The following is a 53919-nucleotide window of genomic DNA, read 5'->3' on the forward strand; positions in this document are numbered from 1 at the left end:
TGGGGCGGGTCGGGTCGGGTCGGGGTGGGGCGGGGCAGGGCGGGCCCGGACCGAGATGTGGCGGGGCGAACCGGACGGGATGACCCGGGTCGGGGCAGGGTGAGCCCGGACCGAAGTGAGGCGGGGTGGGGCAGGGTGAGCCCGGACCGAAGTGAGGCGGGGCGAATCGGACGGGGCGGGGCAGGGCGGGGCGGGCCCGGGCCGAGATGTGGCGGGGCGAACCGGGCAGGGTGGGCCCGGGTCGGGGCCAGGCCGAGGACCAAGCCGGGGGCGGGCCATGGTCACGGCCGGGGCCGGGGGCTCACGCTGACCTCCGCACGCCCACGCGGACGACGATCACCGGCACGTATTCGCCGAGTTCACTTCGGCGTGGCCGGCGTGGCCGCGCCCGGACGTAGGCTCGACGCCATGGGTGGCTTCCTGGGATTCCTGACCGTCGCCGGTTGCCTCGGCACGATGCTGGCCTGCTGCGTGTGGCTGGCCTCGCACGTTCGACGCCGAGGACTCGCCGGCGCGGCCATCCGCGGGGCCATGGCGTCCTACGACGAGGCGCTGCACGGCACCGCGAACGACGCCCACCTCGAGATCCAAGTCCAAGCACAGCGCAAGGTCCCGATGCGCTCCCCCGACGACCCGTGGCATCCTCACCGAGCCGAACTCACCCGCCCGGAGCCGCCGCACCACCCTGCCCACACCCGACGGCCCCACCGCCCGCGCCTCCTTGCCCGCCTCGCTCGCCGCCACCCGCGCCGCTGACCGAGCCAGTTGGGCGACGCGCCCCGAGACCGGACCACCCATCCACCCAGGCCACGGCACGCTCGGGACCGCCCTCGTCAGCGAGCCCAAGGCATCAACCCAGAGCACCCGACCAAAACGAGAGCACCGCTCCGAGACGCAGGCACGAGACCGGACAAGAGCGGTGCTCCAACACGCGGCGCGCGTGGAAGCCACCTGACCGGACACAAGGGCGGTGGTCGGACCCGGGCACTGTGTGAACGCGCCTGTCGGTCACCAACGATGAGGTCCGCATCGCGCCGCCACCGGCCTTTCGTCCAGCCTGCCGGGGCCGGGCCGTGTCCTGCTAGTGGCCGATGTTGTCCAACTCGGTGAGGTCCTCGTCGGAGAGCGGGAGTTGCGCGCCGGCGACGTTCTCGCGCAAGTGCGCTGTCGACGAAGTGCCGGGGATGAGCAGGATGTTCGGCGACCGCCGCAGCAGCCAGGCCAGGGCGACCGACATCGGTGTCGCGTTCAGCCGGGTGGCCACGGCGGAAAGAGCCGTGGACTGCAGCGGGGTGAAGCCGCCGAGCGGGAAGAATGGCACGTAGGCGATGCCCTTGTCGGCGAGTTCGTCGATCAGCTCGTCGTCCTGACGGTAGGCGAGGTTGAACATGTTCTGTACGCACACGATCGGCGCGATCGCCTGCGCCTCGGCGACCTGTTCCGGTGTCGCGTTGCTCACTCCGAGGTGTCGGATCAGGCCCTGTTGCCGGAGTTCGACGAGGGTCTCGAAGGGCTCGGCGAGCGAGCCGGGACGAGGGCCCCGGGCGTCGCCGAGTCGGAGATTGACCACGTCCAGCGTATCGAGGCCCAGGTCCTCGAGGTTCTCGCGGACGGCGTGGCGCAGGTCTTTGGGCTGTCGGGCAGGGGGCCAGCCGCCGTGCTGATCGCGGACCGCGCCGACCTTGGTCACGATGTGCAGCGATTCGGGATAGGGATGCAGCGCTTCACGGATCAGCCGGTTGGTGACGCGTGGTCCGTATGCACCGGCGGTGTCAATGTGGCTGATCCCGAGGCCGGCGGCCTCGCGCAGGACGGCGATCGCACCGTCGCGGTCGGCGGGCGGGCCCATCACCCCGGGACCGACGAGCTGCATGGCGCCGTAGCCGAAGCGGGTGACGGTCAGGTCGCCCAGCGTCCAGGTACCGCCGGGCAGTGCGGCGGAGGGAGTGTTCACGGTTTCGCTCATGCCGTCGATGTTGGCTCGCGGTCGAGCGGTGCAGCCAATACTGATGCAGCGCCCTGTCATACCCGGTAGGTATCACCGAGCTAGGCTGCGCCCATGGACACCTTGGAGACCCGCGAGCTGAGGTATTTCATCGCCGTCGCCGAGGAACTGAACTTCGGCCGCGCCGCCGAGCGCCTGGGCATGGCCCAGCCACCGCTGTCCCGGGCGATCCAGCACCTCGAGCGGCGCCTCGGCGTCTCGCTGCTGAAACGCGACCGCCGCGGCGTCGCCCTGACCGTCGCCGGAGAGATGTTGCTGCACGAGGGCCGTGCAGCTCTCGACGCGACCATCGCCGCCGCTCGCCGCACCCGTCGCGCAGGTGGCGCCGATGGTCCGGGCGGCCCCCGCAATCGCGTGGTGCTGGCGGTGAAGGCCGGCGCGTCTCACGAACTGCTGCACAAGCTCCTCGACGCCTACGCGGCCGAGCCCGATGCCGCCGAGATCGAGGTGCTGCCGAGTGGCACCTGTGAGCAGGGCGAGATGTTGCGTGACGGCCGTGCCGATGTGGCGCTCATGCACGCGCCGTTCAACTCCCTCACCGGGTTCGACAGCGAGGAACTGATGACCGAGGGGCAGATCGCCATCCTGCCCGCCGGGCACCCCCTCGCCGCGCGCAAGACGCTGTCCCTGGCCGAAGTCGGCGACATCCCCGATCTTCCACTCGCGCGCTGGTCCCGCGACGGCACGTACCCACCCGGCCCGGGCCCCGAGATCCACGACCAGACGCAGCTCGCCCAGCTCATCGCCCTCGGACGCACCGTGGCGGTCTTCCCCGACTCCGCCCGCGCCTGGCTATGGGCCGAGCACACGGCCGTCCCCTTGGCCGACGCGTCCCCCGTCGTCACCCACATCGCGTGGCCCGCGCACAGCCGCTCCCTCGCCCTCGCCGGGCTGATCCGCACGGCCACACGGCTTTGACCCGCCCTCGCCTTCCGTCGCCCCGATACGCCGCCTGACGGCCGGCTCCCACACCCCACCGCCGCCGCCCACGGGCACGGGCACGGCCGCGACTCCGTGGACTGCCGACCTTCGCGCCGCGGCAGCGAGTGTGGCGGGCCGATCATCCCGCACTGGCTTGCCGCATCAACTCGTCGTCGTTGACGTCCCTGCACCGCTCCACAAGCAAGAGCATGCAATCGAAACGAGAGCACTGCTCCGCAACGCGAGCACCGGTTCAAAGCCGAATCACCGCGCTGCGACGCGAGCACCGATCGCGAGAGCACCGCTCCGCAACGCGCGCACCCAATCAAAGTGAGAGCACCGCTCCGCAACACGCGCACCCCACCAAAGCCAGAGCACCGCTCCGGGCCACGAGCACGCAACCAAATCCAGAGCACTGCTCCGCAACACGAGCACCCGACCAAATCCAGAGCACCGCTCTGCAACACGAGCACCCGACCGAGACGAGAGCCCCCGCCTGACGCGCGAGCACCCGCACCTCGGCCCCGCCCCCGCCCCCACCCGCGCTTCGCTCTCGCACCTCGCACTTCGCGCCCGGCGCACCCGCAACGCACCCGCACCCACGCCCGCTCGCGCACCGAAACGCGACCGCTCAACCAAGGCAAGAACCCCGAAAAGGTTGCCGGGTCCCTCCTTGCCGTCCGCCCAGCCTGCCTCAACACCCCAACGGACAGCCTAAGTTGTGGCTTGGAACTTAATCGCTCCCACGGCCCCACCCACCAGGGTTCGTGATCCGAAGCCACTCGACCTCACCCGAGCCGCTCGATGTTGATTTCTGAAGACACCACTCACGAACAACCGGTTTTTGGTTCGCTTACGTTTCCCAACCGTTACCGAAACCGGCATTTCTCAGGGGTTCCGGGGTCTGGCGAACACCCGGTGGGCCTATTACGTTGTCGCCCACAACATTTAGGCGACACCGCCTTCACGTGTTGCAGATACCCGCTGTCGCACCCCCCGCATCCACCTGCCACACAACGCACGTCGCGCCGCACCACGCACGCCGCACCACACACATCGCGCGCCGCACCACGCAGGTCGCACCGCCCGCAACACCCGGCCGAGCACCCCGCACCACCCAGCCACACAAACCGGCCGCACCACCCCGCCAGGCACCACCCCCAGGCACCACCACACCCGGCACCACCCCTCGACGACGCCTCCACGTCCCCCGCCGGCCCCACCGGCGCGTGCCCGAAGGGATCCACCATGCGCAAGAGGTTCCTCGTGTCCGTCTCCGCCTGTGCCGTGCTTGCCGCCGGCACCCTCTCCGCCTGCTCCGACGACTCCGGCACCGGCTCGTCCGGCGCGACCAACGGCGGTGGCAAGAAGGCGAAGATCGGCGTGATCCTGCCCGACAGCAAGACGTCGGGCCGCTGGGAGACCAACGACCGCAAGTACCTCACCGAAGCGTTCAAGGCCGCAGGCGTCGACTACGACATCCAGAACGCGCAGGGCGACAAGTCGCAGTTCCAGACCCTCGCCGACCAGATGATCACCAACGGCGCGACCGTGCTGATCATCGTCAACCTGGACAGCGGTACCGGAAAGGCCGTCCTGGACAAGGCCAAGTCGCAGGGCGTCGCCACGATCGACTACGACCGGCTGACCCTCGGCGGCAGCGCGCAGTACTACGTCAGCTTCGACAACGTGAAGGTCGGCACGCTGATGGGCCAGGGCATCGAGAAGTGCCTGTCCGCCGCCAACGCCCAGAAGCCCACCGTCGCGATGCTCAACGGCTCGGCCACCGACAACAACGCGACGCTGCTCAAGCAGGGCTACGACGCGGTGCTCAAGCCGAAGTTCGACTCCGGCGAGTACGTCAAGGGCCCGGACCAGGCCGTCCCGGACTGGAACAACACCGAGGGCGCCAACATGTTCGAGCAGATGCTCACCCAGTCGCCGAACATCTCCGGCGTGGTTGCAGCCAACGACGGCCTGGGCAACGCCGCGATCTCGATCCTCAAGAAGCAGAAACTCAACGGCAAGGTCCCGGTCACCGGGCAGGACGCGGAGACCACCGCGCTGCAGAACATCCTGGTCGGCGACCAGTGCATGACGGTGTACAAGGCGATCAAGAAGGAGGCCGACGCGGTCTCCGGACTGGCCGTCGCGTTGGCCAAGGGCCAGAAGCCGACCGTGCCCGCCACCGTGCGCGACCCCGAGGGCAAGCGCGACGTGCCGTCCGTACTGCTGGAGCCGGTGGCCATCTACAAGGAGAACGTCAAGGACGTGGTCGCCGACGGCTACGTCACCAAGGACACCCTGTGCACCGGAGCGTACGCCGCCAAGTGCACCGAGTTCGGCATCAACTAGCCACCCGGACCGCGTAGTCGAGCCGGAGCCGACACCCACGAGGGTCGGTTCCGGCCCGGCGCGTACCCTGCCGCCACCCCGACGCGAGGAGCCCGCATCGTGGCCCTGTCCCCCACCCCCGCCCCGCCGCCCGCGGCCGATCCCGTGCTCGAACTGCGCGGCATCAACAAGAGTTTCGGCGCCGTGCACGTGCTGCGCGACGTGGACCTGTCCGTGTACGAGGGCCAGGTGACCGCGCTCGTCGGCGACAACGGCGCGGGCAAGTCGACCCTGGTCAAGTGCATCGGCGGCATCCACACCGCCGACTCCGGCGAGTACTTCTTCGACGGCGCGCCGGTCACCGTGAACAGCCCCCGCGACGCCTCCGAGCTCGGCGTCGAGATCGTCTATCAGGACCTCGCCCTGTGCGACAACCTCGACATCGTGCAGAACATGTTCCTCGGTCGGGAACGCCGGCGTGGCTGGGTGCTGGACGAGGACAGCATGGAGCAGATCGCCGAGGAGACCCTGGCCGGCCTGTCCGTACGCACCGTCTCCTCGATCCGCCAGCGCGTCTCCAGCCTCTCCGGCGGCCAGCGCCAGACCGTGGCGATCGCCAAGGCGGTGTTGTGGAACAGCAAGGTGGTCGTCCTGGACGAACCCACCGCCGCGCTCGGCGTCTCGCAGACCGCGCAGGTGCTCGAACTGGTCCGTCGGCTGGCCGACAACGGCCTGGCCGTCGTGCTCATCTCGCACAACATGAACGACGTGTTCGCGGTCGCCGACCGGATCGCGGTGCTCTACCTGGGCCGTACCGCAGCCCAGGTGAGCACGAGTGAGATCACCCATTCCCAGATCGTCGAACTCATCACGTCGGGGCAGACCGAGGCACTCGGTCCCGGCGCGGGTCGAAACGGAGTGAACCGATGACGAGCAGCGTCCTGCCTCTCGCCGAGAAGAGCGAGTCCGATGCGCCCGCGTCGCCGGTGGTCACGCACATCAAGGACTACGTCGCCCGACTGCGCGGCGGCGACACCGGCGCGATGCCCGCCGTGCTCGGTCTGGTGGTGCTGTGCACGGTCTTCGCGATCATGCGCCCGAGGTTCCTGAGCGCGGGCAACTTCGCCAACCTGTTCACCCAGGGCGCCGCGGTCACCGTGATCGCGATGGGATTGATCTTCGTCCTGGTCCTGGGCGAGATCGACCTGTCCGCGGGCTTCGCCAGCGGGGTCTGTGCCGCGGTGCTCGCGGTGTTGCTGACCGAACACGGGTGGCCCTGGTACGCGGGCGTGCTCGCCGCCCTGGTCGTCGGCTCGGTGATCGGCCTGGTGCTCGGCGTACTGGTGGCCAAGGTCGGCATCCCCTCCTTCGTGGTCACCCTCGGCGCGTTCCTGGCCTTCCAGGGCGTGTCGCTGCTCCTGGTCAAGGGCGGCACCAACGTGCCGGTACGCGACTCGACCATCCTGGCCATCTCCAACCGCAACCTCGCGCCGATCGTGGGCTGGCTGCTGGCCGCCGCGACCGTGGGCGGGTACGCGGCGCTGCAACTGCGGCGCAATCGCAACCGGATGCGGCGGGGCCTGAGCGCCGAACCGATCGCGATCACCGGGATCCGGGTGGGCACGCTGGCCGTTCTGGTCGGCCTCGCGGTGTACGTGCTCAACCAGGAGCGCAGCCGCAATGTGGTGATCTCCTCGCTGCGCGGCGTGCCGATCGTGGTGCCCGTCCTGGTGGTGCTGTTGCTGGTGGGCACGTTCGTGCTGCGGCGCACGCCGTACGGGCTGAGCCTGTACGCGGTCGGCGGCAACCGCGAGGCGGCCCGCCGCGCGGGCATCAACGTGGACCGGGTGCGCATCTCGGCGTTCGTGATCTGTTCCACGATGGCCGCGATCGGCGGCATCGTCGCCGCGTCGCGGGCCAACTCGGTGGACTCCAACACCGGTGGCAGCAACGTGCTGTTGTACGCGGTGGGCGCCGCGGTGATCGGCGGCACCAGCCTGTTCGGCGGCAAGGGACGGGTGTTGGACGCGGTGCTCGGCGGGGCGGTGGTCGCGGTGATCGACAACGGCATGGGCCTCATGGGGTACAGCGCCGGCGTCAAGTACGTTGTGACCGGCGTCGTGCTGCTCCTCGCCGCCGGGGTCGACGCCCTGTCGCGGCGGCGGGCCGAAGCCGCCGGGCTGCGGTGACGCCGCCCTCCCCCTCGATCGACGCCACGGATGAGAAAGGCAGGGTCCGCAGCCCCATGCGCGCAGCGCCCACCCAGGAGGACATCCGCAGGCAGAACCTGGGGGCGCTGCTTCGCCACGTGCACGTGCTCGGCCCCACCTCACGGGCCCAGCTGACCGCGGGCATGGGGCTCAACCGCAGCACGATCGGCGCGTTGACCGCCGATCTGGCGGCGGCGGGCCTGATCGTCGAGGAGGCCCCGCGGGACACCTCGGGTGGCGGGCGGGGCCGGCCCTCGCTGGTGGTCCGGGCGCAGTCGCAGCGGGTGTACGTGTACGCGTTCACGATCGGTGTGGACCGAGTGGTCGCGGCCCGGGTCGGGCTCGGCGGGGTGATCCTGGATCGCCGCGAACTGCAACGTCCGGGCAGCGGGTTCTCGCCCAAGGAGGTGGCCGACGCGCTCGGCGGGTTCGTCGCGCAGATGCGGCTGACCACGCCGCGCGACGGGGTGTGCGTGGGCGGCGGCGTCGCGGTGTGCGCGATGGTGCGCGGCTCGGACGGCACCATCCCCGAGGGACCGACCCCGGATTGGCGCGACGAGCCGCTGGGCGAGCGGTTGTCGGCGGCGATCGGCACGGTGGTCATGGTCGGCAACGACGCCGATCTGGGGGTGCTCGCCGAGCACACCCGGGGTGCGGCGGTGGGCTGCGACGACGTGATCTACCTGCACGGCGACGTGTGCATAGGCGGCGGCATCCTGTCCGCGGGGCGGCCGGTGACCGGCGGGGACGGGTACGCGGGCGAGATCGGGCACATGGTGGTCAACCCGGACGGCCGGCCGTGTCGGTGCGGCTCGCGCGGGTGCTGGGAGACCGAGATCGGCGAGTTCGCGCTCACCCGCGGCACCGCCAAGCACGCGATCGGCGGGCTCGCCGACTCGGCGGCGCGCGGCGACCAGGACGCCGAGGAGGGTCTGCGCCGGGTCGGTGACTGGCTCGGCCTGGGTGTGGCCAACCTGGTCAACATCCTCAACCCGCAGATGGTGGTGTTCGGCGGGACGTTGCGCGAGGTGTACCTGGCCACCGCCGCACAGGTGCGCAGTCGGCTCAACCGGACCTCGCTGGCGGTCACCCGCGAGCACCTCAAACTGCGCACGGCGGCCTTGGGCGACGACGCCCCGCTGTACGGCGCGGCCGAGTTGGCCTTCGCCCGCCTGCTGGACAACCCGCTCGAGTCGGGATTGGCGCCGGCGGGCTGACGGCTGTCGGGACTCGACCCCGGCGAGTCCTGCGGCCCGGGTTCGTCGGCCCACGGGTGGTACGCCCCACGGACCGTCCGGCCACGATTCGTCCGCTCCTCGGTTCGGCCGGCCCACCGGTTCGGCCGGCCCACCGGACGCGCGGCCCGGTGCGCACCACGCGGCGCGCCAGGGGCGTGCGGCCTCGCGTTCGGGTGGACTCGGTCGCCCGACTCCGCCGGCCGGGTGAAGCATCGGGTCGCGCGGCGCGGCGGCCCCTGTTTCATGGTGCGCGTGTAGCCGCCGCGTTCGGACAATGCATCGCGCCCGAGCATCCTCGAACGCGGCGGTCGGTTCACCGGGTACGGCCGGTGAACCGACCTCCCGAAGCGGTTCTCCCCTGCGCATCGGATCTCACCGGCCGGGCGGGTGTGGTGGTCGCGGTGGCGTGGAGGGCCTGGGCGGGCAGGGTTCCCAGGCCCGGGCGAGGGCGGCGAGGGTCTCGGGTTTGGTGAGGTACACCTCGAAGAAGCCGCACCCCGTGCACACGTAGTGCGTCGCGCGGGTCTTGCGCCACGTGGCGAAACGGATCCACGCCAGGATGTCCACCGCGCCCTCGCGAAGGCCGCCCACGCGCCGGACGACGCTTGCCTGGCCGCATTTCGTGCATATGCCGGAACGCATGACCGGACGCTACATGTCGGAGCGGCTTGCGACTGTGGGTGTTTCCCTCGGGTCGAGTACTTGCACGCGTTCGCGGGCACGCGGGGAAGGCCGGCGGGCGGAGTGGATCCGAACGAGTCGCCATGTCGAAAGGAATCACCGTGTCGACGAGCACACTCCAGGGCAGGGTCGCCCTGGTGGCCGGGGCCACCCGAGGCGCCGGGCGCGGGATCGCGGTCGAACTCGGCGCTGCCGGCGCGACCGTGTACGTGACCGGGCGCAGCACCCGCGAGCGGCGCTCGGAGTACAACCGTCCGGAGACCATCGAGGACACCGCCGACCTGGTGACCGCGGCGGGCGGTCGCGGTGTCGCGGTGCCCACGGACCATCTGGATCCGGAGCGGGTACGGGCGCTGATCGCCCGGATCGAGGCCGAGCAGGGTCGGCTGGACGTGCTGGTCAACGACATCTGGGGTGGCGAGAAGCTGTTCGCGTGGGACACCCCGGTGTGGGAGCACGACCTGGACGACGGGCTGCGGCTGCTCCGGCTCGCGGTGGAGACGCACGTGATCACCAACCACTACGCACTGCCGCTGCTGTTGCGCCGGCCCGGCGGCCTGGTGGTGGAGATGACCGACGGCACCAACGAGTACAACCGGGACAACTATCGCGTGTCCTTGTTCTACGACCTGGCCAAGTCGTCCGTGTTGCGGATGGCCTTCGCGCTCGGCCACGAGCTGGGGTCGCGCGGGGCGACCGCCGTCGCGCTGACTCCCGGGTGGTTGCGGTCGGAGATGATGCTCGACAACTACGGGGTGACCGAGGCCAACTGGCGGGAGGGCACGAAGATCCAGCCGCACTTCGGCATCTCGGAATCCCCCGCCTACGTCGGCCGAGCCGTGGTGGCACTGGCCGGCGACCCCGAAGTGGCCCGCTGGAACGGGCAGTCCCTCTCCAGCGGGCAGCTCGCGGGCGTGTACGGCTTCACCGACCTGGACGGCAGCCGACCCGACGCGTGGCGCTACCTGGTCGAGGTCCAGGATCCGGGGCTGCCGGCCGACCAGACCGGCTATCGCTGAGCGGCGCCGGCGCCAACTCCCCGATCGGCCGGATCCGATCGGGAAGTTGGGATCTACTCGGGTCAACTCAGGTCAGCACCGCCTTGCCGCGGACTCGGCGGCCGAGCGGCAGCGCGGTGGCCTCGCCGACCCTGGTCCAGTCCGCCTGCCAGTCGACGGGCGCGTGCAACAGGCCGTCGGCGACCAGGTGGACCACGTACGCCGGATCCGCCGCCGAGTCGCCGCCGCGCTGGAAGCCGATGACCGAGGTCTGCGGGCCGATCGGGTCGTGGGAGGAGAAGTCCGCCCGCTCGCCGGACACGGCGCCGATGGCGATCACCCGCCCGCCGGGCGCGAGTCGACCCACCAGTGCGGTCGGCAGCGGGCCGCCCACGTGGTCCGGGACCACGTCCAGCGGGAGGGTACTCCCACGGTTGGGTTCGGCTTGCCACGAACGGCAACTCCTTTGACACCGACGGCATTCCGCCGCGCGGCCGCGCGTCTCGGCCGTCCCTCTCGGCGGCGCGTCCCGGCGGCGCGGCGGAACAGGACGGGGAGGGCCGGGCCGGCCGGCAATGATCAACCGTGTGGCGTAGCTGGGCACGGGTCGGATCGGGAAAGGGCTGAGCAGACCGATGACCGATGACCGGCCCGTGCCCTGCCCGACGACCGATGCCCGACAACCGATGCCCGACGACCGGCCCACCCCGGGTGATCCAGGACGGTGCCTTCCCGATGAGTGAGACCCCGGCATGAGCGAGGCCCCGGTGGTCGACACGGGCGACACGGGCGACACGGGCGGCGCGCGGCCGATGCGGTGGTTGATCCCGCTGTTGCCGGCCTTGCTGTACGTCGTGATCGTGGCCGTCGACTTCGGCACACCCGACGAGTTTCGTACCGACACGATGTTGTGTCTGGTGCCGATGACCGCGTCGAGCCTGAGTTCGGTGCGCGCGACGGTCGTCTACGCGGTGCTCGCGACGCTGACGTTCCTGGTGCTGGACCCGTGGTTGGCGCCGACCGGCTACGAACACGACTGGGCCGGGTTCGTGGTGGTCGTGCTGGGCGGCGCGATCGCGGTGGCGGCGGTGTTGTTGCGGACCCGCCTGCAGGAGCGGGTATCCCGGCTGGGCAATGTGGTCGAGCACGTCCAGCGTGCGCTGCTGCCGCCCGCACCGCCCGTGGTGGGCGGGATCCGGGTGGCGCGCAGCTACCTGGCGGCGGAACGGGACGCGGAGGTGGGCGGCGACGTGTACGACGTGGTGGCCACGCCGTACGGTACACGCGCGTTCATCGCCGACGTGCAGGGCAAGGGGCTGACCGCGGTCGGTGCGAGCGCGGCCCTGGTCGGCACGTTCAGCGAGGCGGCGTTCACGACGTCGGACCTGTGGCAGGTCGGGCGGCGGATGGGTGAGGGACTGGAACGGTTCGGCCGCAATCAGGTGCTGCTCGGCGAGCCGGACACGGACTGGTTCGCCACCGCGCTGATCGCCCAGTTCGGCCCGGACGGCCTGGTCGAGCTGGTCAACTACGGCCACGAGCCGCCCGCGCTGATCGGCCCGTCCGGTGTGCGCTGGCTCGATGTGGCGACCGAGCTGCCGCTCGGCCTGGCCGGCCTGATTCCCGGCGACGAGCGGGTGTCGGCCTACCGGTTCCGGATGACGCCGGACGAGTCGCTGCTGCTGTATACGGACGGCACCACCGAGGCCCGGGACGCCCAAGGCCGGTTCTTTCCGCTCCGCGAGTGGATCGCCGCGAACGCCGATCCGAACCTGCCCGCGAACGAACTGCTCACCCTGCTGCAGCGGGCGCTGCTGGCACACGTGGGCGAGCGGCTCACCGACGACGCGGCCCTGATGCTGCTCCGCCCGGAGGTACCGAAGGTGGTCGGCCGGTCCCGGTGACCGCCGTCCCGCTCGACGCCGCCCGAGCCGCGCCCGGGCCTGCGGCGCCGAGCGGGACGGGCGTGGCGGGCGGGCCGCCCGCCGAACCGGCCGCCGCGTGCCACCGCCGGCCCCTCCCGAGCGTCGTCGCAGGCCTCCGTGCGGTGCTGCGGGCGCTCTCCGCGCGGACACGACGGCCCTCCCCGCGCGCCCGCGACAGCCCCGCCCCCGTACCCGGGAACCTTTTCTCGCGGGTGCGTCGACCCCCTCGCGCGACTACGACAGGCCCTCCCGCGCGGGCGCGCCCGGGCACCCCGCCCCACGAGCCACCCGAACGAGTTCGCGTTGCGCTCTAGCCTTGATACCGACCGGTCGGTACCGTGACAGGCACAGCGTGATTCCCGCTCCTCCGCTTCCGATGCATGTGCATACCGACCGGTCGGCACCTCACGACCGGGCGTGCGGGTCGCATCTCGGGACGGCGGTGCGTGGCATTCGCCGGCCGACCTCGTGACCCGCGACGACCCGGAGGATCCCCCACCCATGACCGAGAACACTCCCTCGACCTCGACCGCGGACGCGACCGCACCACGCGTGGCCATCGTGACCGGCGCCGCCCGGGGCATCGGTGCCGCCACCGCGCGCCGGCTCGCCGCCGAGGGCATGGCCGTGGCCGTGCTCGATTTGGACGAGGCCGCCTGCGCGGACACCGTGGCCGCGATCGTCGCGGCCGGCGGCAACGCGCTCGCGGTCGGCGCGGACGTCACCGTGGGCGAGCAGGTCGACGCCGCGGTGGCGCGCGTGGCCGACGTGCTCGGCGCGCCGACCGTACTCGTCAACAACGCGGGTGTGATCCGCGACAACCTGCTGTTCAAGATGTCCGACGGCGACTGGGACACGGTCATCGACGTACACCTGCGCGGCGCGTTCCTGATGAGCCGCGCGGTCCAGGCACACATGACCTCGGCGGGTTACGGCCGGATCGTCAACCTCTCCAGTTCGTCCGCGCTGGGCAACCGGGGCCAGGCGAACTACTCGGCGGCCAAGGCCGGCCTCCAAGGCTTCACCAAGACGCTGGCGTTCGAACTGGGCAAGTTCGGCGTGACCGCGAACGCGGTGGCACCCGGCTTCATCGTCACCGACATGACCGCCGCGACCGCGGCCCGGGTCGGCATGGAGTTCGAGGCCTTCCAGCAGGCCGCGGCCGAGCAGATCCCGGTGCGCCGGGTCGGCCGGCCCGAGGACGTCGCGAACACCATCGCGTTCCTGGTGAGCGAGGGCGCGGGCTTCGTGTCCGGCCAGGTGATCTACGTGGCCGGCGGCCCGCTGTGCTGACCGCCGCCGAACTCGACAAGAGGGTGGGCGAGTTCATCGCCGCCCATCCGGACACCGACGACGCGCTCGGCTACCTGCGGGCCCGCTTCGACGCCGGACTGGCCTGGGTGCACTACCCGGCCGGCCTCGGCGGCCTGGACGCGCCGCGTGCGCTGCAACCGGCCGTGGACGCGCGATTCGCCGCCGCCGGCGCGCCGTCCAACGACCCGGGCCGGATCGGCATCGGGCTGGGAATGGCCGCGCCGACCGTGCTCGCGTACGGCACCGAGGCCCAATGCGCCCGCTGGCTGCGGCCGTTGTGGACCGGTGAGGAGGTGTGGTGCCAGTTGTTCAGCGAACCCGGGGCCGGTTCGGACCTGGCCGCGCTGGGCACCCGGGCGGTGCCCGACGGCGACGAGTGGGTGGTGAACGGCCAGAAGGTGTGGACGTCGATGGCCCACGAGGCGCGCTGGGCGATCCTGGTCACCCGCACCCACCCCGAACTGCCCAAGCACCGGGGTATGACCTACTTCGTCTGCGACATGACCGCGCCCGGCGTCGAGGTGCGTCCGCTGCGCCAGGCCACCGGCGAGGCCGAGTTCAACGAGGTCTTCCTCACCGGCGTGCGCATCCCCGACGCGCATCGCCTCGGCGATGTCGGCGACGGCTGGAGCGTGGCACGCACCACGCTGATGAACGAGCGGGTGGCCATCGGCGGCGGTGCCGCACCACGCGAGGGCGGCATGATCGGCATCGTCGCGGACACCTGGCGTACGCGTCCGGAACTGCGCACCGCCGGGTTGCACGACCGGCTGCTGCGGCTGTGGGTGGAAGCCGAGGCGGCCCGCCTGACCTCGGCCCGACTGCGCCTGCAACTGGCGGCCGGCGAACCCGGCCCCGAAGGCTCGGCGGCCAAACTCGCCTTCGCCCGACTCAACCAGGAAATCTCGGGTCTGGAAGTGGAGTTGCTGGCCGAAGAGGGGCTGCGGCACGACGAGTGGACCATGCGCCGACCGGCGTCGGTGGACTTCACCACCCGCTCGCCCGGCTACCGCTACCTGCGCGCCAAGGGCAACTCGATCGAGGGCGGCACCTCGGAGATCCTGCTCAACGTCGTCGCCGAGCGCGTGCTGGGCCTGCCGGCGGAGCCTCGGGTGGACAAGGACGTCGCGTGGAAGGACCTGCCCCGATGAGTGTCATCGAGCACCTCGTGCACACCGAGGACGAGAACCAACTGCGCTCCGGCATCCGCGACCTGCTCACCGAGCGGGTGACCTTGGCCGCGCTGCTCGCCCGGATCGAGACGGACGAGCCGTACGACCCGAAGTTGTGGCGTGTGCTCACCGAGCAGATCGGCGCGGCCGGACTGGCCGTCGCCGAGGAGCACGGCGGCAGCGGCGCCACCTGGCGGGAAACCGCCGTGGTGTTGGAGGAGTTGGGTCGCACGGTCGCGCCGACCCCGTTCCTGGGCAGCGCAGTGCTCGCGACGGCCGCGCTGCGCGCGGTGGACACGGTGGACGCCGGGCCGCTCCTCACCGACCTGGCCGGCGGCCGGCGCAGCGCGACCCTGGCGGTCTCCTTCGCCACGGCACCCGGTGCCCGATTCCCCGACGGGGTGCGGGCCGACGGCGACTCCCTGACCGGTACCGCGACCTCGGTCGTCGACGCCGGCACCGCCGATGTCCTCGTCGTCGCGGTCGGGAGCGCGGAGGGGCCCGCGCTGTACGCGGTCGACACCGATCAGGTCGGCGTGGACCGCCGCCCGGTCGTCTCGCTCGACCTGACCCGGCCGCTGACCGACGTCGTGTTCACCGGCGCGACCGGCGTACCGCTGGCGCGCGGCGAGCGGGCCGAGGCGGCGGTGGCCACCGCGATCGGCACCGGCGCGGCCCTGTTGGCGTCCGAGCAGCTCGGCATCGCCGAGTTCTGCCTGGAGAGCACTGTCGCCTACCTCAAGACCCGCAACCAGTTCGGCCGCCCGGTCGGCTCGTTCCAGGGGCCCAAGCACCGCCTGGCCGCGCTGTGGGTGTCGATCACCCAGGCCCGCGCGGTGGCCCGGTATGCCGCGGCGTGCGTGGCCGCCGACGACCCGGACACCCCCGTCGCGGTGGCCGTCGCGCAGGCGCACTGCTCGGAGATCGCCGTCCGCGCCGCCGAGGAATGCGTACAGCTGCACGGCGGCATCGGCTTCACCTGGGAACACCACCCGCACCTGTACCTCAAGCGCGCCAAGGCCGACGCGCTCGCGTTCGGCACCCCCGACCGGCACCGCGCGACCCTGGCGCACCTGGTCGACCTGCCCGCCTGACCCGGCTCGGCGGCGGCGACCCGCCCGGATCCCGCCGCCACCACGAAGGAGCATCATGCGCGTCTTCGAGAACGTCACCGAGGTGTTCGCGGCCAAGGGCGAACCACTCGGCACCAGCGACTGGCTGACCATCGATCAGGATCGCATCGACACGTTCGCCGAGGCCACCGGCGACCACCAATGGATCCACGTGGACGTCGAGCGGGCCAAGGAGGGCCCGTTCGGCGGCACCATCGCGCACGGCTACCTGACGTTGTCGCTGATCCCGACCCTGGCCGCCGGCCTGTTCACCGTGCGGGGTGTGCGGATGGGCGTCAACTACGGCTCGGACAAGGTGCGTTTCCCGGCCCCGGTTCCGGCCGGCGCCCGGGTGCGCGACCACGCCGTGCTGATCGATGCGGTCGAGACCGCGCAGGGCGTGCGGCTGACGGTGCGGCACACCGTCGAGATCGAGGGCGTCGCCAAGCCCGCGTGCGTCGCGGACACGCTGTCCCTGGTCGTCCCGTAGTGCCGATGCCGATGTCGGGCGCCTTTCGCCCGCATCGGCACCGCGCCGCGGCAGCGGGACCCGCAACGTCCCGCGGACCCGTCCCCGGCCGGGCGTTCCCCGACGTCCGGCCACCCCCGGCACCTCGATCAGTAAAGGATCACGCGTGAGTTTCAACCTCGCCGTCATGCTCCGCGAGTCCCGCCTCGCGACTCCGGACACGGCGTGTCTGATCCACCAGGGCACCCCGATCACCTACCGCGAACTCGACGACCTCAGCAGCCGGTTCGCCCGCGGCCTGCGTGCGAAGGGACTCGGCCGGGGCGACGTGTTGGCGATATCCCTGCCCAACGTCCCCGAGTTCGTGGTGGCCTACTTCGGCGCGCTCAAGGCCGGCGTCACGCTGATGCCGCTGAACCCGTTGCTGAAGGCGACCGAGATCGCCTACCACCTCACCGACTCCGGTGCCCGCACCCTGATCGCCTTCGACGTGTTCGCCGCCGAGGCGCTGGGCGCGGCCGCCGCCGTACCGGGCACCGCTGTGTACACCGTCAACCTGGTCGAGGGCACCGCGGTGCCGCAGGACACCCTCGCGTTCGCCCTGCTGCTGCCCGACGGGCCGCCGGACCGGGCCGAGTCGCTCCACGGCGACATCGAGCCGACGTCGAGCGACGACACGGCCGTGCTGCTGTACACCAGCGGCACCACCGGGCGGCCCAAGGGCGCCGAGCTGAGCCATTTCCAGCTCTACCAGAACTGCACCGTCTCGGGTGACCTGTTCGGCCTGTTCCCCGGTGACGTCTCGATCGGCGCGTTGCCGCTGTTCCACGTATACGGCCTGTCCGGCGTGCTGAATGTGTGCGTGCGCTACGGCGGGACGCTGTCGCTGGTACTGCGCTTCGAGGCGCAGAGTGTGCTCGACCAGATGGCCCGGGACGGGGTGAGCGTGATCGTGGGCGTGCCCACGATGTACGTCGCGTTGCTGGCCGCGGATCGCACCGGGCTCGACCTGTCCCGGCTGCGGGTGGGCAGTTCGGGTGGGGCGTCGATGCCCGGCGAGGTGATCCGCGAGTTCGAGGAGGCGTTCGGCGTCGTCATCCTGGAGGGCTATGGGCTTTCCGAGAGCGCGAGCACCGCGACCTTCAACCGCGCCGACGACCGTCGGGTGTTGTCCGTGGGCAAGCCGATCTGGGGTGTCGAACTGCGCGTGGCCGACCCGGACGACCTGCCGCTGCCGCCCGGCGCCGAGCACGTGGGCGAGATCCTGCTGCGCGGGCACAACATCATCACCCGCTACCGCAACGACCCGGAGGCCACCGCCGAGGCCTTCCGCAACGGCTGGTTCCACACCGGCGATCTCGGCTACCTCGACAAGGACGGCTTCCTGTTCGTCGTGGACCGCAAGAAGGACCTGGTGATCCGGGGCGGTTACAACGTCTATCCGCGTGAGGTGGAGGAAGTCCTGTACACCCACCCGGCGATCGCCGAGGCGGCCGTGGTCGGCAGGCCGGACGAGCGACTCGGCGAGGAGGTGGTCGCGGTCGTGGCGCTACGCCCGGGCGAGGCGGCCGACCCGGACGAGATCGTCGCGTTCTGCAAGGAGCGCATGGCCGCGTACAAGTATCCGCGGGTGGTGCGGATCCTCGACGAACTGCCCAAGGGCCCCTCCGGCAAGATCATGAAGAAGGAGTTGCGTTCCATATGACCACGCTCGCCGGCGGGCCGCTGCCCGCCGACCTGGTCAACCGGCAGATCCGGTTGGCCGCACGCCCGTTCGGGCTGCCCAAGGCCACCGACTGGGACCTGGTCGGCGAACCGGTGACGGAGCCTGCCGACGGCCGGCTGCTGGTGGAGATCTCGCACATCTCGCTCGACCCGGCGATGCGCGGCTGGATGAACGACGTGCGTTCCTACATCCCGCCGGTGGGCATCGGCGAGGTGATGCGGGCCGGCGCGGTCGGCCGCGTCATCGCCTCGCGTCACCCGGACTTCGCGGTCGGGCAGCACGTGTACGGCCAGTTCGGCGTGCAGGAGTACGCGGACTCGGACGGGCGCGGCGTTCGCCGGGTGGATCCGGCGGCGGCGCCGCTGTCGACCTATCTGGGCGCGCTCGGGATCACCGGACTGACCGCGTACTTCGGCTTGTTCGACATCGGTGACCCGCAACCGGGCCAGACCGTGCTGGTGTCCGGCGCGGCGGGCGCGGTGGGCAGTGTGGTCGGCCAACTCGCTCGGCTCAAGGGCTGCCGGACCGTGGGCATCGCGGGAGGCGCGGACAAGTGCCGCCTGCTGGTGGAGGAGTTCGGCTACGACGCTGCCGTCGACTACAAGAGCGAGGACGTCAAGGCCGCACTGCGCAAGCACTGCCCGGATGGTGTCGACGTGTACTTCGACAACGTCGGCGGCGAGATCCTGGATGCCGCGCTGACCCGGTTGGCGCGCGGCGCGCGGGTGGTGATCTGCGGCGCGATCTCGCAGTACAACAACACCGAGCAGGGTCCCGGCCCGTCGAACTACCTTTCGCTACTGGTGAATCGGGCCTCGATGACCGGCATGGTGGTGTTCGACTACGCGGACCGCTACGCCGAGGCGACGGCCGAATTGGCCGGGTGGCTCGCGGACGGGCGGTTGCGCTCGCGCGAGGACGTGGTCGAGGGCGACGTGACGGCGTTTCCGCAGACGTTGTTGCGACTGTTCTCCGGCGCGAACACGGGCAAGTTGGTGCTGCGGATCCGGTGAACGGGACCCGGTGATCACCGATCCTGGCGAGCACCGATCCTGGCGAGCACCGGGTCCCGTCGATCTTCCGCTCGGCCGACGCCCTGGAAGATGCCCGCGCCTTCGCGGAAAAGCGCGCCCCGGTGTGGCGCGGCGCATAGCCGGCCGACCGCGCGGCACCCGGCCCCAGGCGCGAGGGGCCGGGTGCCGCGGCGTCCGGCAGGGCATGTCCGGGCATCCGACGTCCGGGAGCCGGGGCGTCCACGTGCCACGCCGTGCGCTCAGCGGGTGAGTGAGGCGAGCAGCGCAAGCACCTTGGGCCGGCCCTCGGCCCATGCGGCGGCGTCGGCGGCCCGGGTGCCGCCGAGCTCCAGCTCGGTTCCGTCTTGCCCGGATATCCGGTCGGTCGCGAGGGTGATCTCCGCGCTCGTGACGCCGGTTCCGCACCAGACGCGGTTCGGCGTACGGGAGACGAGCGCACGTCCGGACGCAACGGCCGTGAGGGTGACCACGTAGCCGCGCGCGGACGTGCCGGCCGGAACGAAGGACGCTTCGGCGGCACCGCCGAGCGGATTCATCGACCGGAACAGGCCCATACCGTCCGGATTCCGGTACGTGCCACCCGGCTTCGGGTTCGCCGTGTCCAGGTCGACCACACCTTGCGGGTCTGCCAGGAAGGTGGCCCGCGCGCGCCACTGCCTGCCCAGGGCATCCACCACCCGCGCGCCGACGGTGACTTGCTCACCGGGTGTCAGTCCGCCGATGCGAATGTGCACCGCCTGATCCACTTGGGCCACCGGCGCGTCCACCTCGATCACCGCCGGGCTGCCCCGCTCCGGCGTGCACCCGGCCACCCCGCTTCCGAGCACCGCGAGCATCGTGAGCCCGCACAGCCCCGCCCACAGCCGATTCCGCACGCCTCGCCTCCGTCCGACACCGAGCCCGGCCGACCTCCGGTGCGCGAACACCCACCCACCGCCCCACCGAAGCCGGTACGACACCGCACGGTGGGTTCGCCTCCGGGCGCCCGGCTTCTCCATATTCCGGAAGAAACCACACCCGTTGGCTGCCTGCTTCCGGCCGGTCGGGTCGACCGGGTCAGCCGGATCCGGCGGCGTGGGTGATCGGGTTGTCGAGGATGGCGTGGATGGTCGTGGTGGCCGCCCCCAGGAGGGGCGCTCGGCGGGCCAGCGCGGACGCGGTGAGGGCTTCGGGAGCCCAGGGGCGGATCGTCACGCGGGCGGCGAGTTCACGGCGCATCGCCGGCAGCAGCCACGTCCCCAGTTCGGCGGCGGCGCCGCCGAGCACGACCCCGGCCGGGTCGAGCAGGTTGATCGCACCGGCGAGGGCCGTGCCGAGGGCGCTGCCGGCCCGATCCAGCGCGGCGACCACCGGCGCGTGACCGTCCCTCGCGTACCGGGCCAGGGTCGCGATCGGGTCGTCGGTCGTGGGTGTGAGACCGGCCGCCGCGAACACGGCTGCCTCGCCCGCGTATTGCTCCAGGCAGCCGCGCGCGCCACACGCGCAGGCGGGGCCGTCCGGGTGCACCGGGACGTGGCCCAACTCGCCCGCGAAGCCGCGCGCGCCCCGGAACAGCCGTCCGTCGGCGACCACGGCCGCACCGATCCCGGCCTGGGCCGACACGTACACGAAGTCGGTCGTGGCCGGGTCGTGCCACAACTCGGCCAGCGCGCCCAGGTTGGCCTCGTTCTCCACGGTCAGCGGCAGCGCGCGCAGGCCCGCCGGGAGCAGCGCGCGCAGCGGTTCGACCACCGGTTCCGCGCGCCAACCCAGGTTGGGCGCGTGCTGCACCCGCCCCGGGGCCGCGCCGACCAGACCGGGCACGCTCAACACGAGTGCGGCCGGCCGCAGTTCGAGTGCGGCGGCGGTGCGGGCGGCCCGCGCGGCGACCCGGGCCAGCGCGGGCAGCGTCTCGGCGGCGGGGCGATCGCGGTTCGGCGCGGCGGCGTGCTCCCACGCGCGCACCTCGCCGCGCAGGTCGACCACGCACGCGCCGACATGGTCGACGCCGATCTCCAGGCCCAGTCCGGCCGGCCCCCGATCCCCCACCATCAGTGCCCGGCCGGGCCGTCCGGGACGCCCGTTCGGCGCACTGCCCAACTCGGTGACCAGGCCCGCGGCATGCAGTTCCTCGACCAGGCTGGACACCGCGGCGCGGGTCAGTCCGGTGCCGGCCGCGACGTCGGCGCGCGAGAGCGGACCCCGGGCGGCGACGTCGCGCAGCACCAGGGCGAGGTTCTGTCGCCGCATGCCCTGCTGCGACGCGGGCAGCGACTCGGGGCGGTCGGTGGATCGGTGGGCGCGGGGCACTGGACTCTTCCCGATCAGGGCCGGCCGGGTGCGGCGTCGAACAGGGGCCCGGCGTTGCGCAGCGTATCCGCGATCCGCTCCATCGCCGCGTCGTCCCTGGGCAGCGGCTCCAGCAGCGGCCCGTCGGCGGTGCGCCACCGACGCGCGACGGCGTCGGCGGGTTCGCCGGTGAGCAGTCCGGCAGCCTGCGCGGCGGCGCCCAGCGCGACCGCTTCCTCGGCGACCGGTATCCGCACCGGGCGACCGGAGAGTCGGCGTACGGTGTCCCGCCAGGCACTGCCCCGAGCCCCGCCGCCGATCAGCAGCAACGGCACGTCGGAATCGTCGGATTCGCCGCCCGCGCGCAGCACCTCGTCCAGCGCGGTGAGCAGTGGGTAAACCGCGCCGTCGTAGGCGGCCTGGAGGAGTTGCCCGCCGGTGGTCTCGTGGCGCAGGCCGTGCATCAGGCCGGCGGCGTACGGCAGGTCGGGGGTGCGCTCGCCGTCGAGGAAGGGCAGGACCACGGTGTCGCCGCCGGGTTCGACCGCGTCGCGCTCGCGGCCGAGCAGCGCGGCGATCCGGTCGACGGCCACCGTGCAGTTGAGCGTGCAGGCCAGGGGCAGCCAGCCGCTCAGCGCGTCGGCGAAGCCGGCCACCGTGCCGGTGGGGTCGGCGGGCCGGCCGCGGGTGACCGCGTACACGGTGCCCGAGGTGCCCAGGCTGAGCACGGGCAGGCCTGCGGTGAGGCCCAGGCCGAGCGCGGCGGCCATGTTGTCGCCGGTACCGGCGGCCACGAGGGTGCCCGGTCGCAGCGGGGTTCCGGGCCGCGCGCTGCCGACCGGCACGCCCGGGTCGGCGACGGCGGGCAGGAACTCGACGGGCAGGCCGATACGTTCGAGCAGTTCGGTGTCGTATCCGGTCGGGGTCCACCACCCCGTGCCGGACGCGTCGCCGCGGTCGGTGACGGCCGCGCCGGTGAGCCGCTCGGTGAGGAAGTCGTGCGGGAGCCGGACGGCGGCGACGCGCACGGCGGCTGCGGGTTCGTGTTCGGTGAGCCAGCGCCACTTGGCGGCGGTGAACGCGGCGGTGGGTACGCTGCCGGCGCGCGCGGCCCAGTCGGCCGCGCCGGATTCGGCCACCAGTGCGGCGGCCTGGGGCGCGGCGCGTACGTCGTTCCACAACATGGCGGGCCGGACCGGATCACCGGCGGCGTCGAGGGTGACCAGACCGTGCTGTTGGCCGGCGATCGACACGGCTCGCGCGTGTTCGGCCCAACCGGTAGCGGCGAGGGCGGCGGACAGCGCGTGCCACCACCGGAGGGGATCGCTCTCCCGGGCGTCGCCGGTGCTCACCCGGTGCGGGGCTCGGCCGCCGGCCAGGACCTCACCGGTGTCGACGTCCACGGCGAGGGCCTTGGTGGCCTGGGTGGAACTGTCCACGCCGATGACCACACGCTGTGCGCGCATGCCGCCTCCTGGTGTCGTGTCCGAGGCCGGGTCGACCCGGGCGGCGCGGGCGCGGGTCGACGGGCGAGGGTTCCCTTCCGTACCGCGCCGATACTAGTTTGTTTTTCGCGTTTACTAATAGGGCTCGGCCACCATCCGCCACGATCCGGGAGCGGCACCCATGACGGACCCCTTCACCCCCGAAGATCCCTTCACCCCCGAGGATCCCTTCATCCCCACCCCCGACGACCGCTTCACCTTCGGCCTGTGGACCGTCGGCTGGCCCGGCCTCGACCCGTTCGGCGAGCCGACCCGACCCGCGCTCGACCCGGTCGAGACGGTCTCCCGGCTGGCCGAACTCGGCGCGTACGGCGTGACCTTCCACGACGACGACCTGATCCCGTTCGGCAGCTCCGACACCGCGCGCGAGATGCATCTCAAGCGCTTCCGGCAGGCCTTGGACGCGACCGGGATGAAGGTCCCGATGGCCACCACCAACCTGTTCACCCACCCGGTGTTCAAGGACGGGGCGTTCACCGCCAACGATCGCGACGTGCGGCGGTACGCGTTGCGCAAGACCCTGCGCAACATCGATCTCGCGGTCGAACTGGGTGCCGAGACGTATGTCGCGTGGGGCGGTCGGGAGGGCGCGGAGTCGGGTGCCGCGAAGGACGTGCGGACCGCGCTGGACCGGTTGAAGGAGGCGTTCGACCTGCTCGCGCGGTACGTGCTCGACCAGGGTTACCCGCTGCGCTTCGCGATCGAGCCCAAGCCGAACGAGCCGCGCGGCGACCTGCTGCTGCCCACCATCGGCCACGCCCTCGCGTTCATCGAACGGCTCGAACACCCCGACCTGTTCGGGGTGAATCCGGAAGTGGGCCACGAACAGATGGCCGGCCTGAACGTCGCGCACGGCGTCGCGCAGGCGCTGTGGGCGGGCAAGCTGTTCCACATCGATCTGAACGGACAGACCGGTATCAAGTACGACCAGGACCTGCGGTTCGGGGCGGGCGACGTGCGCGCCGCGTTCTGGCTGGTCGACCTGCTCGAATCGGCGGGCTACCGGGGGCCGCGCCACTTCGACTTCAAGCCGCCGCGCACCGAGGACGTCGACGGGGTGTGGGTGTCGGCCGCCGCCTGCATGCGCAACTACCTGGTGCTCAAGGCGAAGGCGGCGGCGTTCCGGGCGGATCCGGCGGTCCGCGACGCGCTCGCGGCGGCCCGGTCGGACCGGCTCGCGCAGCCGACGCTGGGCGCCGGCGAGTCCGCGGCCGATCTGCTCGCGGACCGCACGGCCTACGAGGACTTCGACGTCGAGGCGGCGGCCCGACGCGGCATGGCGTTCGAGCGACTGGACCAGTTGGCGATGGATCACCTGCTCGGGACCCGCTGAGCGAGCGCCCGACGCGCTGCCGGTGTCGACGCCTGGCCGACGCCGGTGCCGGGTGTCGGCCGGCCGGGTCGTCGGTGGCGTGGAACCGTGGCGCCGTGAGGTCCGCCGCTCAGTCGCACCGCAGCGCGGCGAGTTCGCGGCCGAAGCCGACCACCAGCCGGCCGCCCGGGGCCACCGCGAGGGCGTCCACCGACAACGGGAAGACCAGGCAGGGGCCGATCGGGCTGCGGGTGCTCAGGTCCCACACCCGTACCGTCCCGCGCTCCTCGGTCGCACCGCTCGCGCCGCCGACCACCGCGATCGGGCGGCCGTCGAGCAGCCCGGTCGCCACGGCCGACACGTACTCGGCCAGGGGTTCGCCGATCGGCTCGCGGGTGGTCAGGTCCCACAGCCGCGCCGCGTCCCAACCGCCGGTGACGGCGACCGGGCGGCCTCGGACCACGGCCGTGGCCACGCCCGTGACCACGCAGGTGTGTCCGACCAGGGGCGCGCCGAACGCGGCGCCGGTGGCCAGGTCGAAGATCCGCACCGGGTGCTCGTGGCCGGCGTCCCGACCGGACTCCACCCCGGCGACGACGACGGCGCGGCCGTCCAGCACGGCCGTGGCCACCGCCCACACCGAGTCGGACAGCGGTTCACCGACCGGCAGCCCGGTGGCCGGATCCCATACCCGTACACCGGCCGCGTCGCCGGTCACCGCGACCGGCCGGCCGGCCACGACGGCCCGCGCCGCACCCACCCACGCGGTCCGGCCGGTCAGCGGCCGGCACAACTGGTGTCCGCGTTCGAGGTCGAACACACGCACCGTCGCACCCCACCCGGCGGTGCCCGCGACCACGACCGGACGACCACCGACCAGCGCGGTGGCCACCGCGTCCACGCGCCCGTCGTGACCGGTCAGCGGCTCACCGATCGGCTGCTCGGGGACCACCGCGCGCACCGACGGCGGGCGGCGGTCGTCCTCCGCGGCCTGCTCTGCCGGGAGTTCGGCCGATGGGCCCGACCCGCCCGGCTGTCCTACCCGAACCGGCGGCGCGGCCCGGTGTTCGGCCGCCGCCCACGGCCCGGTCACCCAGTCCAACCGCCATCGCGAAGGGAGTTCGCGCCCCGTGGGGGCCGCGGGCGTGCGCACCGCCGACCCGCCACCGGCGGCGGCGCCGAGGTCGTCGACCGTCGCGAGCCAAGAAATATCGTCCTGCGCAACGTGGGACATATCACCATTGTGCCCGTCATAGCCCCTCGGGTGCACGATCGCCGAGCCGATCCGCGTGACCGTGGCGGTCACGATCACGGTCGCCCTCGACCTCGCGATCACCCTCGCCGTCACGGCCGCCTCCGGCGTCGCGAACCCGACCCGCCGACGCGGTTGTGCCCGCCCGGCGCGTCGACGGCGGTGGGGCTACACCGTCAACACCACCTTCCCCTCGGCCGCCCGACCCTCCAGCGCGGCGTGCGCGTCGGCGGCCCGGTCGAGCGGGAAGCGGGTGATGGTCGGGACCAGCCGGCCCCGGGCCGCCTCGCGCAACGCCCGGGTGGTCAACTCGCGCCATCCGCCGGGCGGCACCATGTTCGGGCCGATCGCCCAGGTCGCGGTCAATTGGCGCTCGACCAGGTCGCGCGTGGTGATCTCGGTCGGCTCGCCGGCCGCCCAGCCGTACATCAGGAAGCGCCCACCGGGCCCGAGCAGTTCCAGCGCCTGTCGGCCCGAAGCGCCGCCGACGCCGTCGAGCACGATGCCGACCTCGCGGCCCGCCAAAGCCGTCCGTACCCGCTCGGGCCAGTCCGCGGCGGAGTAGTCCACCGCCACGTCGGCGCCGAGCGCACGCACCCGGGCCACCTTCGCGGCGCCGCCCGCGACCCCGACCACCAGCGCGCCCGCGGCCTTCGCCGCCTGGACGAACAGGCTGCCCAGACCACCGGCGGCCGACATCACCAGCACCGCGTCCCGCTCGGTCAACCGGGCCACACCCAGCACCCCCTGCGCCGTGGTGCCGGTGGTGATCGCCGCGACCGCGACGTCGTCGGCCAATTCGTCGGGGATCGGGTACAGCGCGGACTCGTCGGCGAGCGCCTGCTCGGCGTACCCGCCCGCGTCGCCCAGCTGCACGACGACCCGGCGGCCCAGCCAGTCGGCCGACACGCCGGGGCCGACCGCCCCCACCACACCCGCCACCTCGCTGCCGGGGGTGATCGGCAGCTCGGGCGGGCGGTGCGGGCCGACCGCGATGCCCCGCCGGAGCCTGGTCTCGATCAGGTGCACGCCGCTCACTCGGACATCCACGCGCACCTGCCCCTCGGCGGGCACCGGCTCGGGCAGCTCTTCGAGGCGCAGGTTCTCGGCGGGACCGAAGGAGTGCAGTCGGATCGCGCGCATGTGGTGGCTCCCGGGTTCGATGGTGGACGTTCGCGGGCCCGATGGCCCGCGTTCGCCGGTTCCGAGATCACTATCGAACTTCAAGTCGAGTTGAGGTCAAGCGACCCTTGGTCGCCCCGCCGACCCCTGTCCCGGTCCGCACATCGAGTGCCGGTTCCCGGCCCGGGGAGCGCGGGTGTGCGAGGGTGTCGGAATGTCGTCGACCGAGTCGCAGGGGCCGGGCCCGGGGCCCGCCGGATGGGATCCGCACGCGCCCGGGAGCGAGCTGTTCGTGGCCATCGAGCGGGGTGATCCCGAGGCCGTGCGCGAACTCCTGGCCGCCGGCGCGGAGATCGAGGGGCGGGATCCGAGATCGAGCCTCCTCGACGGCACGACTCCGCTGATCGCCGCGGCCTCGATGGCACACCCGGACCTGGTGCGGCTGCTGCTCGACCACGGCGCGGCGGTGAACGCCCGGTCGGCGTCGGGATGGACGGCGCTGATGCGTACGTGCAACGCCGGGAACCTGGAGTGCGCGCGACTGCTGCTCGACGCGGGAGCGGACGCCGGAGTCCGCAACGACGAGGGGTACACCGCGCTGGGACGGGTGCCGGGCAACCGGACGGAACTGGTGCGGTTGTTGCGCGAGCATGGCGCTCCCGTGGTCTGACCGGGGCACACCCCGGCACGCCGCACGCGACCCGGGACGCCACGACCGGACCACGCGCAAGTGCTCCGGGTGCGGCACGAGATGATCACCGCATGCAACAGATCATCTTGATGTCCGATCCTCGCGTGGCCGCCGTCCCCGTACACGAGTGCGACGAACCGCTCGTCGATGTCCGCCTGGACGGCTCACTGCCGGTGGACCTGCGCCAGGCGGATCGAGCCGAGACGTTCTCGTTCCTGCGGGTGGGCGTGCTCGACCGGTTGATCAAGGCCCAGGCGGCGCTGCCGGACGGGCTGCGGTTGTTGTTCGTCGAGGGGTACCGGCCGCCGGCACTGCAACGGCACTACTTCGAGGAGTACTCGGACGAGTTGCGGGCCGCGCATCCCGATTGGTCCGCCGACCGGATCCACGTCGCGGCCAGCCGGTACGTCTCACCACCCGACATCGCTCCGCACAGCGCCGGCGCGGCGGTCGACCTGACGCTGGTCGACCCGGACGGCCGCGAACTCGACCTCGGCACCCCGATGAACGCCAGTCCGGAGGACAGCGCCGAAGCCTGCTACACCGCCGCCGAGAACATCGACGCGACCGCCCGCACCAACCGCGACGTGCTGAGCGCCGCACTGACCGCGGCCGGACTGGTCAACTACCCCACGGAGTGGTGGCACTGGTCCTACGGCGACCGCTACTGGGCGCTGGCCACGAACGCAAAGGCCGCCCGCTACGGCCCGTGCGAACTCGACTGACGATGCCGGCGGGTGGCACTGCGATGACGGACAGTGCCACACCGCTCGGCATTTCGGCGGATCCCCTCGGCTTGTGGGGGGCGGGCAACGGCCACGCGGCCGTACTCGACACGTCATCTGTTCTTCGCCCCTCGACCCGGTCGGGCGTTCGGCCTTGCCCGGCACCGCTGCCCGCGGGCACCCGCCTGCGGGCAGCGGCATGTTCGGGCACCGGCCGTGCCGGCGGACGCTCGGGCCGAACACGTGGATAGGGTTTGCCCTTTCGCACCATCCCCTGGAACGCACCATCCTTGGAGGCGGCTCGTGGTCGACATCGGCAGGCTCACGCCGGCGGACCGGGCGGACTGGCAGGTCCTGTTCGAGGGCTACAACACCTTCTACGAGCGCACGCTCGCCCCCGAGTTGTTCGACCGGGCGTGGACCGCGTTCCAGGAGGACACCCGAATTCACAACAACGCTCCTGCGGGCAAAGAGAGTTGAGGCCGTGTTGCATGCCGGCCCTCGTCCTCGTCACCACCACGACGAGAAGGAAGGACTCCGCCTAGCTTCCTACCGCGAGAGCTCCGGGAGGTCACCAACAGCATCTGGGACGTGCCGGTCACGCGACCAGAACGCTCACGCCCAGCGTCGTTCATCCGAGGGAGTTGGGCCCGACAAGCGCCACCACGTCCCGGCACAGCTCGCAGCGTCGTACGCAGATCCCCGCGCAAGTGGGCTCGATCGTGAGGACGGACGCGGCATCAGCGGGGCGGCAGGGTCCATTCGATGGCGTTGAGGCGTTCGAGCGCGCGGTGGAGTTCCGCGGCCTCGGCCTTGTAGGTCGCGAGGGCCTGCGGGATGACGTGTACGGGCACCTGGTCTCGCAGGTCGCGGCGCAGGTCGGAGTAGCCCTGGCGGAGCTCAGCGAGGTCGGCCAGGAGGTGATGCCGCGCGAGGCGGGGCAGCAGGCGCGGGTGGCGGCGCAGGACCTCGTGGTCGCGGTACCCGGGCGGGCAGAGTTCGTACAGCGCCTCGGCCGTGCGCGGATCCAGGGCGGCCGGGACGGGCAGAGTCGCCGGGCCGGCGTGGTAGCGGCCCGTTGGCTCGCGACGTCGAACCGGCTGGGCTGCTCCCAGGGTGCGACGTCGTCGTGCTCGTTCATCAGTTCGAATCATCGCATGCCGGGCTCTCTCGGCAACCTGGACCTACTTTGGAAATCGGGCGGCAGGATCGGAGCTGATCGTGTCGAGCAATGAAGAACCCGAGTGGCCCCTCTCATGTACGAACTGCAGCACGGGGCTCGGCGGCGTTTCTACGGAGATCCGGTGACGTCATCAACACCTACAAGCACCACACGCGACGCCATGGGCAGACGACGGCTGTGGTGTCGGAAGCCTGGATTGATGACCGAAATGCGGCACGCTTCACGATCAAGTGGACCGCTCCAGACGGCACGACCGGCACCCGAGACGCGCTCGACCTCGCTCAGGCGGCAGTGAGCGAGTGGCTCCAGTTCTTTTCGATTCATGGGTTGGACGTGAATGCGGCCTGACGTGCTCCGTGTTGGCCGGCGTCAGGCTCGGGCGGGCCGGTCGGCGAGTTCGAGAACCATGGCGTTGTAGAACGGCGCGCCGTCCCACGGGCGGGACACGCCGACGGGGCGGTAACCCCACGACGCGTACGCGGACTGCGCCGGGACCGCCTCCGGTTCCGGGCGGACGGTGAGTGTCACCCGTTCGACGTGCAGGCCCTCGAGTAGCGCGGCGTGGAGAGCAGCGGCGATAGCGCGGCGGCGCCACTTTTCACGGACCGCGAGTTCGAGGATCACCCACGTGCGGGTGCCGTCCTCGCGCTTGAAGTCGTCCGCGAGGACCTGGTCCACGTTGTTCCACCACCCGGTGTCGCGGGGGAGAAGGTATCCGTACGTGAACCCGATGACGTCTTCGCCGTCGCGGGCGATGATCAGACGCATGCCCGGCCGCTGCGTGTGGAAAAGGTAGTGGTCGATGAACTGGGCTACGTCCGAGGGGCCTTCGCTGTACGGCGGTTCGGCGTAGACCTCCTCGTAGGCCGGCAGGAAGGCGTCGAGCTGTCCTGCGGCCTCCTGGCCCTCGTATCGCTCGTACGTCACCTCGGTCATCACGCTGCCCCCTTCGTTTTCACGTATTCGGCCAATTCGTCGGTGGCCTCCCGGGCGGAGACGGCGTCGACGGCGCGCAGCGCGCCGACCACCTCGGTGAGACGTCGCATGACGCGTCCCGATTCCACCTCTTCCAGGTCGGTCAAGCTTGCTACGGCTTGGGCGGCGCCTTCGTCGACTTCCCCGGCGCCGATCAGGCCCCGGGCCAGAGTGAGGCGGTACAGGGCCCGGTTGCGTCCGTAGTTGGCCTCCTGATGGGCGAGCGCAGCTCGCAAGAACGCGGTTGCCGCTTGGTGGTGGCCAAGTTCGGTGTAGAGGAGTCCCTGCGCGTAGTCCAGCTCGGCATGCCCGTGGAACGCGGCCCACTCGGGCGAGGGGCGCCCGCGCCCGTCGCGGTCGACGAGCCGCAGGGCGTCGCTCATGCGACGTCGAGCGGATGTGTCGTCGGCTAGCAGCGACAAGGCGCGTGCTTCCCGGGCGGCGATAAGGGATTGGAGGATCGGCGACCCCAGGCGGGTCGCACGGTCCTGAGCGGCCCGGGCCAAGTCGAGGCCGTCGCGAGGTCGTCCCTCGTGGCACGCCTGGAGGCTCATGGAGGAGAAGACCAGGATTTCGAGGTTGGTGTCGCGGAGCATCGTGGCCGTCGTCAGGGCCTCGCCCCAATAGCGTCGCGCATCGTCCTGCTTGTCGGCGTCGTAGTACAGCCAGCCGCAGTGTTCGGCGACTTCCCCCGAGAGGAGGCGGAGTTGACGGCCGATCGTGTCCGGATACTTGCTGGTGTTGATGATGCGGCGGACGCGGCTCAGGTGGCGGACGGCCAGGGATCGGACGTCGCTGCCGCCGTACGTCGCGTCGAGCTGGAAGAGGACGTGAAGGCCGTCCCGGAGTTCGAGCAGATGTGTGGTGCCGATGGCGCCGGTGCCTCCGGCCGGGCTCAGGGGGACCACGTGGGCGGGCAAGCTCAAAGCGGAGGCTGCGCCGATGGAGTCGGCCAGGAAAGCCCGTCGGTCCACGCCGGTGCCCTTCTGCGCGAGGAGTGGTGCACTCCCCACGGTGACACCTGGCGGTGGTCCAGGAAACCCGATCTCGCTTGGGCAGACGGCGAACATGGCGTGGAGGGTCCGCCAGGCGCGTGCCCGGGGTGCAGGTGGGTCGGGTTGACGCCACCGGCGGTACTGGCGGTCCGTCAGGGTGACCGCTTCGCCGAGCAGGTGTGCCGCGGTGTGGAAGGCCCGCAGAAAGTCCGCCGGCTTGTCCCAGCCGCGCGCGCTACAGGCGTGTTCGAAGGGCGTCTGCTCCGGCACCACGTCACCTCCGTGATCTGAATCACTACGAACGGTAGCGACTCTCCGGGCGCCGCAAGGTCCGATGTCCGCGAAGAGTCCGGCCGAAAGTCCGCCGGAATGTCCGGTTGCGCCGGTTCTAGGGGCGTTGGCTGGTTTGAGAGCTCGACAAGCACGTACTGGCCATCGACCCGCTCGGAAGTTGCAGAGCAATGCCGAGCACACACGCGGAGGATGCACCCTCGTGAGTGATCGACTCACCGCGGTTCGTGTCGTGGAGACCAACGACCCGGAACAGCCCGTACAGCTCCAGCTCCAGGTGAATTGGGATGAGCCCGACGGCCGAGACTTCGACGTCACCCTGACCCAGCTTTGGGAGTTGCACGCGCACATCGGCACCCGGCTCGCCCGGTACCCCGCGCCCTCGCTGACGACTGGTGATGCGCGATGACGAGTCGTTCGCCGGGTGTTCGCCTTCCCAACGCCGGACGTCCCGCACGTCTGGTGGCGTTCGGGACATGGCTGCCGTCGGCGGCGCCGTCGAAGGCGCAGGCACATGTGCAGTGGTACGAGTCGGGCGCGGCGTGGCTGCGCCCGGGGATGGTGTTCTCGGCCGTCGTCGTCCCGGCCCGGCTGGTTCACGTCGCGCTCCGAGTGCGGAAACCGGAAGAGTGCGTCAAGCCGTTGGCGCGGCTCCTGGCCGGTCCGGTGTTCTACAGCCCCCCGGGGGCCGAGCACGAGTCGTCGTACACGGCGCTGCTGCCTGTGGCGGAGGGACGGACGTGGCGCGAGCCGCAGACGCGGCTGTGCTCGGGTCAGGGGCTGCTGTGGGTGCCGGCGCCCGGCCGGTACCTGCCGGCGACCGATGGGTGTCCGTGGTGGGTTGTCGCCGGTCACGGCGACTCGTTGTGCGCGGCGGTCGACTTGGCCGCGCTCGTTCTGCGCTCTCGCACGGAACCGTTGCGGTGGTCGGGGTGATGAGGCGCCGGTGGTTGCTGTCGAGGCGGGCCACGGTCCGCCGAATCGGGGGACCTGCTCGGGAGAGCGCTGCGGTGAGGAGTACCGCCCCGATGACCAGCCGCCCGAGCGCCGGCAGCCAGGTCTACACGACGTGCCTGCCGTCCCGGCGGGAAACCGCCTGGGAAGCCCGCCGGTTTGTGACCTCGGCGCTGGCCGCGTGGGGGCTCGCCGACGACGACGGCCAGGCGCTCGTCGTCATCAGCGAGTTGGTGTCGAATGCCCACCTCCACACCGCTACCCCGACGATCCGCGTCGGCGTACGGCGGATGGGGCCGCGACTGGTGCGGGTCTTCGTGGTGGACCGGTCGGACGTCATGCCGCTGGTCCGGCCCCCGGATGCCGGTTCCGTCGGCGGACGGGGGCTGACGCTGGTGGACGCGCTGTCCCAGGGTCGGTGGGGGGTGGAGCCGTTGCCTGTCGGCAAGCGGGTGTGGGCGCAGGTGACGGTGACCGCAGCGGACGGTCCCACGTGAGGGGCGAGCCGTGGATCGCCGATGGGTGGTCGGCCTGTGTTGGCGGTGCGAGCAGGTCGACGTTCCGGTGTTGTGGCTCGGCCCCGTGCACACCGACTTCGAGGGCGCCGGACCTTTCTACGTCTGCGAGCCGTGTATTCGCCGCCTGGAAGCCCTCGTCCGTGCCTACCAGGACCAGCGGGCCGGTGAATGACGAAGCGATCCGCCATCCCTCTCGTCGTGAAGGGAACCACGATGTCCATTGATCCTCCTGTTCCTTCGGACGCATCGCCGGAGGGGGGTGAGCCGTGGGAATGGCTGCTGAAAGCAGCCCCGTTGGCGCCGCAGGCGCGCGCCGAGTGGGCGCACGCTCGGGCCGGTTGGTTCACGCCGGGAACGGTGTTCTCCGCCGTGTCGCTCCCGGCCGGGGCGGTTCACGCCGCGATCGGCAACTGGCGGACGTGGAACCAGTTCGCCGAACACCTCACGTCGGTGATCGACGGGCCGATGTTCTACCGGCCGAGGACGCGCGGCAGCGACGACGACACGTACACGGGTCTCGTGCCCTACTCCGTGGGTCGCCGCTGGGTCGTGCCGTTGACGACCCTGGAGCCTGCTCACCGGCCCCTGCTGATTCCCGCGCCCGATCGGTACACGCCGGAGCGCACCGGCCCGTGGTGGGTGGTCTCGGTAGAGGAGTCGAAACGCTTCTGTTCGACACGGGCATTGACCCGGCTCGTCAACGCCGGTCGCGGAAGGTGGCTGGACGAGTGATCCGGGAGCAGACCTACCGGCGCCTGGGAGACGCGATCAGGGACGCGTCCGCCGGGCGGTTCGATGGCCGTCCACCCACTGCGGTGTACGGCTGACCCAGACCTGTCCCCTGCCGCCGCCCGCTCCCGGTCCCACGAGACGGGCGGCACCCGGTCCTGCGGGCAAACTCGCGCGGCTGCGGGACCGGTCCCCCATTGCCCCACGCCCGGCCGGAGAAGCCGCGCCCACCGCGAGGCCGGGCGTGGGGCACCGACGACAGAACGTGCAGGAGGTTGGTTCGAGTGCACCACAGGAACAAAGTCAATCCCGAGAGACTGCGCCGTCTGGACGAGGCAATCGCGGAGGCGGGCGCCGGGTGGTGCCTGCCGCGCGAGCCCCACGACTCATATCTGACCGAGGTGTTCGAGCACCCCGACCGGGGCGGGGCGTACGACGCCTTGGACTGCCCGACTGGATCGCACGTCACCCTGCTCCGCGAGTTCCCGATCGACGGCACCGGGCCGGTCTGGTTCAAGGTGCTGCCGGCGGGGGCTCGCGTGGACGACATCGGGGCGCGCTGGTTGGTCGGTACCGCGGCTCAGGTTCACGACTGGTACACGGAGTACCGGCGCTCCTGATCGACACCGGTTGGCGAATCGCCGAGTCGACGAGCATCAACGTCGAAGTGATCGAGCCGGCTCGGCTCGTCTCCTGACCGGCCCATCGAACTCCCGCCCCCGGCCGTGCTGTTGTGCGCCCGGCCGGGGAGCGGGCCCATTCCATCTCATCGTGGAGGTCCGCGTGACCGCACGTCCGATCAGCACCGGAGATCAAGCCGCGTCCTGCTACTTCCGAACGACGGTCGATCACCCCTACCGCAAGGCGCTCGTTCAGATCTGCGAGCCGTGCAACATGCTGTGCCGTCACTGCTTCGTCAACGCCGCGAAGCGCGGCACGTTCATGTCCGTCGTCCAGATCCGGGAGCGGCTGATCCCGGCCCTCCTGGCCGCCCGGGTCACGCGCGTCACGGTGACCGGCGGGGAGCCGTTCGTCCACGAGGACCTGATCGAGATCGTCGCGGAGTTCCGCGCGGCCGGGCTCTCCGTCGGCGTCTGCACCAACGGCACGGGCGTGAGCGACGCGGACGTGACCGCGCTGGCCGCGCTGGACGCCCACATGAATGTGAGCCTGGACGGGTTCGCGGAGGAGTCGCACTCCGTGTTCCGCGGCCTCCCTGGGTGCTTTGAGGAAACGGTCCGAACGATCCGGCGGTTCGCTGCGGCCGGCATCCTCCAGGGTTTGCTTTGCACGCCGAACAACCTCGCGGAGGACGAGGAGTATCGGAAGCTGGTCGAGTTCGCCCGGGACCAGGGCGCGAAGTACGTGCTGATGAACCCGCTGGGGTCGATGGGGCGGGGCGCGTCCAAGTCGGCGCAGGAGAAGCTGCGCACGCCCGACGAGCAGATGCGGGAGATCCGGCGGATGACCGCGCCGTTCGAGGCCGACGGCCTGGAGATGGTGAACATCCGGTTCCCCAATGCGGACAAGCCGTTGGCGCCGTGCGAGGCCGGGAACATCATCTACGTCTTCACCGATGGTGGTGTGGCGATCTGCCCGTACCTGGTGTTCGCCGCCCGGACGAAGGTTTCCCGGCACCCGGACACCGACTTCCTTGCCGGGAACGTGTGGGAGCACGACGATGTCGCGGCGCGGCTGGACGCGTACGGCAAGTTCAGTGATCGGTGGGATTTGGGCGGCAACTCGACGTGCGGGGCCTGCTCGATGTCGGCCTCGTGCGGGAAGGGATGCCCTGCGGCTGTCGTGGCCGCCGGGGAACGGATCGGCGCGCTCGACACCGACCAGTGCCCAGTCGTCCCGAGGCAGGCACGGATGTTGCCCGTGGTCGGTGCGTGATGGCCGGGGAGTTCTTCACGATCGACGGGCCGGGCGGCGTGGGGAAGTCGACGGTGACGGCCGCCGTGGCGTTGGAGCTGCGGACGATCGGTGTCGCGGTGTGCCAGACCCGGGAGCCGAGCGACACTCCGTTGGGGCTGCTCGCCCGGAATGGCACCGACACGTACCGGGGTATGGCGATGTCCTGCCCGATCGCGGCGGACCGGTACGCGCACCTGGACGAGGAGATTCGGCCGGCGCTCGCGCGCGGCGAGACGGTCGTGTGTGACCGGTACATCGCCTCGTCGCTGGTGCTCCAAGTCCTGGACGGCGTGAACGTCGATGTGGTGTGGGAACTGAACCGGCACGCCGACATGCCCGACGTCGCCGTGATCCTCAACGCCCGCACCGACGTGATCGAGACGCGGCTGACCAGCCGTGGCGCGCACAGCCGGTACGAGCGCGACCCTGGCAGCACCGCGCGGGAATGCGCTGCGTTCCGCAAGGCCGCTACGTTCCTCATGGCCGCCGGCGTCCGCGTCCTCCAACTCGACGCGAGCGACGAAGGCCCGGCCGCCGTCGCCAGTGCCGTGGTCGCGGCCGTCAGGGGCCCGTGGATGAAAGGCAATTCATGACCAGCCCGAGCACGCTCGACGTGCTGACGTTCAACCTGAACAACCCGAGCCGGCAACGGGCCGAGCGCCAGCTCGCCTACCTCGCGGCGCGGCCCGAGCAGGTGCACGTGCTCACCGAGACGGCCGACAGCGCCGGGTGCGCGTTCCTGGAGGAGCGCTTCACCGCGGCCGGGTACTCGGTGACGTTCCCCCGCCCCGAGCAGCGGGGCGAACGCGGCGTGATGGTCGTCAGCCGTCTCGCCACCCGTCCGGCGCCGTTCGCCGTCGGGTACCTGCCGCACCGCTCGGTCGCGGTCACGGTCGACACCGACCGGGGGCCGCTCGACGTGATCGGTCTGTACGTGCCGTCGCGGGACGCGTCACCGGAGAAGCGGGAACGCAAAGAGCGATGGCTGAGGGAGTGCGCGGCGGTGCTTCCCGATGGCCGGACCGGCGCCCGGGTCGTGCTTGGTGACCTCAACGTCCTGGAGCCTGATCACTCCCCGCGCTACCGGTTCTTCGCCCCGTTCGAGTACGACTTCTACGGGGCGTTCGGCCGGGCCGGGTACGCGGACGCGTTCCGGACGCTGTACGCGGACGCACTCGAGTATTCGTGGGTCGGGAAGACCGGTGACGGATACCGCTACGACCACGCGCACGTCTCGGCCGGCCTGGGCGGCGCGCTGCTCGACTGCTCGTACGTCCACGAGCCCCGCACCGGACCGAATCGGCTGACCGACCACTCGGCGCTGACCGTGCGGCTCGCCGTCACCGCTTCGGTGCCGCTGCCGGTGACTGACCCCACGCGGGCCGAAGAACCCGTGCCCGCCCTGTTCTGACACCCGTACGACCGTGGGAGATGTGGATGGACGAGAACACCTGGGAACAGATCAACCGGCTCCGCCGCTGGTTGGACGAGAACGCCGGCGAGCAGACCGAGCGGGAACGCACGCTGCTGCGCGTGCTCAAGGTCGGCGAGGAGTACGGCGAGGTCGCGGAGGCCCTGCACGGGGCTCTCGCCGCGAACCCGAGGAAGGGCGCGTCGCACTCGTGGGATGACGTGCGGAAGGAGTTGGTGGACGTCGCGGTGACGACGTTGGTAGCACTCGCGACACTCACCCCCGACGCGCGGAACGTCTTCGACGAGCGGCTCAACGGTCTCGTGGATCGCGTCCTGTCGCCGTCCGCCGGGTCCTCGTAGAGCCGGGCGCGAGAGGGAACGGGTGGCCCGGGGGATGGGGCAGCATCGGCTCTGCTGGGTCTTGCTCAAATGAGCGTGACGAACGCTCGAGCTCCCCCGTTAACCGTGGACAGACGCGTTTCGGCCATCGCCGAGGCGTGTCGGGCCCCACCCGCCCTTCGGGGCTGCGGTGGCCGGCGGGTGGCCGTGCTCCGCAAAGCTGGTGGGCCCGCTGAGCAGGGGCTCGGCGCCGATTCGGCGCCGGGCCCCTTTGCTTGTTCGAAGGTTCGCCCGCCCGTGCACCCATGGGCGCACGGGCCTGTGCCGATCCGGGTAGTGTCGGGCTGGAACGGGCCGAGACGTGCCGGGACGGGTTCGCGTTAGTCGAGGTCGCGGCATTTGCGCAGGTCAGGCGGGGTTCCGCGCGAGGGGAGGACACCCGGATGCACGCGCTGGGCGCGAAGGTGGACGGCGAGCTGGTGGGCATCACCCACTTCCTCGTGCACGCCAGCACGACGGCGCCCGACGTGTGCTATCTCCAGGACCTGTTCACCGCACCGAAGGCCCGGGGCAAGGGGGTTGCGGGCGCGTTGATCGCCGCGGTGGCCGATTGGGCCCGCGAACGCGAGTGCTCGCGGGTGTACTGGTCGACCCACCAGGACAACGCCACGGCCCGCCGGCTCTACGACCGGGTGGGGCTGAACCGGGGCTTCGTGCTGTACCAGATCACCCTCTGAGGGCACCGGGCACCGGGCACCGGGCCCGGGGCCCAGGGCACCGGCGACGCCGGGACGCCGGGCGCGGCGTGTGCGGCTACGGCGCGAGTCGGGCGGCGAGCAGCGCGGGGGCCTCGGCCAGGGACGGGCCGTACCAGGTGAGGTGGCGGCCGCTGACGAGTGCGGCCGGGACGCCGGGGAACGCCTCGGGGCCGTCGTCCGCGCTGAACGCGTAGGGTTCGTCCGGCAGGACCACCAGATCCGGTGCGGCGGCCCGCAGTTCCTCCAACGGGATCCCGGGCCAGCGCTCGGGGTGGGACGCGAAGACGTTCACGACGCCGAAGCGGGCGAGGACGTCGCCGGCGAAGGTGTCCCGGCCGGCCACCATCCAGGGACGGCGCCACACCGGGATGATCGCCCGTCGCGGCGGCGGAGCCGGCGGCAGCGCGGCCCACGCGGCGCGGCAGCGGTCGAGCCAGGGCGGGACGGGCAGCCGGCACCCGATCGCGAGCATGCGTTCGAGCGCGGTGAACGCCTCGTCCAGGCCGCGAACCCGGGTAACCCACACGGCGATTCCGGCGGCTCGCAGCGCGGCCAGATCCACCGCGCGGTTCTCCTCCTCGTTGGCCAGGACCAGGTCCGGGGCGAGCGCGCGAATCGTGTCCAGGTCGGGGTTCTTGGTACCGCGCACCCGGACCACGTCCAGCTCGGCGGGATGCGTGCACCAGTCGGTGGCGCCGACCAACAATCCGGGCGCGCTCGCCGCGACCGCCTCGGTGAGCGAGGGCACCAGCGAGACCACCCGACGGACGTCGTCCGGTACGGGCACGCTCAGGTCGAGGTCGTCACGCATACGCCGACCCTACGACCGCGCGGGCGCGGGACGCCCGGGCACCGGGGCGGTCGTCGCGCCGCGGGCTCGCGTCACGGGCGCGCCCGGTAGCTGCGCAGCCACATCCGCACGCCGTCGTCGACGATCCGCCCGATCTCGGCGGAGGTGACCTCGTGCAGGCCGTCCCGGGAGCGATGGATCGCCTCGTGCGCGGTGAGCAGGACCAACTGGTGTGTCGCCAGGGGCACATCGGGAATGTCCAGGACGCCCGCCTCGACGTACTTGCCGATCTCGCGGGCCACCGCCTCGTCGAAGGCCGGGCGGGGCCGGGCCCATTCCTCGGCCAGTTCGGGATGACGCCACTGCTCGGCCACTATCACCCGCCGCAGGGCCACCATCTCCCGATCCAGCACGAGTTCGGTCCAGATCCGGGCCGCCGCGCGCAGGTCGTGCTCCAGGTCGCCCGACTCGTGGAAGAGCGCGGCGAAGCGGGCGACGGAACGATTCGCCGCGTCCCGCTGGGCCGTCTCGACAACCGCGACGAACAGCGTCTTCTTGTCGCCGAAGTGGTTGTACACGGTCTGCTTGGAGGCGCCCGCCTCGGCGGCGATCACATCGACGCTCGTATCGGTGAAGCCGTACCGCAGAAACACCCGCTTGGCCGCCTCGACGATGGCTTGGCGCTTGTCGGGTCGCCCCGGCCGCGCGGCGGGACGCGGCGACTGCCCGGCCGATCCGGTATCCCGTCGGCCTTGACCACTTGGACTCATGCGTCCAATACTAGCGGAGCAGTATTTTTACTGGACGGTCCAGTCAACAAATTCGGTCGACACCCGGGAGCAGCCGTGTCGTCACCCTCCTTGCCTGGAGGCGCGCAGCGTGATGGCCCTGTTCTCGATCCTGCTCACCACGCTGCTCTATCTCGGCTGCACGCTGTACCCGTGGAGCACACTGGGCACGATCCGCTGGGTCCAGACCGTATCCCTGCTCAATCCGCTGACCTACGTGAGCGAGGGCTTCCGCGCCGCGGTCACGCCGGCCGATCACCTCGGGCGGTATGTCGTGTATCCGGTGCTGCTCGGCCGCACCGCACCGCTGCTCGGGCGGGAAGTCCACCATTTCCGGCGCCGGGTGGTGGGCCGAGTCGGGTGGGTGCGGACCGCCGGCCCGTGGACCACGGGGAACCCGGGCCCGGTCGGCGGTCGGGGCCTCTCCTAGGGTGGGTTCCATGAGCACACGCACGGAAAGCAGCACCTCGGACGACGCGGCCGGCGCCGAGGGACGCTTCGACACCGGGCTGTTCGACGCACTGCGCGCGGACGCGATAGCCGACGTCACGAGTCTGCGCGAGTTGTACGAACAACCCGGCGCGGCCGCGGCCGCCAAGGAGATGGACCGGCTCACCGAGAAGACCCGCGCGCTGGTCGGCTGCGCGTCGCTGGTCTTCGTCGCCAGCACGGACGCGCAGGGCCGCTGCGACGTGACCCCGCGCGGCGGCCCGGCCGGCTTCGTCACCGTGCTGGACGACCGCACCCTGGTGATCCCCGACGCCACCGGCAACAAGCGCCTGGACACGCTGCACAACGTGCTGGAGACCGGCCGGGTCGGGCTGCTGTTCGTGATTCCCGGGCGCACCACCACACTGCGCGCCAACGGCCGCGCGTGCGTGTCGGCGCGGCCGGAGTTGCTGGAGCAGTTGACCCCCGTGGGCAAGCCGCCGGTGAGCGCCCTCGTGGTCGAGGTGGACGAGGTCTACCCGCACTGCCCCAAGGCACTGCTGCGCAGTTCGGCCTGGAAGCCGGAGGGCTGGCTGCCCGCCGACGCGCAGCCGAGTTCCGCCGAGGTGACGCTGGCCCAACTGCGGATGCCCGGGTTGACCATCGAGGACATCCGGCAGGCGGAGGCGGACTCGCTCAAGTACCGCTACGAATAGCCGAAGGGGTCGGCGGGTGGGGGCCGGCCGCTGCGGGGTTGGCACCGGACCGGACCGGGAATCCGCCTCCCGTTTTCGAGTGACGGACCCGCGGAGGACTTCGAGACCTTGGAGTACATCACGTGAACGCGCTGCCACCCGCCGATCCCACCGTGCTGCACCCGATGCCGGGGCAGCGGCGCGTGGTGCTGCTCAAGCCGTTGGTGACGTCGCCATTGATCGAGGTCGGGGAATTCTCGTACTACGACGACCCGGACGATCCCACCGCGTTCGAGACCCGCAACGTGCTCTACCACTACGGCCCGGATCGACTGGTGATCGGCCGGTTCTGCGCGCTGGGCGAGGGCGTACGGTTCATCATGAACGGCGCCAACCACCGGATGGACGGCCCCTCGACGTTTCCCTTTCCGATCATGGGTGGGTCCTGGGCCGAGCACTTCGACCTGATCACCGGCCTCCCGGGTCGCGGTGACACGGTGGTCGGCAACGACGTGTGGTTCGGCTACCGGTCCACCGTGATGCCGGGCGTACGCATCGGCCACGGCGCGATCGTCGCCTCGGGCGCGGTGGTGGTCGACGACGTCCCCGACTACACGATCGTCGGCGGCAATCCGGCCCGCCCGATCCGCACCCGACACAGTCCCGAAGACATCACCCGTCTGCTCGAACTGGCCTGGTGGGACTGGCCGATCGAGCACATCACCCGGCACCTGCGCACCGTCATGTCCGGCACGGTCGCCGAACTGGCGGCGGTCGCCCCCACCCCGACCGACTGATCGGCCGCCGCGCCCCGGAAACCTTCGCCGGGTCGCGGCGTGTCGCGCCTGTTTTGCGCCGCACCCACGGCGCGCCCCGCACCGCCCGTACCGCGCCGCCCCTGCACCGGGGCGCGGCGCGGGCTCATGTCGCGGGCGGGACGGCCGCGAGCAGGGCGTGGGCCAGGTGGCGGGCCCGAGTGGCCGGGGCCGGGGTGCGCTCGCGGAGCGCGGTGACGATGGCGCCGTCCATCAGGAGGGCGAATCGGCTTGCCTGGACGGCCGGTTCGGCGATTTCGGCGGCGGTCAGGAGTTGTTCCAGGTAGTCGACCACGTGTTCCTTGTGGGCCGCCGCGACCCGATGTGCCGGGCTGTCCGGGTCGGCCGACTCGATCATCGTGTTGATGAACGCGCAGCCCCGGAAGTCCTCCCGCTCGAAGCGCTCGGCGAGCGCGTCGAAGACGGTGAGCGGATGCCCGCCCAGGGCCTCGACCCGTTCGGCGAGCCAGCTTCGCCACCGCCGGTCACGGGCCTCCAGGACGGCGACCACGAGGTCGTCCTTGCTCGGGAAGTGCCGATACATCGAGGCCCGGCCCACGCCGGACTCGGCCAGGATGCGCTCGACGCCGACGGCACGGATGCCCTCGGCATAGAAGAGTTCCTCGGCGGTGGCGAGCAGGCGGTCGCGGGCGTTGACGGGCACGTTCGGATCCTAACTCCTCTTGACCGAAAACGGTACCGATCAGTACCGTCTGCGAAACGGCACCGATCGGTACCGTTTGGGTTTCGAGGCTCTCGGGAGTCCGCATGTCGTCCACACCCACCACGACCACACCCCCGGCGGTCGCCGCCGAGGAGACCGACGGCGGGGAACTCCTCGCCCGGGTCGCCCGCCAACTCGGCCGGGTACCGAACCTGTACGCCGCGCTCGCGAGCGGCCCGGCCGCGCTGGAGGGCTACCTCGCGATGCGCGACCACCTCACCCGAGGCGTGCTGCCACCGCGCCTGCGGGAGCAGCTCGCGCTGCTGATCGCCCAGGAGAACGAGTGCACCTACTGCGTCAGCGCGCACTCCTTCCGCGGCGGCCTGATCGGGCTGACCGAGCAGGAGCTGCGGGCCACCCGCGACGGGCACGACGCGGATCCGCACACCGACGCCGTCCTGGGCCTGGCCCGGGCGATCCTGCGCACCCGGGGCCGGGTCGCCGAGCCGGACCGCGCGGCGGCCCGCGCGGCCGGGGTCACCGAGGCCGAACAGGCCGAGATCGTCGCGCACATCGCGCTGAACACGCTGTCCAACTACTACAACCACCTGGCCCGGCCGGAGCTGGACTTCCCGGAGGTGCAGGCATGACCTCGCACCGCACCTGGCTGGACGCGTCCGTCGAGCTCGTCGACGGCTACCCGGTGATCGGCGCCGACGGCGAGTCCACTGTCTTCGTGCCGAACGCCCGGGTCGCCTTCGAGGGCGGGTTCGCACACCTGGACATCCCCGGCACCGGCGTCGTCCAGATCGTCTCGGCGCCTGCCGTACGCCGGATCACCCACCGGATCGAGCCGACGGCGAGCTGACCCCGCGGTGGCGCGCCGGCCGGTACGGGAGTCCGGCCGGCGCGCCCGTCCCGGGCAACAGCGGCATGCGCGTCGTCGCGGTCGGGTAATCGCGATGAGTTTTCCCGACCGATCGCGATGAGTTCTTCCGACCATTCGAGTCCACCCCTCGAGGACCCGCTGGACTCGTAGTGGACCCGCGGTGGATTTCGGACCGGAATCGAACGACGACGCGCGGCACCGCCGCAGAGGAGTCACCCCATGACACTGGACCTGCAATCGCCGGCCGCGACCATCGCCCGGCTCGCGGACGGGATCGAGGACGAACGACTCGACGATCCGACGCCGTGTACGCAATACAGGATCCGGGATCTGCTTTCCCACCTGGTCGGGCTGACCGCCGCGTTCCGCGACGCGGCGCGCAAGGAGTTCGGCCCGTCGACGCAGACCGCACCCGGTGGCACGATGCCCGCCCTGGATCCGCGGTGGCGCGATCTGCTGTCTCGGCAGTTGCCCGAGATGGTGGACGCCTGGCGCAAGCCGGACGCGTGGGAGGGCGAGACCCAGGCCGGTGGCGTGACGTTGCCCGCCGAGATCATGGGCCTGGTCGCACACAACGAACTCGTCCTGCACGGCTGGGACCTGGCCCGCGCGCTGGGCCGGGACTACACGGTGGACACCGCGAACCTGGAGGCGTCCCTGGCCTTCCTCACCCCGCCGCCGGACGCCGACCACTCCGTCGACGCCCCCGTGGACGCCCAGGGCCTGTTCGCCCGCGCGGTGCCGCTGCCTGCCGACGCTCCGCTGCTCGACCGCGTGGTGGCCATGGCCGGACGAGCCCCGAACTGGCCTGCGGCGGAGTAGGCGCGGGCCGCGACGGGCGGGCGGATCGTACCGGCCGGATCGCTGCGGAGTCGCCCGCCCGCGCCGCGTCCGCCGAACGCTCGTGCGCCTCGGCCAGGTCCTCCTCCGTCGGCGCGTCGTCCTGGGTCAGCCGCGGTCGCCAGTAGCCCGCGAACTCGATCCGCCCCTTGGCCAGGCCGCGTTCGTCCACCAGGTGTCGGCGCGGCGCCCGCACCACACCGGCCTCGCCCGCGATCCAGGCCCGCACCGAGCCGCCGGGCAGCTCCGCACCGCGCACCACGCCCAACAGCACGTCGCGGTCCCCGGGCGGGACTTCGCCGCGATGCAGCCAGTGCACGGTGAGTTCGGCTCGGCTCGCGAAGTGTTGATCCTCGGCCGCGTCGGCCACCTCGGCGTACACGATCGCGCGAGCGCCCGCCGGCAGCGATGCCAGGATCGAGCCGATCGCGGGCAGCGCGGTCTCGTCGCCGACGAGGAGGTACGTATCGGCGGCGCCGAGCGGGCGGGCGTAGCTCGCCGACGGGCCGCAGCGGCCCAGCATGTCGCCGGGCCGGGCCGTCCGGGCCCGAGAATCCAAGGGTTCGAGAGAGACCGAGAGCCCGCTACGAACCGCCGGGGCGGCGGCCGGGTAGCGTGCGAGGCGTACCGGATCTTCCGGGAGCACGGACCGCGAAGGGAACGAGCCGCACGATGACGCCGCAAGCGCAGAGCCCGCACGAGGACACGGTGCTGGTCGATCGGGTCGGCCCGGCGGGTCGACTCGGACGGATCACGCTGAACCGCCCGCGCGCGATCAACGCGCTCGACCACCCGATGGTGCGCCGGATGCACGCCGCGCTCGCGGAATGGGCGGGCGACGACGAGGTCGCCGCGGTGTTGGTGACCGGAGCCGGCGAGCGCGGGCTCTGCGCGGGTGGCGACATCCGGGCGATCCGTGCCGACGCACTCGTGGGCGGGCACGCGGCGCGCGAGTTCTGGCGGGACGAATACCTGCTCAACGCGCGGATCGCGGCCTACCCGAAGCCCTACGTGGCGATCATGGACGGCGTGGTGATGGGCGGCGGCGTCGGCGTCTCCGCACACGGCGACGTCCGGATCGTCACCGAACGCTCGACGGTTGCCATGCCGGAGACCGGGATCGGCTTCGTGCCCGACGTCGGCGGCACCTACCTGCTCTCCCGCGCGCCCGGCGAACTGGGCACGCATCTGGCGCTGACCGCCGGGCCGATCGGCGCCGCCGACGCGATCCTGTGCGGGCTCGCCGACCACTTCGTACCGGTCGACCGGTTGCCGGCGCTGCTCGACGCGCTCGCCGCCGAGGACCCGGCCGATGCCGCCGCACGCCACGCCGAGATCGCGCCGGCGGGCGAACTGGCCGAGCGGCGCGAGTGGATCGACGCGTGCTACGCGGCGGACAGCGTCGAGGAGATCATGGACCGGCTGCTCGGCAGCGGCGAGCCGGCCGCGAAGGAGGCCGCCGAATCGATCGCCGGGAAGTCGCCGACGTCGCTCAAGGTCACCCTGGCCGCGCTGCGCCGGGCCCGGGAGTTGGATTCGCTGGCTCTCGTGTTGGACCAGGAGTATCGGGTCTCGTGCGCGTCGCTGGCCACGGCGGACCTGGTCGAGGGCATCCGCGCGCAGGTGGTGGACAAGGACCGTGATCCGCGCTGGTCGCCCGCGACGTTGGCGCAGGTCGGTCCGGCCGAGGTCGCGGCGTTCTTCGCGCCGCTGGGTGAACGGGAGTTGGGGTTGGCGGCGACGACCCGCTGAGCGCTGCGTCGCCGGTCGGTTCGTCCGTCGCCGACTCGACGGGCCCATCCGGCCGCGGGCCGCGGTGCAACGTGGCCCCGGCGAGCGACACCTGTCCCAGGGATGCCTGAGCCACCTTAGGCACCCGCCGGGCGGGAGTGGCCCGGCGGATGCGGCATCCGCCCGATGTCGGCGACCCGACTGGCCCGCGAGGCTGTGACCACGAGCCGGACGCACCGGGTCGGAGGAACGGGAGCGGGTCATGGTCGAGTACGACATGTTCAAGGCACGTGAGCGCGAGATCCTCGCCGGCGCGGAGCAGGCACGAGTGCGGCAGGCGGGGTGGCGGGCGCGCCGGGCCGAGGCGAAGGCGCGCCGGGCCGAGCGTGTGGGGGCGGCGGCGCTGGCCACCCTCGCGGTGACGAGGTAGGCGACGTGCACCGGCAGTTGCACCTCTTGGCTCGGTGAGCACCGGGAGCACCGGGAGCACCGGGAGCACCGGGAGCACCGGGAGCACCGGGAGCACCGGGAGCACCGGGAGCACCGGGAGCACCGGGAGCACGCCCAACGGCGCTTCGTGGCAGGTCTGTTCCCGTCGCGCGGCGGGTGTCCTCGGGCGCCGCCGAGCATGGCCCGTGGTCGGCTCTTCCCGCGCGACGACTCCCGTGGGAGAGTGATCGCCGCACGCGCCGAACCCCGGATGGGCACGATAGAGGTGTGGAACTGTGTCGGTCCTCGATCTCACTCCAGAGCGCATCGCCGAGGATACGCGGTACCTGCTTCGTGACATCCCGCCCGACCGCACGATTTTGCTGCATTCATCGCTCAGAGCCTTTCTGGAGCCCCTGTCCGCCCGGGAAGCGACCCGCGGTCGTGACGGTGCGGGTCCCGGTGTCGTACGGTCGGGCCCCGAGGCCGATATGGCGAAGGTCGTCGTGGACGGGGTCGTCGACGGCCTGGGACGCGACGCCACCCTTGCCGTACCGACCTTCACCTCCTGGAACTCGCTGACCTCGCACGCCTATCGGGCCGCGGTCGAGGGGAAGACCCCCGAGGAGCGCGCCCGCATCGAAGCCGCCCTGCCCGCTTTCGATCCCGCAACCACCCCGTCGGAGGAGGTCGGCTTCCTGACCGAGGTGATCCGGCGGCGCGGATTTCGCAGCAGACATCCACAGACGTCGTTTGCCGCCATCGGGAAACGTGGTCGCGAAATTGTCGACGGTCACGACCCGCGCAGTCACTTGGGCGAGGCTTCCCCGCTCGGCGCCCTGTACCGAACGCCGAACACCCACATTCTCATGGCGGGCACCGACTGGGACACGTGCACGGCCTTCCACCTGGCGGAGTACAAGCGGGAGAATCCACAGGAGCGGCACTACCAGACTCGGGTGTACAGCCCGCTCAACGGTCGCGGTGAATTCACCCAGTACCGCGACGTGGTCCTTGACGACAGTGACTTCATGGGCATCGGCAAAGCCTTCATGGAACACGGTGCCGGCCTCACGAAGGGTGGCTTCATCGGAGGCGCGAAATGCCTTTTGGTGCCCTTCAAACCGGCCGTCGACTTTGCGGTTCGGTACATGGAAGAGAATCGTGTACCGCTCGCGCCGGAGGACCTGAGGAAATTCACGATGCAGCGGGACCTGGTCGACGGGTATACCCAGACCAAAGAGTTCTCGCAGGAGCGGCAGAGCTTTCTGCTCCGCCCGGTGGGGGCGCGTATTTCGTCGAAGCAGCTCGGGTTGACCATGACGCCCGCGTCCGAGGCGCTGCGAACGCCCCGGAAGGACCTCAGTCACCGCGATCGGGTGACCGACCAGAGCCCGGCCTACCGAGCCGCGGTGTCGCGCCCCCGGGAAATCTCCTCGGAGTGAGTCCGGCCGCCCGGGTCCGCCGTGGGCTTCGCTTTCACGGCGTCGGTTCGGGTGTGCGCGGGCCCCGCCGGGTGATCACGCGGGTGGTTGTGGTGGTGGGCAGAATCGGGGGTGGTTCGGTGGGCTCCGGCACCGGCCCCGGCAGCGGGCGAGGGGTCCGCCCCGGGCCGAACTCGAGCGCGATCACGTGTTCGCGCAGGGTGCGGTCGAGCAGGACGACGGAGGCCGCCTCGGGTACGACCGCGCCGCCCTGTACGGACAGCGCCAGCAACAACTGCGCCAGACCGCGCCGGTGTTTGTCGAAGACCCGCCCGGGGACCCAGCGCCCGCGCCGCTCCTGGCCGGCCAGCGCGTCGGCCGCGTCCACCGCGAGCAGTACCAGGTGAAGTTCGCGCCGCTGTCGGCCGGCGGATCGGGCCAGCCAGCGGCGCATCCAGGGTCTGCTGCCGCAGTCGTGCACCAGCACCGGTCCGCCGCCGCGCACCTGCGTGCGCAGCCGCCGCACGTGTTGCAGTCGCACCCACGGCCGATAGACCGCGTACGGCAGCCAGCCGGGCATCCGGGTCTGATATTCGACGTGCACCGTGCGCGGGTCGATCACCGTCGCCGATCGGGACCAGCGGTGCAGCAACGTGCTCTTGCCACTGCCGGGCAGCCCGGAGACCACCACCACCGAGTCGCTCGGGTAGCCCAATACGGCGGGCCCGCGCTCGCGTCCGCGCAGGTCCACCATCCCGCGCGGGCGCAGCGGCAGGCCGGGATCGGCCGGCGGTTTTTCCCGCGCGTCCGTCCGGTCCGGCCTGTGCGGCTCGCCCACTGTCGCCTCCCCCACAAGCGGACATCCTCACAGGTCGCGCCGCCTGCGGGGCAGCCGGGGCCGCCAACGATAATCATCGTCGACGGCCGCCGCCGCGTGGGAGTGGACGCGCCCGGCCACCGCCCGGTCACCCGGTCGGTGGCCGGCCCGGACTTCCGCACGTGCCCGCCGACCGGACCGGCGAGCGGGGCCCCAGGATGTTCAGCCCGTCTTCGCCTCCCGCGGCTCGTGCCGGTCCCCGTCCCGGATCAGCCACGTGCACAACACCGCCGCCGCGAACGCCAGGACGGACATCAGCAGGCACATCTGTGCCAGGCCCGCCGTGAACGCCTCGCGGGCGCTGTCCAGCGCGGCCGGATGCTCGGACAGCGGCTCGAACCGGCCGGAGACCACGCCGTCCCGAGCCTGGTCGACGGCGCCCTCGGGCACCCCGCCGCGCGCCGGCACGTCGCCGCCCAGTTCGTCCCCCACCCGTGCGGTCAGCAGCGCGCCGGCGGCGGCGACGCCGATCGAAGTGCCCAGCGGGAAGAACATGTCGGTCGCACCGGAGGCCCGGGCGGCCGCGGCCGGGGACGCGGCCTGAACGTGGCTGCGGGGCGGAGTCGGGCGCGACGCGGAGCGGAAAGCGGGGCCGGGCGCGGAACCGGGTGGGCCGCCTCCGACGGATGGCGAGGCGGTGGCGCTGAGGGCGCGGTGCGCTTATGGCCGAGTCGGAGTGCGTGGCCGGGCCGTTCGTGGGCGCGGCTCATGCGGCGAAGCAGCACGGTCCACACGACGGCGGGCCGGTGCGCGGCGGCGTCGGGCATCGGCGCGGACCGGACCCGGTCTCAAGCGCAGTGCGGTGCGTGAGGGCGGGCGACTGCGGCGGTGGTGCCGGGGGCGGCGTGGTGGGTGGGAGTGGGGCCGTCAGTGGTCCTTGACGGTCAGGCCCAGGAGATGCGCGAAGGCGGGCGCCAGGGTGAGGAGTTGGGCGGTGTTGATGGTGGCGCCGCGTAGCGCTTCGAGGCCGGACGCGATGTCGAGGGCGCCGGCCTCGCGCAGGTCGACCCGGGTCATTCGGGCGCCGTCCAGGCGGGCCCGCTCCAGGGTCGAGCCGGGGAAGCCCACGTCGGTCAGGGTCGCGCCGGCGAAGTCGACGTCGCGGAGCAGGCAGTCCACGAAGGTGACCTCGCGCAGCTTGGTCTGCCGCAGGTTGACCGAGTCGAACTTGCACTGATGAAAGACCACCCGCCGCATCGTGGCACCGAAGACCTCGGTCCCGGCCAGTACGCACGCGGTGAACTCGGCGTCCATCCACGCGGTCTCCGCGAAGTCGACCCCCACGACGCGCGCGCCGTGCAGCCACACGTCGTCGAACCGGGCCCGCCGGTACCGGCCGCCGGTGAACGTGACCGCCGAGAACGCCGACGACGTGAACGCGGAGCCGCCGCCCTCCACCTCCACGAAGGCATCGCCGTCGAAGTGCGCGAGTTCGTGGTCGCCGTCCCGGTCGAGTTCGCCCTCGAACGCCACGAGGCGGTGTGCGTAGGGCAGTTGCGCGAGTTCACGCGGGGTGCGGGCACGCATCGGAATCCTCCATGGACGCATCGTCGGGACCGGGTCCCACTGGCGACTCCCACCCGCGACAGTGCATCGTTCGGCCGGGGCGGGAGTGCCCCATGCCTATCGTGCGACGCGCCGTTTCACCGAATCGTCGAGGCGCGTACGAGGGTCGATCGGATAGCGCCGTACCGATGCGAAGGCAGTCGTAAATCACCCCATTTCAGCGCCGAAGGACACCTGTAATTCTTGTCACTCCCCGCCATCGGCTGCCCGGCCGGCCGCCTTCCGAGCCCTCGCCACAACCCGACCGAGCGTCCCACCAGGGCTGTTGCCGCACTGTCGAGCGCACGGCGGCCGCGAACGTGCCCTCCGCGCCGAGTTCGCTGAAAACGATTCTGCGGCCGAGGTGCCGTTGCCGGTCCGGCTCGCTTCACGGTCATCCGTGTGTCAGGAGGGGAACGGGGCCAGTGGTGGTTCTGCGCTGGCGGCCAGGGCCTCGATGCGCGCGGCGATGCCGTCCAGGGATCGATCGGGGGTCTGGGTGTAGATGTGCAGGGCGTACGCCTCGCGTTCGTCGGGGCCCTGGCGCAGGTGGGCCGGCGTCGCGGCGAAGGCCCGCAGACCCTGGCCGCCGGCGGCCGGTTGCTCGCAGAGTTCGCTCATGTCCAATGCGGACACACCCCCGCCGCGGAACGGTCGTCCTCGATCGCGATCGGCGACATCGCCCCAGCGAACAGCACGTGGTAAGCCGCCATCGCCTCGACGCCCAGGCCGCTGCGGGCCGGCAGCGCGACACCGTGGTCGATGATCGGCAGCGCGGCCGGCACGTTCGGCCCACGCAGCGCGAGCCGCCGCGCGACCCCGGGATAGGCGCGCAGGATCGGCCGGGCGGCCAACAACAACTCGCGGAACCATTCCCGCCACGGCAGATCGGGATCGAGCACCGGGAAGCGGGCCACGACCTCCTCGCCCACCGCGTGTGCCACCGCGTCCCGATCACCCACGTGGTGCTGGAGCACCTGCGGCCACGAGTCGAGCGCGGTGGCCCGACTCCGGATCGTCCAGCCCTCCACCCCACCTCGGCGGTCAACGCGGTGGCCACACGCACGACCCGATCCCGCGTCACCGGCTGGTTCGAGCGCACCGGCGTAAGCCTGGCCTTGGGCACGACAACCACACCCTGACCACTCGGATCGACACCCACGACCCACCCAAACCACGGGACGCCCACACCCACCCCGGGCGGCCGGGCCGACACCCACGATGGAGCGTCACGGATCCCGCGCCGCCCCCACCGGCCACTTCCCGCTCGCGCCCACGCGAACCGGACCCACGCCGACCCACGACCCACACGTCTCCGAACCACGCCGACGCGGCCACGCCCACCGACACCCGACGGCCCGCACCCTACGCACCGACGTACCGCCCCGACGCCCTCTCGTGTCCCGTGGGCGCCCGGGCCCTAGGGTCGTGGGTATCGAATCGAGACTCGGGAGAGTGGGTGTGGGCGTGGGCGCGCGTGTGGTGGCGGTGAGCCGGGAAGCGGAGCATCGGTTCACGAAGGCGAATGTGGAGAGCATTCGGCTGTTGGCCGGACTCGGAGTCGAGGGCGATGCCCATCTCGGGGTCACCGTGCAACATCGTTCCCGGGTCGCGGCCGACCCCACGCAGCCCAATCTGCGTCAGGTCCACCTGATCCACGCCGAGTTGTTCGAGGAACTGGCCGAGGCCGGCTTCACCGTCGCGGCGGGCGAGTTGGGCGAGAACGTCACCACCCGCGGGGTCGACCTGCTCGGTCTGCCCACCGGGACGCTGCTGCGCCTGGGCGCCGAAGCCGTGGTCGAGGTGACCGGGCTGCGCAACCCGTGTCCGCAGATCAACGCCTTCCAGGACGGCCTGCTCAACGCCGTCGTCGGCCGCGACGAGGCGGGCGGCATCGTCCGCAAGGCGGGCATCATGGCCATCGTGCGCACCGGTGGCGACATCCGGCCCGGCGACGCGATCGCCGTCGAGTTGCCCGCGCCACCCCACCGCGCACTCGAACGCGTCTGAGCGACCCACTCGCCCGGCACCGAGTTCCGGAACGCCGCCAGGGCGATCAAGGTCGCGGCCATCCACCCCACGGCCCACCCCACCGGCCCGCGCCGGTGGTGGTGTTCTCCACGCTGCTCGGCGCCGCCGTCGGTGTCGCCGCCGGATGGCGCGGCGGCCTGCTCGACTCGCTGCTCTCGCGCGGGTCGGAACTCACCCTCGCCTTTCCCGGGTTGCTCCTGGCGATCCTGATCGTGTCGGTGAACGGCGAGGGATTGATGGCACCGGTCGTCGCGCTGGCGATCGCGTACTTCCCGTAACGTGAGTCGGCTGACCCGCTCGCTCGTGCTCGCCGAACGCGAACGCCCCTACATCGCCGCGTACAAGGTGCAGGGCCACTCCGGGGCGCAGATCTGCCTGCGGCACGTGATCCCCAACATCGCGCCGGTGGTGCCGGCGCAGTCCACCGTCAACTTCGGGTACGCCTTGATCGACCTGGCCGGCCTGTCCTTCCTCGGCCTCGGCGTGCCCGCCCTCACCCCCGACTGGGGACGCATGGTCTTCGACGGCAAATCCGCCATCCAGAGCGGTTGTCCGCTCTCGGCAATCGTCCCGTGTGTGGTGATCGTCCTGACCGTTGTCGCCTTCAACGTCGTCGGCGAGCGCTGGGCCGACCGAGTAGCCGGGAGGCGGCGGTGAGCACACTCGACATCCGCGGGCTGCGGCTGCGGCTCCCGCACACCGCCCGCCCGGTCCTGGACGGCGTCGACCTGAGCGTCGGGGCGTCCGACACGGTCGCGCTGGTTCGGTGCCGCGCCCCGGCTGGGATCCTCGGGCGATCGGCGTGGCCCGGCGCGCACTGGCGGCGCAGGACGCCCGACCCGACGAGGCCGCCTGACCGCGGCAGGTGGAGGTCGCCTCAGTACACGTCTCGGACGTACCTTCGTTCGCCCGCGAGTTGCCGCACGTACGCCTCGGCGTCGTCCTCGGACAGGCCACCGTGCGCCGTGGCGATCTCGCGCAGCGCGCGGTCGACGTCCTTGGCCATCCGGCCCGCGTCGCCGCAGACGTAGAAGTGCGCTCCGCGTTGGAGCCAGTCCCACAGTCTGGGTCCGTGCTCACGCATCCGGTCCTGGACGTAGATCTTGGCCCGTTGGTCGCGGGAGAATGCCAGGTCGAGGCGTTCCAGTCGGCCGGTGCGCCGGAATTCGGCGAGCTCGTCGCGGTAGTAGAAGTCGGTCGCCCGGCGCTGCTCGCCGAAGAACAGCCAGTTCGGGCCCGGGTGGCCGCGTGCCTCGCGGTCGGCCAGGAAGCCGAGGAATGGCGCCACCCCGGTGCCCGGGCCGACCATGATGGCCGGTGCCAGCGGGTCGACCGGCGGCCGGAAGTGCGGCGCGCGCCGGACGAAGATCGACACCGGACCGCCGGCCGCGGCGGCCTCGGCCAGATAGGTCGAGCACACCCCCTTGCGCACGGCGCCGGCCTCGTTGCGGTAGCGCACCACCGACACCGTGATCCGAATCTCGTGGGGGTGGGCCAGTGGGCTGGACGAGATCGAGTACATCCGCGGCTCCAACCGGCGAAGCACACCGGCCCATTCGTCCGCCGCGGCACGGATCGGGAAGGCTTCCAGGACATCGACCGCCTGTCGACCCCAGCTCCACTTGGCCAGTTCGCCCCGGTTGTCCGCGCGGAGCAACCGCGCCAGGTCCCGGTCGCGGGTGCGATCGGCGACGAACCGCAACAGTTCCGGGGTGATCCGGGTGATCTCCAACCGCGTCCGCAACGCCTCGCCGAGCGGTAGTTCGCCCAGGTCGGGCAGGGTGATCGGCGCCGTCGGGTCCAGACCGGTCGCGGCCAGCCACTCGGCCACGGTCTCGGGGTGGTTGACCGGCCATATCCCGAGCGCGTCCCCCGGCGCGTATTCC

Annotated in this window: 62 protein-coding genes and 1 pseudogene (1 of these 63 running past the window's edge); 42 read left to right on the forward strand and 21 right to left on the reverse strand. The window is 71.7% G+C overall.

Annotation, left to right across the window (positions count from 1 at the left end; all coding sequences use genetic code 11):
* The first annotated feature begins 408 nt into the window (after positions 1-408).
* Complete coding sequence (locus ACIBSV_RS01240; RefSeq protein WP_395858806.1) at positions 409-756, forward strand: hypothetical protein; 348 nt, start codon at positions 409-411, stop codon at positions 754-756.
* Between the two features lie 325 nt (positions 757-1081).
* Here the strand turns inward: ACIBSV_RS01240 and ACIBSV_RS01245 are convergent, their stop codons facing one another.
* Positions 1082-1966 (reverse strand): aldo/keto reductase family oxidoreductase, encoded by an 885-nt coding sequence (locus ACIBSV_RS01245; RefSeq protein WP_395858807.1) that lies wholly within the window; start codon positions 1964-1966, stop codon positions 1082-1084.
* Positions 1967-2059: 93 nt separating this feature from the next.
* On the opposite strand from ACIBSV_RS01245, the gene ACIBSV_RS01250 reads away from it, so the two are divergent.
* The 5 genes from ACIBSV_RS01250 to ACIBSV_RS01270 all read left to right on the forward strand — a co-directional run bounded on the left by ACIBSV_RS01250 (position 2060) and on the right by ACIBSV_RS01270 (position 8687).
* On the forward strand, positions 2060-2923 hold the full coding sequence (locus ACIBSV_RS01250) for a LysR family transcriptional regulator (RefSeq protein ID WP_395858808.1): 864 nt from the start codon (positions 2060-2062) through the stop codon (positions 2921-2923).
* Between the two features lie 1251 nt (positions 2924-4174).
* Entirely contained in the window at positions 4175-5281 is a 1107-nt protein-coding gene (locus ACIBSV_RS01255) for a sugar ABC transporter substrate-binding protein (protein ID WP_395858809.1), read from the forward strand.
* A gap of 99 nt (positions 5282-5380) precedes the next feature.
* The gene (locus ACIBSV_RS01260; protein WP_395858810.1) at positions 5381-6190 is read left to right on the forward strand and encodes an ATP-binding cassette domain-containing protein; all 810 of its coding nucleotides are present in this window, start codon (positions 5381-5383) and stop codon (positions 6188-6190) included.
* On the forward strand, positions 6187-7449 hold the full coding sequence (locus tag ACIBSV_RS01265; RefSeq protein ID WP_395858812.1) for a sugar ABC transporter permease: 1263 nt from the start codon (positions 6187-6189) through the stop codon (positions 7447-7449). Before ACIBSV_RS01260 ends, ACIBSV_RS01265 begins: the two co-directional genes overlap by 4 nt.
* A 56-nt stretch (positions 7450-7505) precedes the next feature.
* Positions 7506-8687 carry an ROK family protein gene (locus ACIBSV_RS01270; RefSeq protein ID WP_395858813.1) on the forward strand — a complete coding sequence of 394 codons (1182 nt, stop codon included), beginning with the start codon at positions 7506-7508 and terminating at the stop codon, positions 8685-8687.
* A 393-nt stretch (positions 8688-9080) separates the two neighbouring features.
* Here the strand turns inward: ACIBSV_RS01270 and ACIBSV_RS01275 are convergent, their stop codons facing one another.
* A complete protein-coding gene (locus tag ACIBSV_RS01275) occupies positions 9081-9350 on the reverse strand; it encodes a hypothetical protein (protein ID WP_395858814.1) in 270 nt (89 codons plus the stop codon).
* A gap of 122 nt (positions 9351-9472) precedes the next feature.
* Here ACIBSV_RS01275 and ACIBSV_RS01280 point away from each other — a divergent pair, with 122 nt between their 5' ends.
* A complete protein-coding gene (locus ACIBSV_RS01280) occupies positions 9473-10408 on the forward strand; it encodes an SDR family oxidoreductase (RefSeq protein WP_395858815.1) in 936 nt (311 codons plus the stop codon).
* Positions 10409-10475: 67 nt separating this feature from the next.
* Here ACIBSV_RS01280 and ACIBSV_RS01285 read toward each other — a convergent pair whose 3' ends face one another.
* Entirely contained in the window at positions 10476-10796 is a 321-nt protein-coding gene (locus ACIBSV_RS01285) for a hypothetical protein (RefSeq protein ID WP_395858816.1), read from the reverse strand.
* A gap of 343 nt (positions 10797-11139) precedes the next feature.
* On the opposite strand from ACIBSV_RS01285, the gene ACIBSV_RS01290 reads away from it, so the two are divergent.
* The 7 genes from ACIBSV_RS01290 (at position 11140) to ACIBSV_RS01320 (ending at position 19118) form a co-directional block, all read left to right on the forward strand.
* A complete protein-coding gene (locus ACIBSV_RS01290; protein ID WP_395858817.1) occupies positions 11140-12291 on the forward strand; it encodes a PP2C family protein-serine/threonine phosphatase in 1152 nt (383 codons plus the stop codon).
* A 522-nt stretch (positions 12292-12813) separates the two neighbouring features.
* On the forward strand, positions 12814-13605 hold the full coding sequence (locus ACIBSV_RS01295) for an SDR family oxidoreductase (RefSeq protein ID WP_395858818.1): 792 nt from the start codon (positions 12814-12816) through the stop codon (positions 13603-13605).
* Positions 13599-14777: an acyl-CoA dehydrogenase family protein gene (locus ACIBSV_RS01300; protein WP_395858820.1), complete on the forward strand. Its 1179-nt coding sequence runs from the start codon at positions 13599-13601 to the stop codon at positions 14775-14777. Before ACIBSV_RS01295 ends, ACIBSV_RS01300 begins: the two co-directional genes overlap by 7 nt.
* Positions 14774-15892, forward strand: coding sequence for an acyl-CoA dehydrogenase family protein (locus ACIBSV_RS01305; protein WP_395858821.1), 1119 nt, complete (start codon positions 14774-14776; stop codon positions 15890-15892). The genes ACIBSV_RS01300 and ACIBSV_RS01305 overlap by 4 nt, the downstream gene beginning before the upstream one ends.
* Positions 15893-15947: 55 nt before the next feature.
* The gene (locus ACIBSV_RS01310) at positions 15948-16400 is read left to right on the forward strand and encodes a MaoC family dehydratase (protein ID WP_395858822.1); all 453 of its coding nucleotides are present in this window, start codon (positions 15948-15950) and stop codon (positions 16398-16400) included.
* A gap of 145 nt (positions 16401-16545) precedes the next feature.
* The gene (locus tag ACIBSV_RS01315) at positions 16546-18084 is read left to right on the forward strand and encodes a long-chain fatty acid--CoA ligase (protein WP_395858823.1); all 1539 of its coding nucleotides are present in this window, start codon (positions 16546-16548) and stop codon (positions 18082-18084) included.
* Positions 18081-19118: an NADP-dependent oxidoreductase gene (locus ACIBSV_RS01320; protein ID WP_395858824.1), complete on the forward strand. Its 1038-nt coding sequence runs from the start codon at positions 18081-18083 to the stop codon at positions 19116-19118. The genes ACIBSV_RS01315 and ACIBSV_RS01320 overlap by 4 nt, the downstream gene beginning before the upstream one ends.
* Positions 19119-19378: 260 nt before the next feature.
* On the opposite strand, the gene ACIBSV_RS01325 is transcribed toward ACIBSV_RS01320, so the two are convergent.
* The 3 genes from ACIBSV_RS01325 to xylB form a co-directional block, all read right to left on the reverse strand.
* The gene (locus ACIBSV_RS01325) at positions 19379-20014 is read right to left on the reverse strand and encodes an acyl-CoA thioesterase/BAAT N-terminal domain-containing protein (RefSeq protein WP_395858825.1); all 636 of its coding nucleotides are present in this window, start codon (positions 20012-20014) and stop codon (positions 19379-19381) included.
* Between the two features lie 181 nt (positions 20015-20195).
* Positions 20196-21368 (reverse strand): ROK family protein, encoded by a 1173-nt coding sequence (locus ACIBSV_RS01330; RefSeq protein ID WP_395859309.1) that lies wholly within the window; start codon positions 21366-21368, stop codon positions 20196-20198.
* A gap of 74 nt (positions 21369-21442) precedes the next feature.
* Complete coding sequence (gene xylB / locus ACIBSV_RS01335) at positions 21443-22873, reverse strand: xylulokinase (protein WP_395858826.1); 1431 nt, start codon at positions 22871-22873, stop codon at positions 21443-21445.
* A 160-nt stretch (positions 22874-23033) separates the two neighbouring features.
* Between xylB and xylA the strand changes: the two genes are divergently transcribed.
* Entirely contained in the window at positions 23034-24245 is a 1212-nt protein-coding gene (gene xylA / locus ACIBSV_RS01340; protein ID WP_395858827.1) for a xylose isomerase, read from the forward strand.
* Positions 24246-24354: 109 nt separating this feature from the next.
* On the opposite strand, the gene ACIBSV_RS01345 is transcribed toward xylA, so the two are convergent.
* Positions 24355-25458 carry a WD40 repeat domain-containing protein gene (locus tag ACIBSV_RS01345; protein WP_395858828.1) on the reverse strand — a complete coding sequence of 368 codons (1104 nt, stop codon included), beginning with the start codon at positions 25456-25458 and terminating at the stop codon, positions 24355-24357.
* A gap of 186 nt (positions 25459-25644) precedes the next feature.
* On the reverse strand, positions 25645-26619 hold the full coding sequence (locus ACIBSV_RS01350) for a zinc-binding dehydrogenase (RefSeq protein WP_395858829.1): 975 nt from the start codon (positions 26617-26619) through the stop codon (positions 25645-25647).
* Between the two features lie 193 nt (positions 26620-26812).
* Between ACIBSV_RS01350 and ACIBSV_RS01355 the strand changes: the two genes are divergently transcribed.
* From ACIBSV_RS01355 to ACIBSV_RS01365, 3 genes are all read left to right on the forward strand, one after another.
* A complete protein-coding gene (locus tag ACIBSV_RS01355) occupies positions 26813-27268 on the forward strand; it encodes an ankyrin repeat domain-containing protein (RefSeq protein WP_395858830.1) in 456 nt (151 codons plus the stop codon).
* Between the two features lie 92 nt (positions 27269-27360).
* Positions 27361-28014, forward strand: coding sequence for a M15 family metallopeptidase (locus ACIBSV_RS01360; protein WP_395858831.1), 654 nt, complete (start codon positions 27361-27363; stop codon positions 28012-28014).
* A 303-nt stretch (positions 28015-28317) separates the two neighbouring features.
* The gene (locus ACIBSV_RS01365; RefSeq protein ID WP_395858832.1) at positions 28318-28494 is read left to right on the forward strand and encodes a hypothetical protein; all 177 of its coding nucleotides are present in this window, start codon (positions 28318-28320) and stop codon (positions 28492-28494) included.
* Between the two features lie 260 nt (positions 28495-28754).
* Here the strand turns inward: ACIBSV_RS01365 and ACIBSV_RS01370 are convergent, their stop codons facing one another.
* Positions 28755-29168 (reverse strand): hypothetical protein, encoded by a 414-nt coding sequence (locus ACIBSV_RS01370; RefSeq protein ID WP_395858833.1) that lies wholly within the window; start codon positions 29166-29168, stop codon positions 28755-28757.
* A gap of 77 nt (positions 29169-29245) precedes the next feature.
* Here ACIBSV_RS01370 and ACIBSV_RS01375 point away from each other — a divergent pair, with 77 nt between their 5' ends.
* Positions 29246-29545 carry a hypothetical protein gene (locus ACIBSV_RS01375; RefSeq protein WP_395858834.1) on the forward strand — a complete coding sequence of 100 codons (300 nt, stop codon included), beginning with the start codon at positions 29246-29248 and terminating at the stop codon, positions 29543-29545.
* Between the two features lie 21 nt (positions 29546-29566).
* On the opposite strand, the gene ACIBSV_RS01380 is transcribed toward ACIBSV_RS01375, so the two are convergent.
* Both ACIBSV_RS01380 and ACIBSV_RS01385 read right to left on the reverse strand, forming a co-directional pair.
* A complete protein-coding gene (locus tag ACIBSV_RS01380) occupies positions 29567-30133 on the reverse strand; it encodes a GNAT family N-acetyltransferase (protein WP_395858835.1) in 567 nt (188 codons plus the stop codon).
* Positions 30133-31437, reverse strand: coding sequence for a hypothetical protein (locus ACIBSV_RS01385; protein ID WP_395858836.1), 1305 nt, complete (start codon positions 31435-31437; stop codon positions 30133-30135). Before ACIBSV_RS01385 ends, ACIBSV_RS01380 begins: the two co-directional genes overlap by 1 nt.
* A 223-nt stretch (positions 31438-31660) precedes the next feature.
* Here ACIBSV_RS01385 and ACIBSV_RS01390 point away from each other — a divergent pair, with 223 nt between their 5' ends.
* The 11 genes from ACIBSV_RS01390 to ACIBSV_RS01440 all read left to right on the forward strand — a co-directional run bounded on the left by ACIBSV_RS01390 (position 31661) and on the right by ACIBSV_RS01440 (position 38065).
* Positions 31661-31867, forward strand: a complete 207-nt coding sequence (locus ACIBSV_RS01390; RefSeq protein ID WP_395858837.1) for a hypothetical protein — start codon at positions 31661-31663, stop codon at positions 31865-31867.
* A complete protein-coding gene (locus ACIBSV_RS01395; protein ID WP_395858838.1) occupies positions 31864-32394 on the forward strand; it encodes a hypothetical protein in 531 nt (176 codons plus the stop codon). The genes ACIBSV_RS01390 and ACIBSV_RS01395 overlap by 4 nt, the downstream gene beginning before the upstream one ends.
* 92 nt (positions 32395-32486) lie before the next feature.
* On the forward strand, positions 32487-32909 hold the full coding sequence (locus ACIBSV_RS01400; protein ID WP_395858839.1) for an ATP-binding protein: 423 nt from the start codon (positions 32487-32489) through the stop codon (positions 32907-32909).
* Between the two features lie 10 nt (positions 32910-32919).
* Complete coding sequence (locus ACIBSV_RS01405) at positions 32920-33102, forward strand: hypothetical protein (protein WP_395858840.1); 183 nt, start codon at positions 32920-32922, stop codon at positions 33100-33102.
* 41 nt (positions 33103-33143) lie between these two features.
* Positions 33144-33662, forward strand: a complete 519-nt coding sequence (locus ACIBSV_RS01410) for a hypothetical protein (RefSeq protein WP_395858842.1) — start codon at positions 33144-33146, stop codon at positions 33660-33662.
* 281 nt (positions 33663-33943) lie between these two features.
* On the forward strand, positions 33944-34279 hold the full coding sequence (locus ACIBSV_RS01415; RefSeq protein ID WP_395858843.1) for a hypothetical protein: 336 nt from the start codon (positions 33944-33946) through the stop codon (positions 34277-34279).
* 163 nt (positions 34280-34442) lie between these two features.
* A complete protein-coding gene (locus tag ACIBSV_RS01420; RefSeq protein ID WP_395858844.1) occupies positions 34443-35555 on the forward strand; it encodes a radical SAM protein in 1113 nt (370 codons plus the stop codon).
* The gene (gene tmk / locus ACIBSV_RS01425) at positions 35555-36169 is read left to right on the forward strand and encodes a dTMP kinase (protein WP_395858845.1); all 615 of its coding nucleotides are present in this window, start codon (positions 35555-35557) and stop codon (positions 36167-36169) included. The genes ACIBSV_RS01420 and tmk overlap by 1 nt, the downstream gene beginning before the upstream one ends.
* Positions 36166-36987: an endonuclease/exonuclease/phosphatase family protein gene (locus tag ACIBSV_RS01430; RefSeq protein WP_395858846.1), complete on the forward strand. Its 822-nt coding sequence runs from the start codon at positions 36166-36168 to the stop codon at positions 36985-36987. The genes tmk and ACIBSV_RS01430 overlap by 4 nt, the downstream gene beginning before the upstream one ends.
* Positions 36988-37013: 26 nt before the next feature.
* Entirely contained in the window at positions 37014-37349 is a 336-nt protein-coding gene (locus tag ACIBSV_RS01435) for a MazG-like family protein (RefSeq protein ID WP_395858847.1), read from the forward strand.
* A gap of 284 nt (positions 37350-37633) precedes the next feature.
* Entirely contained in the window at positions 37634-38065 is a 432-nt protein-coding gene (locus ACIBSV_RS01440; protein WP_395858848.1) for a GNAT family N-acetyltransferase, read from the forward strand.
* 76 nt (positions 38066-38141) lie between these two features.
* Here ACIBSV_RS01440 and ACIBSV_RS01445 read toward each other — a convergent pair whose 3' ends face one another.
* Both ACIBSV_RS01445 and ACIBSV_RS01450 read right to left on the reverse strand, forming a co-directional pair.
* Entirely contained in the window at positions 38142-38897 is a 756-nt protein-coding gene (locus ACIBSV_RS01445) for a helical backbone metal receptor (protein WP_395858849.1), read from the reverse strand.
* Between the two features lie 71 nt (positions 38898-38968).
* Positions 38969-39646 (reverse strand): TetR/AcrR family transcriptional regulator, encoded by a 678-nt coding sequence (locus ACIBSV_RS01450; RefSeq protein WP_395858850.1) that lies wholly within the window; start codon positions 39644-39646, stop codon positions 38969-38971.
* 112 nt (positions 39647-39758) lie between these two features.
* On the opposite strand from ACIBSV_RS01450, the gene ACIBSV_RS01455 reads away from it, so the two are divergent.
* The 3 genes from ACIBSV_RS01455 to ACIBSV_RS01465 all read left to right on the forward strand — a co-directional run bounded on the left by ACIBSV_RS01455 (position 39759) and on the right by ACIBSV_RS01465 (position 41585).
* On the forward strand, positions 39759-40094 hold the full coding sequence (locus ACIBSV_RS01455; protein ID WP_395858851.1) for a hypothetical protein: 336 nt from the start codon (positions 39759-39761) through the stop codon (positions 40092-40094).
* Positions 40095-40104: 10 nt separating this feature from the next.
* A complete protein-coding gene (locus tag ACIBSV_RS01460) occupies positions 40105-40809 on the forward strand; it encodes an MSMEG_1061 family FMN-dependent PPOX-type flavoprotein (RefSeq protein ID WP_395858852.1) in 705 nt (234 codons plus the stop codon).
* 164 nt (positions 40810-40973) lie between these two features.
* Positions 40974-41585 (forward strand): CatB-related O-acetyltransferase, encoded by a 612-nt coding sequence (locus ACIBSV_RS01465; RefSeq protein WP_395859310.1) that lies wholly within the window; start codon positions 40974-40976, stop codon positions 41583-41585.
* Positions 41586-41709: 124 nt separating this feature from the next.
* Here the strand turns inward: ACIBSV_RS01465 and ACIBSV_RS01470 are convergent, their stop codons facing one another.
* Positions 41710-42267 carry a TetR/AcrR family transcriptional regulator gene (locus ACIBSV_RS01470; protein ID WP_395858853.1) on the reverse strand — a complete coding sequence of 186 codons (558 nt, stop codon included), beginning with the start codon at positions 42265-42267 and terminating at the stop codon, positions 41710-41712.
* Positions 42268-42371: 104 nt separating this feature from the next.
* Between ACIBSV_RS01470 and ACIBSV_RS01475 the strand changes: the two genes are divergently transcribed.
* The 3 genes from ACIBSV_RS01475 to ACIBSV_RS01485 all read left to right on the forward strand — a co-directional run bounded on the left by ACIBSV_RS01475 (position 42372) and on the right by ACIBSV_RS01485 (position 43978).
* Positions 42372-42917, forward strand: coding sequence for a carboxymuconolactone decarboxylase family protein (locus ACIBSV_RS01475; protein ID WP_395858854.1), 546 nt, complete (start codon positions 42372-42374; stop codon positions 42915-42917).
* Positions 42914-43135, forward strand: coding sequence for a hypothetical protein (locus ACIBSV_RS01480; protein WP_395858855.1), 222 nt, complete (start codon positions 42914-42916; stop codon positions 43133-43135). Before ACIBSV_RS01475 ends, ACIBSV_RS01480 begins: the two co-directional genes overlap by 4 nt.
* Before the next feature lie 240 nt (positions 43136-43375).
* Positions 43376-43978 carry a TIGR03086 family metal-binding protein gene (locus ACIBSV_RS01485; RefSeq protein WP_395858856.1) on the forward strand — a complete coding sequence of 201 codons (603 nt, stop codon included), beginning with the start codon at positions 43376-43378 and terminating at the stop codon, positions 43976-43978.
* A gap of 148 nt (positions 43979-44126) precedes the next feature.
* Here the strand turns inward: ACIBSV_RS01485 and ACIBSV_RS01490 are convergent.
* Positions 44127-44519, reverse strand: a pseudogene (locus ACIBSV_RS01490) (siderophore-interacting protein); the annotation flags it as partial.
* A gap of 149 nt (positions 44520-44668) precedes the next feature.
* Between ACIBSV_RS01490 and ACIBSV_RS01495 the strand changes: the two are divergent.
* From ACIBSV_RS01495 to ACIBSV_RS01505, 3 genes are all read left to right on the forward strand, one after another.
* On the forward strand, positions 44669-45748 hold the full coding sequence (locus ACIBSV_RS01495) for an enoyl-CoA hydratase/isomerase family protein (protein ID WP_395858857.1): 1080 nt from the start codon (positions 44669-44671) through the stop codon (positions 45746-45748).
* 241 nt (positions 45749-45989) lie between these two features.
* Positions 45990-46157, forward strand: coding sequence for a hypothetical protein (locus tag ACIBSV_RS01500; RefSeq protein WP_395858858.1), 168 nt, complete (start codon positions 45990-45992; stop codon positions 46155-46157).
* A gap of 295 nt (positions 46158-46452) precedes the next feature.
* On the forward strand, positions 46453-47601 hold the full coding sequence (locus tag ACIBSV_RS01505; RefSeq protein WP_395858860.1) for an aminoglycoside N(3)-acetyltransferase: 1149 nt from the start codon (positions 46453-46455) through the stop codon (positions 47599-47601).
* 34 nt (positions 47602-47635) lie between these two features.
* Here the strand turns inward: ACIBSV_RS01505 and ACIBSV_RS01510 are convergent, their stop codons facing one another.
* The 5 genes from ACIBSV_RS01510 to ACIBSV_RS01530 all read right to left on the reverse strand — a co-directional run bounded on the left by ACIBSV_RS01510 (position 47636) and on the right by ACIBSV_RS01530 (position 51033).
* Positions 47636-48418, reverse strand: a complete 783-nt coding sequence (locus ACIBSV_RS01510; protein ID WP_395858861.1) for an AAA family ATPase — start codon at positions 48416-48418, stop codon at positions 47636-47638.
* A gap of 201 nt (positions 48419-48619) precedes the next feature.
* Positions 48620-48952, reverse strand: a complete 333-nt coding sequence (locus tag ACIBSV_RS01515) for a hypothetical protein (protein WP_395858862.1) — start codon at positions 48950-48952, stop codon at positions 48620-48622.
* 372 nt (positions 48953-49324) lie between these two features.
* The gene (locus ACIBSV_RS01520; protein ID WP_395858863.1) at positions 49325-49984 is read right to left on the reverse strand and encodes a pentapeptide repeat-containing protein; all 660 of its coding nucleotides are present in this window, start codon (positions 49982-49984) and stop codon (positions 49325-49327) included.
* Positions 49985-50407: 423 nt separating this feature from the next.
* Positions 50408-50623 (reverse strand): hypothetical protein, encoded by a 216-nt coding sequence (locus tag ACIBSV_RS01525; RefSeq protein WP_395858864.1) that lies wholly within the window; start codon positions 50621-50623, stop codon positions 50408-50410.
* Positions 50620-51033 carry a hypothetical protein gene (locus ACIBSV_RS01530; RefSeq protein WP_395858865.1) on the reverse strand — a complete coding sequence of 138 codons (414 nt, stop codon included), beginning with the start codon at positions 51031-51033 and terminating at the stop codon, positions 50620-50622. The genes ACIBSV_RS01525 and ACIBSV_RS01530 overlap by 4 nt, the downstream gene beginning before the upstream one ends.
* A 448-nt stretch (positions 51034-51481) precedes the next feature.
* On the opposite strand from ACIBSV_RS01530, the gene ACIBSV_RS01535 reads away from it, so the two are divergent.
* The 3 genes from ACIBSV_RS01535 to ACIBSV_RS01545 all read left to right on the forward strand — a co-directional run bounded on the left by ACIBSV_RS01535 (position 51482) and on the right by ACIBSV_RS01545 (position 52690).
* Positions 51482-52012 carry an MOSC domain-containing protein gene (locus ACIBSV_RS01535; RefSeq protein WP_395859311.1) on the forward strand — a complete coding sequence of 177 codons (531 nt, stop codon included), beginning with the start codon at positions 51482-51484 and terminating at the stop codon, positions 52010-52012.
* A 95-nt stretch (positions 52013-52107) separates the two neighbouring features.
* A complete protein-coding gene (locus ACIBSV_RS01540; RefSeq protein ID WP_395858866.1) occupies positions 52108-52311 on the forward strand; it encodes a hypothetical protein in 204 nt (67 codons plus the stop codon).
* Position 52312: 1 nt separating this feature from the next.
* Positions 52313-52690: an ABC transporter permease gene (locus ACIBSV_RS01545; RefSeq protein ID WP_395858867.1), complete on the forward strand. Its 378-nt coding sequence runs from the start codon at positions 52313-52315 to the stop codon at positions 52688-52690.
* Between the two features lie 220 nt (positions 52691-52910).
* On the opposite strand, the gene ACIBSV_RS01550 is transcribed toward ACIBSV_RS01545, so the two are convergent.
* On the reverse strand, positions 52911-53919 hold the final stretch of the coding sequence (locus ACIBSV_RS01550) for a molybdopterin-dependent oxidoreductase (protein WP_395858868.1). 3230 nt of this gene lie beyond the right edge of the window; 1009 of the gene's 4239 nt are visible here — the last part of the coding sequence; its start codon lies beyond the right edge, outside the window — the gene reads right to left on this strand; its stop codon occupies positions 52911-52913.

This window comes from Embleya sp. NPDC050154, from assembly GCF_044460165.1.
Classification (GTDB): Bacteria; Actinomycetota; Actinomycetes; order Streptomycetales; family Streptomycetaceae; genus Embleya.

Bases quoted from the DNA above. Each gene is read 5' to 3' on its own strand.
- ACIBSV_RS01475 (WP_395858854.1), top strand. From the start codon at position 42,372: ATGTCGTCCACACCCACCACGACCACACCCCCGGCGGTCGCCGCCGAG.
- ACIBSV_RS01350 (WP_395858829.1), bottom strand. From the start codon at position 26,619: ATGCGCGCGATCCGACTGCACTCCTTCGGTCCCGCCGAGAACCTGCGC.
- ACIBSV_RS01265 (WP_395858812.1), top strand. From the start codon at position 6,187: ATGACGAGCAGCGTCCTGCCTCTCGCCGAGAAGAGCGAGTCCGATGCG.
- ACIBSV_RS01355 (WP_395858830.1), top strand. From the start codon at position 26,813: ATGTCGTCGACCGAGTCGCAGGGGCCGGGCCCGGGGCCCGCCGGATGG.
- ACIBSV_RS01305 (WP_395858821.1), top strand. From the start codon at position 14,774: ATGAGTGTCATCGAGCACCTCGTGCACACCGAGGACGAGAACCAACTG.
- ACIBSV_RS01245 (WP_395858807.1), bottom strand. From the start codon at position 1,966: ATGAGCGAAACCGTGAACACTCCCTCCGCCGCACTGCCCGGCGGTACC.
- ACIBSV_RS01520 (WP_395858863.1), bottom strand. From the start codon at position 49,984: ATGCGTGCCCGCACCCCGCGTGAACTCGCGCAACTGCCCTACGCACAC.
- ACIBSV_RS01320 (WP_395858824.1), top strand. From the start codon at position 18,081: ATGACCACGCTCGCCGGCGGGCCGCTGCCCGCCGACCTGGTCAACCGG.
- ACIBSV_RS01295 (WP_395858818.1), top strand. From the start codon at position 12,814: ATGACCGAGAACACTCCCTCGACCTCGACCGCGGACGCGACCGCACCA.
- ACIBSV_RS01370 (WP_395858833.1), bottom strand. From the start codon at position 29,168: ATGATTCGAACTGATGAACGAGCACGACGACGTCGCACCCTGGGAGCA.
- ACIBSV_RS01465 (WP_395859310.1), top strand. From the start codon at position 40,974: ATGCCGGGGCAGCGGCGCGTGGTGCTGCTCAAGCCGTTGGTGACGTCG.
- ACIBSV_RS01445 (WP_395858849.1), bottom strand. From the start codon at position 38,897: ATGCGTGACGACCTCGACCTGAGCGTGCCCGTACCGGACGACGTCCGT.
- ACIBSV_RS01435 (WP_395858847.1), top strand. From the start codon at position 37,014: ATGGACGAGAACACCTGGGAACAGATCAACCGGCTCCGCCGCTGGTTG.
- ACIBSV_RS01345 (WP_395858828.1), bottom strand. From the start codon at position 25,458: ATGTCCCACGTTGCGCAGGACGATATTTCTTGGCTCGCGACGGTCGAC.
- ACIBSV_RS01240 (WP_395858806.1), top strand. From the start codon at position 409: ATGGGTGGCTTCCTGGGATTCCTGACCGTCGCCGGTTGCCTCGGCACG.
- tmk (WP_395858845.1), top strand. From the start codon at position 35,555: ATGGCCGGGGAGTTCTTCACGATCGACGGGCCGGGCGGCGTGGGGAAG.
- ACIBSV_RS01410 (WP_395858842.1), top strand. From the start codon at position 33,144: ATGTCCATTGATCCTCCTGTTCCTTCGGACGCATCGCCGGAGGGGGGT.
- ACIBSV_RS01380 (WP_395858835.1), bottom strand. From the start codon at position 30,133: ATGACCGAGGTGACGTACGAGCGATACGAGGGCCAGGAGGCCGCAGGA.
- ACIBSV_RS01250 (WP_395858808.1), top strand. From the start codon at position 2,060: ATGGACACCTTGGAGACCCGCGAGCTGAGGTATTTCATCGCCGTCGCC.
- ACIBSV_RS01275 (WP_395858814.1), bottom strand. From the start codon at position 9,350: ATGCGTTCCGGCATATGCACGAAATGCGGCCAGGCAAGCGTCGTCCGG.
- ACIBSV_RS01440 (WP_395858848.1), top strand. From the start codon at position 37,634: ATGGGCGCACGGGCCTGTGCCGATCCGGGTAGTGTCGGGCTGGAACGG.
- ACIBSV_RS01375 (WP_395858834.1), top strand. From the start codon at position 29,246: ATGAAGAACCCGAGTGGCCCCTCTCATGTACGAACTGCAGCACGGGGC.
- ACIBSV_RS01310 (WP_395858822.1), top strand. From the start codon at position 15,948: ATGCGCGTCTTCGAGAACGTCACCGAGGTGTTCGCGGCCAAGGGCGAA.
- ACIBSV_RS01460 (WP_395858852.1), top strand. From the start codon at position 40,105: ATGAGCACACGCACGGAAAGCAGCACCTCGGACGACGCGGCCGGCGCC.
- ACIBSV_RS01400 (WP_395858839.1), top strand. From the start codon at position 32,487: ATGACCAGCCGCCCGAGCGCCGGCAGCCAGGTCTACACGACGTGCCTG.
- ACIBSV_RS01495 (WP_395858857.1), top strand. From the start codon at position 44,669: ATGACGCCGCAAGCGCAGAGCCCGCACGAGGACACGGTGCTGGTCGAT.
- xylA (WP_395858827.1), top strand. From the start codon at position 23,034: ATGACGGACCCCTTCACCCCCGAAGATCCCTTCACCCCCGAGGATCCC.
- ACIBSV_RS01485 (WP_395858856.1), top strand. From the start codon at position 43,376: ATGACACTGGACCTGCAATCGCCGGCCGCGACCATCGCCCGGCTCGCG.
- ACIBSV_RS01525 (WP_395858864.1), bottom strand. From the start codon at position 50,623: ATGAGCGAACTCTGCGAGCAACCGGCCGCCGGCGGCCAGGGTCTGCGG.
- ACIBSV_RS01255 (WP_395858809.1), top strand. From the start codon at position 4,175: ATGCGCAAGAGGTTCCTCGTGTCCGTCTCCGCCTGTGCCGTGCTTGCC.
- ACIBSV_RS01515 (WP_395858862.1), bottom strand. From the start codon at position 48,952: ATGTTCTTCCCGCTGGGCACTTCGATCGGCGTCGCCGCCGCCGGCGCG.
- ACIBSV_RS01395 (WP_395858838.1), top strand. From the start codon at position 31,864: ATGACGAGTCGTTCGCCGGGTGTTCGCCTTCCCAACGCCGGACGTCCC.
- xylB (WP_395858826.1), bottom strand. From the start codon at position 22,873: ATGCGCGCACAGCGTGTGGTCATCGGCGTGGACAGTTCCACCCAGGCC.
- ACIBSV_RS01270 (WP_395858813.1), top strand. From the start codon at position 7,506: ATGCGCGCAGCGCCCACCCAGGAGGACATCCGCAGGCAGAACCTGGGG.
- ACIBSV_RS01430 (WP_395858846.1), top strand. From the start codon at position 36,166: ATGACCAGCCCGAGCACGCTCGACGTGCTGACGTTCAACCTGAACAAC.
- ACIBSV_RS01450 (WP_395858850.1), bottom strand. From the start codon at position 39,646: ATGAGTCCAAGTGGTCAAGGCCGACGGGATACCGGATCGGCCGGGCAG.
- ACIBSV_RS01360 (WP_395858831.1), top strand. From the start codon at position 27,361: ATGCAACAGATCATCTTGATGTCCGATCCTCGCGTGGCCGCCGTCCCC.
- ACIBSV_RS01290 (WP_395858817.1), top strand. From the start codon at position 11,140: ATGAGCGAGGCCCCGGTGGTCGACACGGGCGACACGGGCGACACGGGC.
- ACIBSV_RS01280 (WP_395858815.1), top strand. From the start codon at position 9,473: ATGTCGAAAGGAATCACCGTGTCGACGAGCACACTCCAGGGCAGGGTC.
- ACIBSV_RS01500 (WP_395858858.1), top strand. From the start codon at position 45,990: ATGGTCGAGTACGACATGTTCAAGGCACGTGAGCGCGAGATCCTCGCC.
- ACIBSV_RS01455 (WP_395858851.1), top strand. From the start codon at position 39,759: ATGGCCCTGTTCTCGATCCTGCTCACCACGCTGCTCTATCTCGGCTGC.
- ACIBSV_RS01330 (WP_395859309.1), bottom strand. From the start codon at position 21,368: ATGCGGCGACAGAACCTCGCCCTGGTGCTGCGCGACGTCGCCGCCCGG.
- ACIBSV_RS01480 (WP_395858855.1), top strand. From the start codon at position 42,914: ATGACCTCGCACCGCACCTGGCTGGACGCGTCCGTCGAGCTCGTCGAC.